Here is a 57671-nt window from a genome sequence, read left to right as displayed (position 1 = left end):
AAGGCGAGGCCCTCTCGGGCGATTACGGCGTGCTGCAGTCCTTCGTCGTGACGGTCCAGAACCCGACCGCGCAACCGCAGCCGATTGCAATCTACGAAAACCCGCGCGGCGGCCGCGCGACGGGAACGTACCTCATCGACGGCGTCCTGGTCCAGTCGCATCAAGTACCGCCGTTCTCGCGCTACAAGATACGTCAATACGTCGTTCCGGCGCGCGGCTTCGTACGCATCACGATAGAGACGATGCCCGAGGGGGGGTCGAGTTATCCGCTCGATTTGATCTTCGCTCCCGACGACGGCAGCGTGCCGCCCGGAGCTCCGGGCTCACCGGTCTACTAGGGCATTTCCGAGAACGGCGCGATAGATCTCGCGCACTTTTGCGGCACAGGTGCTCCAGGAGAAGCGTCGGGCGCACTCTTCGCGCGATGCCGCCGCAACGGCGTCTGCCTCGCCTTCGAGGGCGCTCTCGAGCGCCCTCGCCCAGCCGTCAATGTCCTCGAGCGCCAGGGGCGTTCCATCGGAGCCGACGACCTCCGGCAGCGACGCGCGGTCGCTGACCACGCACGGAAGGCCCGCGCAAAGCGCCTGCGCCGCCGCGTAACCGAACCCTTCGTACTGCGACGGGACCGCCGCGACCGCCGCCGTTGCGTACAGGTCGAGCAGCGCGCTGCGGGATACGTAACCGCGAAACTCAACGCGGTCGGCGACGCCGAGCTCGCGCGCCGCCGCGACGCACGCCTGCCGATACGGCGTCGCCGGGCCGACTGCAACGAGCCGCGCGCGCGGAAGGCGTGGCAAGAGGCGGATCAGATGAGCGAGATTCTTGCGCGGCTCGATGGTCCCGACCGCGAGAATCGTCTGCCTGTCGCTTTCGCGGCGCACGCGTGCAAAGTCGCTCGCGACTCCCGGTGCTACGACGTGTACGCGCGACGCATCGATGCCCCCGGACACGGCGAGCAGCTCCGTACGGGAGAATGCCGAGTCGGCGAGGACGGCCGCAGCGCGGCGGTATCGAGCAACCGAAAACTCTCCGAAATAGCGCCGCGCGTACCAGCGCGCATGTCGTTGCACGCGCATCCACGCGACGTCGTGCACCGTAACGACGATCGGCATACTCCGCACGAGCGGAACGGTACCGGAGGCACAGTGCAGCAGCGCCGCTCCGCTGCGCGCCGCCAGACGGGGAAGCAGCACCTGATCCCACAGCACCCGGCGGTCGAACCGCCAAGGATCGATCCGCACGTCGCGCACCTCGATCACGTCCTCGCCAGCGTCGCGTAGCGCTGCGACGAGACCGCGCACGTACTCGCCGATGCCCGTGGCGGTGCCGACCCCCAGTTGCGCGTCGAGCGCGATCCTCAACGCGAAGGCCGGGTTCGCATCCGGGCGATCGCGGCGAGTGCCGCGATCGCGCCGGGGCTCTTCGGGTCGACGCTCAAGACACGATGATACCAGCCTCGCGCAGCGCGGACGTTCCCCAGCGACAGCTCCGCGCCCGCTGCCGCCAGCAGATACTTCTCGGAGAGCGGCGACAACTCGACGGCCGCGATGTCGTCTCCCAGCGCTCGCCTGCGCCATGCCGCGCGGTGCGCACCGGTCGTCGTGTTCGACGCCGCTTCTGCAAGAAGTCCCATCGTCCAGCACGCCTCGGCAACGGCATCCGGATGCGTTTCGAGCGACGTCAGACTGGTGCGTACGCGACGCTCGACCGCGTAGGCGCGGGTCGGATCGGAGTGCGCTAGTGCGAGCACGTACTGCTGCAGTGCGGCGATGTCGGGAGCGGCAAAAAAGTACTCCATCGCCAGCACCCGGTCACCGCGCGCGAGTGCGATGCGTCCCAGCAGCTCGTTGCGAATCGGCGTCGGCGGTAGCCGAAGAGCGTGGCGTAGCGCGCCCGTACGATCTCCATGAGCCGCGTCGTATTCGGCGAGCGTCGTTTCTATGTACGGTGCCGGGGCGACGCGATCGAGCGTACGATAGATCTGCAGCGCCACGACGATGGGCACGCGCGTGGGAAGCGTTCCGGGCGCTGCGGCGCTCGCACAAAATGCGTCAGAGGCGAGCTGGACTGCGCAAAACGCAACGAGCACGAGCGCGACGGCTGCGCCCGTGACGACTCGCACCACGCGTCGCCTAGCCTGCTAGAACTTGACGGTCAGGTTGAGGTTTTCGCGCAACTGCGTGAACTCCGCAGGCAGGAGATTGTCTTGATAGCGATATTGCTGCGCCGAGAACGAAAGCGCGCTGGAGAGCCGCGGAAAGAGGAAGGTGATGTTACCGGTGTAGGTGTCGTTGCGAGCATCGAGCCCCTCTACCGTTGCCGGTACGCCATAACCGGTTATGAGGCGTTCGGTGTTGTATCCGAATCCGAGCAACAGCCGCGGCGCCACCGGGACGGCGAACGCGGCGCCTACAGAGGAACGGCTCACGCCCGAGTAGCTCGGGACGAATACGGGCAGCGTGTTGTCGATACCCGAGTTCGGCGTGGTTCCGAACGCGGCGTTGAAGCCTGCCAAGACGCGGAGATTGCCGACCCGCAGGGAGACCGGTATCTGAACGTTCTGCGCGAGGCCCGAGCCTGGCGCCGAGGTACCCTCGAGCGCGCTCTGCGTCACGAACGAGGGGACGCTGCTCGTCGACACGCTCGGGAACGAGAAGGCGCCGGAGCGTTCGTCGGACGCGAAGCGCGTCGGGGGAAGCGCTTCATAGGCGGAGGTTACGGGCGCCGACACCGGCACGTGAATCGAAACGCCGGGGTGCGGCTCGGGAGGCCGGCTCACGACGTAGGTGAGCGCTTGCGCTGGAGCAGCGGGAAAGTGCGCTACGACCGCTGGCGCTCGGACAGGTACATCGACGGCCGTTTGCGCTGCGCTCGTAATACTGACGACGAAAGCCGCCGCGCGCAGCGGCGACTCGCTGCGAGCGTCGAGATTCGAAATGCCCAGCCGGGCCTGTGCGTCGGACGTCTCTCCGAAGACGCGCATCAACAGCGTCGCGCGCAGGTCGGGGGTGGCCGAGAAGAGCGTGGAGGCGCGCGCGCAGGCAGGCGCAACGACGAACGTTGCGATCACCAGCGAGCCGATAAGCCGGCGCATCTTTCCTCCTCCCCTCACCCCGGGCCTGAAATCTACGACGGCTGGGCCGTTTTGCCTTCGTTGCAGGCGACCCAGCGCCGAGCGATGATCTCCGCCGCGTAGTCGTCGATCGGCCTCGGAGGGAAGCGCAAGCCCATGGGAAGCAAGCGTTGGAGACCTCGCGCCGGATTCTCAGCATAGTACAGCCGGCGGGCTCGCAGGGTCGTCTCCCGTTCGTCGACGAGGCGTACCGGCAGCCCCAGAGGCGCGAGCGCCGCAGCGATCTTTCCAGCATTCGTCCCGGCACCGAGCGCGAGAACTTCGACGGGGTGCTGCCGCAGAAGGGCTTCCAAGCGCCCGTGCAGGCGGTCGACCGGCTCGATGCCTCGTGCGAGAACGACCCCTCGATCGCCGAGCAGTGCGTATCCCGCTTTGCGCGTCCCCGGATCTATGCCGAGGACCCCGCTCACCTGCTCCTCTGCGGAACGAGCACGATCGCGATGGAGATCGCGCCCGTGTGCGGGTAGATGTCGTCTGCTGCGTATGCGGTGAGGTAGTAGAGTCCGCCGCGGCCGAGCATCTGCTGCATCTGCGAGACGTCGGGAACCAGCTCCGTCGGCTGCACGTAGGTCGCCAAGTACGTCGGCATGTGCGCGTACTCGGCGTTGATCGTGACGTGCGCGAACAGCTCGCGTAACGCGATGTTGATATTGGCGCCGCTGTTTCCCGGGATGTCGATCTGCGCGACGAGCTGCCCGCGCGAGAGGACGCGCACGTCAGGTACCGCGTTGAGTGAAAAGCGGAAGGCGTCGTTGGCGAAGAGATTCTGGTCCGAGACGGCCGTGACCATCACGTTGGATTGCGAGAGCTCGGCCTGCAATGCGGCATCGTTCAAGAAGTCGTGCAGCGTCTTGTCGACGTTGTGCGGTACCACATAGGGCCGCAGGCCCCAGCTGGGATACGTCGCGTTGATGTATTTGACCGCTTCCATGTAGAAGGCTTTGAGCTGCTGCTCGCGCACGGCCTCGGACTGCGCCCGCTGCAGGATGAGGCGGAAGGGGGTGATGAGCTCGCCCGTGGGAAGAACGAGACGGCCGTTCGTAACCTTGGCCTCGAGCTGTTGCTCGCGTTGCTGCAACGTCGCGATTTGGGCATTCAGCGCGGAAAGGTGGAAGAACGCCGTCTTCACCTGTTGGGACGCAAAGATCGCGACGAGCGTGACGACCAAGGCGATCACGACGCCCGTCGCGACGGCAATGATCGTCGACGTGTACCGCGGACGGATTCCGAAGAGCGTCAGACGCCGGCGCCCGACTTGGTGCCCGACGCGATCGCCGACGTACGCGACGCCGCCCGCGATGACCAAGATAATGACGATGTCGCCCGCGCCGCGGATGAAATCAGCCCACGTCACTAGATTGCCGCTGCCTTTCGAACGCGTGCCAAGCCGATGGCCGTGAAGATGACGTTTGGCATCCACGCCCACAGCGGCGCGAGAAAGATCACCGCCTCGCCGACGTACGAAAAGATCGTCATCACGACGTAATAGACGAATACGATCCCGACCGCAAGGCCGAATCCGAGGCTCGCGCTTGCGCCCCCTCGGAACGAGCGCAACCCGAATGGAATGGCGATCAAGACGAACACGAAGCAGGCGAAAGGCTGGGCGAGCTTTTCCTGATACACCGTCACGTACTTGTGCAGCTCAGTCTCCGTCAGCTGACCCGTCGAGATGATGCTCGCGATTTGCGCGCGGCTCATCAGTTGTGGGTCGTCGTGAGAAATCCGCTTGACGATATCGGTTGGCTTTTCCCCGAGATCGACCTCCTGCTCGGGGACGTTGGGCTCCGAAATCGTCGAGCCATCGGCGTTGAAGCGATAGGCGCTCGCATTGCGGAGGATCCACTCTTTTGCCGCGAACTCGGCTTGCTGAGCAAAGATGATCTGCGTCGGGGAGCCGGCGCGGTCGTACTGGATCAGGGTTACGTTCAGCAATGCCTGCGAATGCGGCTCGTAGGCCGTCGCGATCGTTACCTGGCGTCCGCCGCCGGGCAACGGCGCCGACACGGTCAGATCGCGATTGAACGCGCTCGTGTGGTTGAGGGCCGTCGTCTCGATCGCGGAGACCTCGTCGTTCGCGAAGGGGACGACTCCTTCTTGGAGCGCGTACATGACGAGTGACATCACGAGCCCTGCAAAGAGCAGCGGCGCGATGATCCGTGGAAACGTGATTCCGCTCGTCTTCATGGCGTTGATCTCGCTGTCACCCGAAAGCCGCTGCATCGCGAGCAGCGTCCCCAGCAGCAGCGCCATCGGGATGACGAACACGACCTCTCCCGGCAACTGCCAGAGAAAGAGCCCGACCGCCGTCCACAGAGGCACGTGGTCCTCGCTGACGAGGCGTCCCGTGGCCAGCATCTGCGTCGCGGCGAACACGAGGGTGAACGCGGAGAGCCCGAAGCCGAACGGGGCGGCCAGCTCGGCGAGCATGTATCGATCGAGAATCGTCGGTCTGAACGCGACGACTGCGCGAAGGCGCGGCAACGTACCGATGATGTTCAGAGCCGGAAGCTCTCGCCCAGATAGAACTTGCGCGCGATCGGCGAGTCGAGCACCTCCTGCGCGCTGCCCGATACTTCGATGCGGCCATTGTTCATGATGTAGGCGCGGTCGACGATCGCTAACGTCTCGCGCACCTGATGGTCCGTGATCAACACGCCGATGCCGCGATCGCGTAGCTGCCGAATCATCGCTTGAATATCGGCGACGGCGATGGGATCTATCCCGGTGAAAGGCTCGTCGAGCAGCAGGAAGGACGGATCGATGGCGAGCGCCCTCGCCACCTCGACGCGCCTGCGTTCTCCGCCGGAGAGCGCGTCGCCACGCGCGTTGACGAACGCGCGCAAGCCGAACTCTTCCAGCAGTTCCGGGAGCCGGCGCTCTTGCTCGTCGTGCGACACGCCGCTCTGTTCCCAAATCAACCGAATGTTGTCGCCGACCGAAAGCCGGCGGAAGATCGAGTTCTCTTGCGCGAGGTATCCGATCTTGTTTCGGGCGCGCTCGTACATCGGCCGGCTCGTCAAATCGATTTCCTTCTCGCCGTCGAAGAGCAGCACGCTGCCGCCGTCGGGCTTGACGAGCCCGACGGTCATGTAGAACGTCGTCGTCTTCCCCGCGCCGTTGGGCCCGAGCAGTCCGACGACCTCGCCGACATGTACCTCCGCGCTCACACCGTTCACCACGGTGCGCTCGCCGTACCGCTTGACGAGACCGCGGATGCGTATCGTCCTCTCGCTCACTGCATCCTCGCCTTGGTAAGTGTGATATCGGTGTCGACGCTGTTGCCTGTAGCGCGCATTCCATGTCCGTCCGTGATGACCACGTGCCCTTCGCCGTGGACCGTCTGCGTCGACCGGTCGTACCGCAGCCGATCGCAGCGCAGCGTCATGCCGGTGGCGGTGCGCGCGCGAACGGCGTCGTTAAGCACGATCGTGTTCTGCGCCTCGTCGACGATTGCTCGGGACGCGTCCGCCGCGAGCCGCGCACCGCCCTTGCCGTAGAAGGTGACGTGCACCTGGAAGAACGTCGCCACGGAGGTTCCCTGCGTACCGCTGCTCTCGTACGAGTGCGCGATCAGGTCATACTCCTTTTGGTTGTTTCGCTGCCGCATCGTCCATCGTACCGGCTGGCGTGCCGTCCCGGTGCCGGTAATGTGCAGCCACGGTCCTCGGCCGCGATGGACCGAGGGTCGAGGAGAGGCGGCCGGTGCGGGCCCGTGCGGACTGCAGGCACACAGCCAACAAGCGGCTCCGCAGAGCAAAGCGATCGTACGGCGCACGCTAGGGCACGTCCCGTTCCATCAGGCCGTCGCGCGCCGCTGCCAAAGCAAACGCCATCGTCGGCAACCATAATCCGAAGATCACCACACTCACGGTATCGATCAGCCCTTGCACGAGCGTCCCCGCGAGTCCCGCCGCGCAGGCAAGCGCGATGACGGCGTGTCGAGGCTCGGCCGACTCGATGCGGCGGCGCAGCTCGGCGACGAAGCGCCACCACGTCCAGAGGGCCGCCGCGAACCCGACGATGCCGATCTCGGCGAGAAGCGTGAGGTAGACGCTGTGCGCGTGAAACGCGATCGCATCTCCGTCAGGAGTGCGCACGAGCGCGTAGAGATGCGAGAACTCAAACGGCCCCACGCCCGTCAACGGAAAGCGATCGATCACCTGGAACGCGGCCTGCCAAATCGAGATGCGCGTATAGTTCTCGCTGGGATTGTGCGCGACGTTGAAGAGCAAGAGCACCGCACCAAGGCCGGCAATGACGATTGCCGCCGCCGCAAGCACCCCCGTTCCCCACGCGCGCCGACGCATCGCAACGAAGAACGCGATCGCAGCAGCGAGCCCCATCCATCCCGCACGCGAGAACGTCAGCGCGAACGCAATCGCTCCGCAGAGCAGCGTGCAGAGCGACGCGAGACGGAGTGCCCGGCTGCGCGTCGTTACGGCGACGCCGTACGCAATGGGCAGCAACACGACGAGATAACCCGCAAGCTCCCCGGGTAGGACGAAGGTTCCGATCGCTCGTCCGTGCCCGATGACGTACTGCGCAACGGGGCGTCGAATCGCAACCATTATTATGGCGGCAATCGACGCTGCAAAGCACGTTGCCATCATCGACCAGACGACGGCGCGCGCCACGCCGGGCGCGCGGTAATACCGAAGCGTCGAGAGATGCCAGACGACGCCGAGTCCGAAGATCGCGATGAAGATTGCGCCGCCGCGCGGGTCGAAGCCGAGAATCGCCGCGAGCACCGCAGCGCCAAGCCACGCGAGCAGCGGCACTAGCGTCGGCGGCGCTTCGCGCGGCGGCATCCACAGCCGCACGAGGAAGATAACGCCGAGCAGGCCCAGCAGTGCGAGCAGCGCTGCGGCAGCCGGGACCGGAACGAGCGAGATCCCGGGCGGCTGGACGTACGTCAGCATGATGAACGCGGGGAAGAGCGGTACGGCCGCGTTGACGAGCGCAAACGAAGCGGCGGTAAAGACGCGCATTCTACGCCGCCTCGCGTGCGAGCGCAACGATGCGCTCTGCGATGCGACGAGCGCCGCCCGCCGGCCCCATACGCTCGCGTCCGAGTTCCCCGAGCCGGGCTCGGCGCTGCGGGTCGTCGAGCATGTCGCGTAACTCCCGGGCCGCCGAGTCGAGATCGCCGGAGATCATCACCAATGCATCGCCGAGCAGTTGCGTCTGCCGGCGGCGGTACCATCCGTGTTCGCGGTCCGTACCGCGTGAGACAGCGAGCACGGGCAACCCGGCAGCGACCGCAGCTTCATTCGCCGTTCCCGCCTGCCCGAGCACGACGGTGCTGCCGTTCAGCAATGCGCCGACGTCGCCGCACCACGCGCGCGCCAGAACGCGGCCACCGTTCAGGACGTCGAATGGGACGCCGGGCATCAGCGCCGGCCGCACGGCGTAGGTTGGCGTCAGCGCCGAGACCATGTGCGCCGCGTCGACGTTCGGCGCGAGGGAGAGGACCGCCCCGATTCCCGGGCGTTCGCGTGCGACCGCTGCGACCACGTCCATGAGAAAGGACGCATTGTCGTACGCTTCTGCTCGGCTTCCGGGCAGAAGCGCGACGACGACGTCGAAGCCCTCGATCGCCGGCGCGAGCGTGGGGCCCTCCGCGGGCGCCGCGAAGAGATCGACGATCACGTTTCCCGGCGCCTCTGCGGCAACACCGTGCCGGCGAAGGTCGTCGGCCGTCGCTTCGTCTCGCACGAAGACCTCATCCGCATGTCGCAAGACGCGGCGCTCTCCGAAGCCGTAGCGCGCAGTGAGCACGCTCTTGGCCGTCCCGACGAAGACGGTACGCGACCTGGCGCGCAGCGCCATCCACAATGCGTACGCGTCGCCCGTCGCAATGACGGCATCGTACCGTCCGTGCGACGCACGCAACCAGCGCCATTGCTCCAGCGTCAGTCCGAGAAGTCCGGCGCGAAGATCGCGCAGGATGTTCGGAAGATTGAACATGGCAATCAGACCGCCGCTGGGCATTCGCCGTCGCGGGCCGACGTCGCGCGCATGACGCGCCGGGATGTCTCCGACGAGCGCGAGATGATCGATCTCGATCGCCTCGCCGAGGCCGCGCAGCTCCGCGGCGATGCGATCCGCAATCGCGATCTCCCCATGACCGTTGCTCACGAATAGCAATCGCATGCCTCGCTACGGCGCACCCAAGAGCGGCAGTAGATCGAACCGTGCAACGCGATGCCGCCGGCTCGCGGCGTCGTATTCGAGCTCGGTTCGAGACACGTATCGCCCGTACGGCCCGGCATGAACGATCGGTACGTCGCCGACGTACTCCGGCTCGAAGAGCGTATCGTGACTGTGACCACCCAGAATGAGATCGATGCGCGGGACCGCGGCCGCAAGCGCGCGATCGAGACGGAGGCCGACGTGGGAGAGGACGATAAGTGCTTCATCCTCGGGAACCCTCGCCGCGTACGGCGCAATCGCGTCCGCCGGCAGCAGGAAGCGCCAGCCGAAGACGCGCTCCCAGGGGCTTGCGACCGGATACTGCATGATCAGCAAGCCCAAAACGTGCACGCGAGGCCCGGCGTCGCCTCCTAGCACGAGCGACGGCACGAACGGCAGCGCGCGTCCCTTCGTGTCGCGCAGATTCGTGCATACGAGCGGGTGGCGCATCGCGCGCGCGCGAGCGCGCAAGAGCGGATAGAAATAATGGAACTCTCGATTCCCGATTGCTTGCGCGTCGTATCCGGCACGGTCGATCTCCGCAAGGATCGGCTCGCGCCGGTGGTAGACAGTTTGGCTGCCGCGCAGCGAGTCGCCGCAATCGAAGAGATATCCCGGGCGCTCGGCGCGCAGACGCTCCAACTGCGGCGCAAAACCCCGGCGATCGTGCAGATCGGAGGTGTGATAGATACGGGTCATGGCGCCTCGCTGCCCGCGGCGAGACCGACGGCGAGCTCCGCGCAGCGTTGTAACGCATCGCCGGCTCCGAGCGCGGTTCGCACGCGCGCGAGCCTTTCACGCGCCACCTGTGGAGCAGCCAGCAGTCGATCCATCGCGCGCGCAAGCGCCTCAGGAGTCGCGTCGTCCTGCAGGTACTCCGGCACGATCTCTTCGCCGGCAACCAGATTCGGAAGCGTGATGAAGCGCCCGCCGTGGATGCGGCGCTGGATGCGCCGTCCGTACCAGACGACCGCGCGCGACACGACGTAGAGTGCGATCGTAGGAACGCCGAGCAAAACGCTCTCGAGCACTGCGGTTCCCGAAGCGCACCACGCCGCGTCTGCGTCGCTTAGCGCCGCGCGGACCCCCAGCTCGACGCTTGCATTGCGTACGCCGGCGCGTTCGAGCTCGCCGGCCAACTCTTGCGTTGCGCGCGCGTCGGACGCGGCAACCGTGGCGCGGACATTGGGACGCAGCCGGCGCAGCTCCTCGAGGGCGCGTACGAGCACGGGAACGTGATGACGCAGCTCGCCTTTGCGGCTTCCCGGCAACAACGCGACGACGCCGCCGTCGCGCGGCGGCACGGCACGCGGTTCGTGCTCCCGATACTCGCCGAGCAACGGATGGCCGAAGTAGCGGATCGGTAGCCCGAGGCCGCGATAGAACGCCTCTTGGTGTGCGAACGCCGTAACGGGCACGGTCCAGCGGCTCACCGTGCGCGCGGTGCGTTCGCTGTCGAGCCAGGCGGCAGGTGGAAAGAGGTAGAGGATCGGGCCGGCGTAGTGCAGGCGCTCGCGCAGCGTTTGCGCCAAGCGAACGTTGAATACGCCGAAATCGACGAGGACGACGAGATCCGGCTTCGTGCGCGCGACGTGCAGCGCTGCGAGCCACATCTGCAGTAAGAGCTTGGGAATGCGAGGAATGGCCGCAAGCGGTCCCATGGCTGCCCAGCCCGTATGATCGCGCCAGAGGACGATTCCCTCGTCGCGCATGCGCGGCGATCCGATGCCTTCGAATCGTGCGCGCGAGTCGCGAGTACGGATTTGCCGCACGAGCAGCACGGCGCTCAGCTCGCCGGACGGCTCACCCGTAGAGAGAAAGTACGTCACTGGTCCTCGGAGGAGTCGCGATGAACCCCTATTTTAGAATCCCGCGCTGAGAGGGCGCTTCGAGAAACGCGATGATCTCCTGGCCACGGTCGGTCTCCACGGAGTCTTTCATGGCCTCGATCGCCCGAGAGACGTTCATCTTCGGATCGTAGAGCAGTTTGTAGAAGCGCTTGATCTCGTTACGTTCGTCGGGCGAGAACCCGGCGCGGCGAAGGCCCACGCTGTTGAGGCCGTAGGGCTTCGCCGGGTTTCCCTCGACGAGAAAAAACGGCGGCAAGTCCTTGTTGATCTTGCTCATCCCACCGACCATCGCGTAGCGTCCGACGCGCGTGAACTGATGCACGCCGGCCATGCCACCCAGGAGGGCGTAATCGCCGATCTCGACGTGCCCGGCAAGCTGCGCCAAATTGCTCATCGTCACGCCGCTGCCGATGACGCAGTTGTGCGCGATGTGCACGTACGCCAACAGCAGACAGTCGTCGCCAACCGAAGTTACCGCCTCCGCTCCGGTGGCTCGCTGAATCGACACGTATTCGCGTAAGACCGTGCGATCGCCGATCCTCGTGTACGCACGCTCGCCCGCGTATTTTCGATCCTGCGACGCGGCGCCGATGGTGGCGAAAGGGTAGATCGTGCAGTCCGCCCCGATTTGCGTCCAGCCGTTGACGACGACGTGGCCTTGGAGCATCGTCCGCGCACCGACGGCCACGTTTTCGCCCACCACGCAGTACGGCCCGATCTCGACGTCTGCCGCGAGCTGAGCGCTCGGGTGCACGATTGCCGTGGGGTGGATCATGCGTGCAGGATGGACGCGTCCGCGCCGACCATGCGATCGTTGGAGTTGATGGAGAACATCAACTCTGCGATACAGGCGATTTGATCGTCGACGCGTGCTTCCGCTTTGACCCAGCCGATGTTGCGTCTGTGGCGCAACATGCGAATCTCCATGTCCAGACGATCTCCGGGGATGACCGGCCGGCGAAACTTTGCGTTGTTGATGCCAACGAGGTAGGGGATCTTGCGCGAGAACTCGCCCCGGCGTAAGACGACCGCTCCGCCCATTTGCGCCATCGCTTCGATCTGGTACACGCCCGGAAAGAGCGGGTAATCGGGAAAATGCCCCATGAATACCGGCTCGTTGAACGTGATGTTCTTGTAGCCGCGTACGAACAGCATCGGCTCAAGCTCGGTGATGCGGTCGACGAGCAGCATCGGGTAGCGGTGCGGCAGAATTTCCATGATCCGCCGGATGTCCATCTCGCCCATGCGCCTACGCACTCCGCGCGGCAATCATGTCGCGTTCCCGCCGCCGGAGCTCCCGCATTGCGCGTACGTGCAACTCGTGCCCGGTCTTTACGGCAATGATGTCGCACTGCGGCCATCGGCCTAGGAGCGCGACGTCGCCGAGCAGGTCGAGCACCTTGTGACGCACCACTTCGTCCGGCCACCGCAGATTCTGCATTGGACCGTCGGGAGCAAAGACGAGTGCGTTGTTCAGCGAGCCGCCTTGCGCGAGCCCGCGAGCACGCAGCGCCTCGACCTCTCGCAGATATCCGAAGGTGCGGGCGGGAGCGATCTCGCGCCGGTACGCGAGCGGGTCGATCGTCGAATCGAAATACTCGACGCCGATGGGAGCTGGGAAATCCGCGACGAATCGCACGCGCAACCGTTCGCTCGGGAGGAGGATCAACGCTCGATCCTCATCGCGCATCTCGAACGGCTCGGTTACTGAGAACGTGCTGCGCGGTTGCGCTTGCTCTTCAATGCCCGCGTCCGCAAATGCATTCGAAAAGGCTTCGGCGCTTCCGTCGACGGCCGGTATCTCGCTGCCGTCGACGACGATCTCCGCGTTGGCAATACCCATGCCCAACACCGCGGAGAGCACGTGCTCGACGGTCGATACGCGCTGCGAGCCCAATCCGAGTACCGTGGCGCGCGCCGTATCGACGACGTACTCGGCGACCGCCGGAATGCGCACGCCGTTGCATACGAACTGCACCCCGAAGTCGGGAGGCGCCGGAAGAACCGCGATGCGCGCCGCGGTTCCCGTATGCAATCCGACGCCGTCGAAATGCACGGCGCCGGCAAGCGTTGCTTGGTTCACCTCCGGTCAATCCTTCGAGCGCGCGCGCTCTCGCTCAAGCGCCTCCACACGAGCAACGAGCTTTGGCAGCCTTCGGAGCATGACCTCCGTCTTGAGGTGCTCGCGATGATCTCGTCCCGGCATGCCCGAGAGGACGACCCCGTCCGGAACGTCGCCCCACACGCCCGTCTGCCCGGCGATCGTGACCCCGGAGCCGACGGTGATGTGCCCTTTGAAACCGGATTGACCGCCGACTTTGACATTGTCGCCGATGACGGTGGATCCCGCGAGGCCCGTTAATGCGGCGAAGACGCAGTGCCGCCCGATGCGGCAGTTGTGCCCGATCTGGACGAGATTGTCGATCTTCGTGCCGGCGCCGATGCGCGTGCTTCCGGTCTGGGCTCGATCGACGCACGCGTTCGCGCCGATCTCCACGTCGTCTTCGAGCACGACGTCCCCCGTCTGCGGTATGCGCTCCAAGCGTTCGCCCACGAATGCCCAGCCGAAGCCTTCGCTGCCGACGACGGATCCCGCGTGGAGCACGGCGCGTTTGCCGACGATGCATCGCTCCATCAAGCGCGCGTGCGGATGCAGCCACGTCTCGTCACCGACGACAGCGGCCGCTCCGACGTACGCCCCGACATCGACGATGCAGTGCTCGCCGAGTACCGCATCCGGTCCCACGTAGGCGTGCGCACCGACGTAGCACGCGGCGCCGACCCGCGCGCTTGCCTCGACGACGGCAGTCGGATGGCAAAACGGTCCTTTCGGCCGCGCCGGACGCAGCGCCTCGAGCAACGCCGCCAGCGCCGCTCGAACGTTGTCGACGACGATCAGCGGCTTCGCCGGCGGCGCATGGGCGGCGAGCGCATCGTCGACCAAGACCGCCGCGGCCGCGCTTTTCAGCGCCGCCGCAAAATAGCGTTCGTCGGTTGCAAACGTCAGCGCGTCGCTGCCGGCTTCATCGACGGCCGCGATGCGCTCGATCTCGGTGCGCTCGTCGCCGACGACGCGGCCGCCGACGCGACGCGCGAGCTCGCCGACGCTCCCCAGCATCAGCGGCCCCTTGCGCTAGGTCGGCGAAGGCGCGGGCGTCGCGCGCTCCGTGATGTTGAGGATCTTTTCGACGTCCGGCGTAATGTCGATGCCGCCGTAGCCGACGCCCTGACGCGTCAACACGAGCTTGAGCCCCCGCTGGCGCGCGACCTGAGCGGCAGCGTTCTGCACTTCCGCGGTCAGTTGATCGGTGATGTGTGCGTATCGCGACTGAAGCTGCTGTGCTTCGCTTTGCTTCTGCGCATTGCTCGCGTGACTCTGTGCGATCGTTTGCTCCTGCAGCATGAGCTGCGCCTGGTAGCCTTGGTACTGCGACCAGTTCGCGACGATGCGTTGCACATCGACGAGCCCGACGGGGCTCGAAGGCGCGCATCCCGAGAGCGCGGCGGTACTAAGAACGATGAAGAGTAGTGCGTGTTTCACTCGTGCTCGCTTTCGATGTCATGGATGAGTTCGTTGGTCATATCATAGCCTCCCGGAGCGGCCGTCACGTTGGAGAAGACGACGCGGAAGCCTTTCTCTTTGGCCAGCCGTTGCGCCTCACGCTCGACCTGGCCGACGATCTGATCGTACAGCGCCTGCCGGCGCTGCTGGAGCACCGCGACCTCTTGTGCGGTCGCTCCCGATGCCGCGGCGTCGGCGCCGTGGAGCGCCGCGTACTGCGCTTCGAGCGCGTACGCGTTCTGCGCGTATTCGGAGAGCACGCCCTGGATGTCAGTTTGATATTGCTGTTGGAACTGCTGCGCGATGCGTCGGATCTGCGCTTGCGTCGCCGGAGTCAGATGCGGCACGCTCGCCGGACCGGCGAGACCACGCAACTGCGCGCCAACGATGCTGCGGCGCGCGACCAGCTTCGCTTGCGTCTCCGTACGGATGCTCGAGACCTGCGCCTGCATCTGCTGATTCGTCTGCGCCATGACCGTTGCGCGATACGCGGTGAACTCGCGGCGGTCCGCCGCGCGCTGAGCCGACAGCACGTCGTTCTCGCGGCGGGTCATGGCTGCGAGCTGCGCCTGCAGCTGCCGGCGCGTCGCGTTGTCGAGCGCCAGCATCGAGAGCTTCGTCTGGATCGAAAGGCGCTTCGCCGCATCCTGCTGCGAGAGCTGCAGTGAGAGGTTCGTCTCGCGCTGCTGCTCCTGCATCGCCTTCGCCTGCAGCTTTTCATTGGCTTGCTGTTGGAGCTGACGCACGATCCCTCGCGCGGCATCATTGCTCTGCGAGACGACGCTCTGCTGGAACGCGGCATAATCGCGACCCGCTTGCTGCACGGCGGCGCCCTGCTGCTGGAGTGAGACGTGTCCCATCGTAGCGGCGACGTTCGATGCGTTGCGAACGCCAGCCGCGGACAGCGCGGCGGCGACCGCGGCCTGTTCGCGCGCGGCATATTCGCGCTGCTTGGTCGTCACGATTTGCTGCGTGCGCGCCCTCGCTGCGGCGACCTCGGTGCGAATGCGCGCGTCTTCCCGCGCGATCTCCGCGGCGCTGTGGGGTACGCGCGGTCCGGCGCCCGCGAGGTCGACCATCGCGATGGCATCGTCGATGTGGGACAGCTGCGGATACATGGGATCGTGCCGCACGACGTCGTCGACGCGCACGTACGCGATGCCACGGATCTGCGGCGAGTTCACGTCGAACCTGCTGCACCCCGAGAGCGTCGGTCCCAGGGAGCAGAGTGCGAGCATCGCCGCGACCTTACTTGTTGAGAGCATTCTGGACATCGGTCGTGATGTCCGTACCGCCGAACAGGATGTCCGCGTGGTCGATGATGAGCAGAAGTCCCTTCCGCTGAGCGATCTGCGCCGTCACCGCTTGTGCGTGGTCGACGACCGGCTTGAGCACCTGATTCTGCTCGTCGCTCATCGCCGTGTTGTACGCGGCCGCAATTTGCTGCTGCTTGGCCGTGTCCGAGCCCGCGCGCGCGAACTGTTGCCCGTAGATCTGCCGTTCGCGCTCGGCGTACGCCGCCATCTGCTGGCTTGCGGCTTTCACCTGCGGCGAGTTCGCCAGGGCGGTCTGGTCGACGTAGCCCACCTCGGAGGGCGGCGGCGCGGTGCCTAGCGGAAGAATCGACTGCGAGCCTTGCAGCAAGCGCACCACGTCGCGCGTGATGTCCTGGCCGCCATAGATGATGATGCGCTTGTCGACGACGACGGAGAGGCTTCTCGTCGACGCGACCGATGCAATCGCCAGCTGCGCCCGCATGAACGACGGGCCGGCAAGCGAACGCTGTTCGGCATTGAATCGCTGGCTGAACTGCGCGCCGACCTGCTGGCGTTGCTGGCTGGTGCGTGCGTTGCGGATCGCGGCCGCGTACTGCCGATCGAGCTGCGCTTTGTACGCTGCGAGCTGGCGGCTCACGTTCACGTACGCGGGGAGCGCGGCAATCGCCGACTGGTCGATGTAGCCGACATCCGTCAAGTCGCGACCCGTTGCCGCCGGAGCGGCCGCGGTCAGCAGCGCGACGCCGATGACGAGGAGCGGAAATACGTGTTTCTTCATATCGTCTCTTTTTGGGATTTCCTCAGTTTATGAGTGCGTTGGGGTCCCGGTTTCGCTCGGGCCGAAGAGCCGAGCGACCGAAGTTTGCTACGATACATGAGGCCAGGCGCGACGACGGCATGAGCACAACCCCGGGACTCCTCAGAAGCTCTGGCCGATGCCGAAGCTCGTGTGAAACCCGTTATACCCGCGCGCGAAGTCGACGCGAACCGTATGCAAGCCCAACTGCGGCACGTCGAAGCGCAACCCGACGCCAACATCGCCGAAATACGTCCACTGCGACGGATATCCCGTGATGCGATTCGTGTAGGGATTGAGAATCGGTTGAGCTCCACGAATGCGGTAGTCGAGCTCGTCGCCGAACACGGCGATGGACAGCTGCCCGCTCGCCATCAGCGGCTCGCGAAGCTCGACCTGACCCAGCAGCGCGTCGGTACCGTAGAACACTTGGTTGTATCCGCGCATCTGCTGGTCGGAGAACACGAAGAGCGAGCTCGGCGGAATGACACCGGTCGAGGTGTCACCGAGGAAGTGCACGCCGATCGTCGCGCGCTGCAGGATCGGGAAGAAGCGGGAGACGTCCAGCGTCGTCTGCGTGAACGTAAAGCTCGATCCGATCGACGGCGCAGAGAACGTCTCGTTCAGTGAAAAGTTGGTGCCGCGACGAGGATTGTACGGATCGTCCGTCGTGACGATTCGTCCTCCCAGCGTCAGCATGTCGAGCCGGTACGGCAGCCCCGTGTTGACGTTGGCGATCGAGCTCGCCGCGATGCCGAAGGAGCCGTTGTTCGTCGTGAGGCTCGAGTTGAGCGGGTTGGGTGTCGGCCCGGCGAAGATGTTCGGCTGGTACGACTCGAAGTAGTACGGCGACGGCACCGTCGTGTTGTACTTGATGATCTCCGTCGTGAGGCCGCCCAAGAGCTGCGTGTAATCGCTCAGGCGCCGGCCGAGTTGCGCCGTGAACCCGTTCGAGTTCGACACGCTCGTCGCGTACGCGTTCGTGACCTGGGCCGAGTTCGTGCTCGAGTAGAGCGTCACGGGAACCGGCACCGGGGTGCCGCCGACCGAAGGCACGGGCTTGATCGTGTTCGCCCCGGTAATCTGATAGACGGGATAATAGTACGTCGTACCGCTCGAGAAGATGCTCCCGGTCAGGCTGTACCGCTGCGACCGCGGCGTGCTGCCGAGATAGGGAATCGACCCTTGGATCTGCGCGAGGTGCGTGCGCGCGCCGCCTTCGAACTGAATCGAGACGCCGTTGCCGGTTCCGTGCAGATTGTTATCCGAGAGGCCGAGCGTTCCGTAGAGCCCCTGGCCCGTCAGGCCGCCCGAGTAGCCGAATCCAACCGACGCCGAGGCCGTGCGCTGCTCGGTCACGTGCCACACGAGCGTTACGTTCTGCGGCTTCCTCGGATCGGGGCCAGGCCGGATGTCCGGTTCAACCTTCGAGAAGTACTGCGTTTGGTTGAGGCGTTCGTAGTCGGCTTTGATCGCGTCCGTGTTGACGACCATTCCCGGCACGACGCGCAGCTGGCGGCGGATGACCTGATCTTTGGTTCGCGTGTTGCCCGTGATCTGCACGACGGCGACGCGCATGACGTAGATGTCGTACTTCACGTCCGCCGTCCCGGTCTGCAGATTGATCGACGACGGATCGATCCCACCCTCGAAGTTGCCGAGCTCGAGATGGTACTTGTCCTCGTAGAGGTGCTTGAGGGCCTGGACGTCGTGGTCGCGCAACCCGTCGGAGTATTCGACCCCCGGCTTGACGCTCAGCACCGGAAGGGTGAGCGTCGGCGGAAGGAGCGGATCGCCGCCGATGATGACGCGACGGATGGTCAATCCTTCTTGGATCTGCAGCGTGAGCGCGCCCGTGGCGGGATCGAGATCGATGTTCTTGACGTGCGTCGGCACCTGACCGCCATAACCGATGCGCTCGTAGTAATTGTTGATCTTCAACACGTCGGAGCGAAACGTGTTCGTATTGAACACCTGCCCGACCGCAAGGTCCATGAGCGCGAGCAGGGTATCGCTCGGCACGTGCAGGTTTCCCGCGAAAACGATCTTCGTGATCACCGGGTTCTCGACGACCCGGTAGGTGATCGCGATGCCGCCCGGACGCTGGCGAATCAGCGGCGGCGCGATGGCCGCAAAATAGCCCAGCGCGTTGATGCGCTGTAAGTCGCCCTGCACCACGGCCGCGCTGAACGGCTGGCCGGGGTGCGTCTCGACGACGGCCATGATCGTAGCGGTCGGGACGTGGACGTTGCCCTCCACGTCGACGGCGACGATCTTCGGCACCGGGGCCGTTCGCGCCATCGAAGGCGCGAGCAGCACGATGGCAACGGCAACGGCAAGCGCGGCTCCCACCCACCGAAACGGTGTGCGATGAACGCGCCGAAAGTCACCATGCATGCAGTCGTTGTTACCTCGCAGATAGCGGGGGCGCCGTATGGTAAAGGGTCACGCGCGTATACGCGCGTGTGGCGGTCCGCGTCGTCGCCCGGTGTTCGCGGTGGGTACCCGGAGGCCTGCCTCGCCCCCCTTTCTCAGCAAATGCGCAAGAACCAAGGCCGTTATTTGAAGAAGTGCTGGAACGTGAAGCTGAACCCGCTTTGGCCTTGGAGTGGTTCGCCCAGAAGCACGGGGCCAAACTGCTCTCCGGGCGTCGCGAAGAGCCGCAGCTGCCCCGTCTGATAGAAGAAGGAGAGCGACGCGTCGTTGAGTGCATTCGGCGCGAACCTGATCCCAAACGTTTGGCGACTCGACAGGCCAAATGTCGAGGAGTAGACCGCGGTCACCGTTTTCCCGAGCACGCGGCGCACCGAGACGCCGAAGTTGCCGAAATATCCCAGCGTGAAGTTGACGTCGCTGACGCCGAGCGTTTGCCCGAGCACATTCTCGAACGGTGCGAGCAGTCCCGATGCAAACTGCGCGTTCAGAATGCTGAAGGCTTCTTGGCTTACCGTGATCGTGCCGTTGCGTTGCACGAAGACCCCGCCGGGAACCGGCGCGTTGTTGATCGCGGCGGCCGCGCCGCCTGGGATCTGTACCTCGTACGGATTGAATTGGATGCCGCTGATGAACCCGCCAAACGGAGCCAGCATCGCAATGATCTGCTCGCGTGAGTACCCCAGCGGATCGGACGTAAAATCGATCTTGAGATTGTCGACCGGGCCCGAGACGGCGATGGTGATCGTTGCGGATCCAAAGGGATTACGGGCGACGTCGGGGTCGGGATTCACGACGGTCGCCGTCGCGATCGCGTGCAACGTCGGAACGATGCCGTCGGCCGGGTCGAACGACACGCCTCCTTGCACGACGCGGAACGAGCGATCGAAGTAGGTGAGCGTTCCACCGCTGGACAGGAAACCGCCCGAGAGCGTCGGTGACGAGAGCGTTCCCGCGAGCACGGCGCTGCCGGTCCCGCTGATGTCGAGTCCGGCGCCGTAGCCGGAGCCCCGCACGCGCACGTTCTGGCCGGCATTCAGCTTCAAGTTAAAAGCGAGCGGTAGATTCAACGCGGTGCCGCCGGCGCCGGCAGCTCCCCCCACGAACGCCGCGAAGGGAATCGTCGTGTTCGTCATCGTCAGATCGCCGGAGAGAAGCGCGTTGCCGCTGCTCCGAGCGAACGAGAGATTGCCGCCGATAGTCGCGCTGCCGTAGGTCGGCGAGTTGAACTGCGCGCCGTGCAACGTCATCGCCCCGTCGAACGCCGGCCCCGACGCGCCCGCGAGGTCCGCAGTGCCGGAGAGCGCGACGCTTCCCGACCCTGCGTTGGCGGTGAAGCGGGTGAGATCGACGCGCGCGCCGGAGAACGCGAGCGTTCCGGCGGCGTTCGTCACCGGCGCCTCGTCGAGGAGGCTCGAGTACGAGCCGTGCGCGACGCTGATGCTGCCCGAGATCCGCGGGTTCTCGACCGTTCCCGCAAGATCGACGTTCGTCGCGATGACGCCGCCAAGCTTCGTGTCGTGGCCGAAGAGCGCATCGAAGACGCTGGCGTCGACGTCGCTGGCGTCGAGCGTGAAGTGTACGGGCGTGTTCTTCGGGAGGCTGAACGGCTGCAGGCGCAACGGCACGTCTCCGGAGATCGTCGCTCGCCCGCGCACGAACGTCGCTCCCGCATCGTAAACCTCAACGCGGTTGCGCTGTAGCCTCACGGATGCAAACATCGTTGCAATCGGTACGCCTGCGATGCGAACGTTCTGCGCGCTCAAGCGTGCGTCGAGCACGGGCACTGCGAAGCTTCCACCCACCCGCAACGTTCCCTGAAAGGCCCCGCTCACCGGGACGTGCGCGCGTGTGACCTCGGCGAGAAATCCGGAGAGGTCGTCGGTCTTTGCATCGACCCGCAGATCGACGGGGTCGGTGCCGCGCAACCCGACGCTGCCGGACGCGTCGGCCGCGATGCCGGGGCCTTGAATTTGCGCTTGTTCGATCTGGAGGCGACGCCCGTTCGAGCCGAAACGCACCTGTAACAGATCGATTGGAAATCGCCCGAAGGTTCCGTCGCGCAGGCGCGCTGAGCCCTGTAAGCTCAGCGCCGGATAGGTGCCGATCATCCGGGCACTGCCGAATGCGCGTCCCGTGATCGGCACTTGCGGAAAGCCCAGCGCGGAGACCCAAAGACCGAGGTCGAGGTTGTCGATCGAAGCGACGAGATTGTAGCGCGATCGTTTGATCGTATCTTGCCATCGATCTGTGGGAGAGAGCGCGACCGATCCGCGCGCGCGCAGCAAGCCCTCCGCGCCGCCGACCGAGAGGTTTGCGCGCACGACGTTACGGCGACTCGACCACCGCGCGACGGTGTCGCCGATCGGCAGACTGCGAAATCGAAACGCGCGCACGTCGATGTTACCGCTCGTACGTACGTGCGCTCCCGCTTCGGCAAGCGACGCGGCGATCGAGCCTGTGCCCGCCAGCGTGTCGCCCGTATCGAAGAAGTTGTTGAAATCTGCAAAGTCCGCGGCGGACGCGCGGATCTGCAGCGCGCCGCTCCGCGGTGCAACCGCTGCATCGAATCCCGTGAGCGTCGTTCCGACGAGGACGCTCCCGTTACGAATGCTGATTCCGGATCCTCCGGCGGCGAGCAGGCCGCTGGCATCGAGGAAGGGCAGTCCGTTGATGCTTCCCGCCGGGACGCCGATGGTTCCCGTGACGCTCGGTATTCGCCCCGAACCCGCGATGCGCACGTCGGCCTCGAACGTTCCTTGCGCGTAATACGAAGGAAGGCGCAGCGCGCGTAGCGCCGCGGCGACGTCCCCCGCGGGCGCTACGGCGTGTAGGTCGAAGCGCGGGGCCGACGTGTCGACGGCGTCGATGGAGCCGTCGGCAAATCCGTAGATGCCGGACATAGCTGCGACGACGCGATCGAACGTAACGCGCGAGCCGGTGAAATTGACGCCGGCACTTCCCGCGAGCGGATATCCTTGAACGGCCCCGTTTGCGATGCTCACCTCGCCGGAAAACGACGGCAGCGGAGCACCCGCAAAGAGCGTCCCCGCGACGGCGAGACGGCCGCGCTCGAGGGGAATTCCCAGCGCGCGCAACGATCCCGCATCGACGTCCTCAGCGACGAGCGCGAGCCCATTTGGCGCGCTCGTGCCGGCGATGCGATAGTTTCCCGCCGCAACGACGTCGCCTCCGCCGGCACGAGCGTGCGCGGAGTAGACGTGCACCGCATCGTTACCGACCAGGAGCGTGCCGTCGGCCTCCGTCACCGGTACGCCGTCCACGGATGCACGCTCGAGACGCAGTCCGCTCGCTTGAACGATGATTCCGTCGCGCTCGATTCCGAACGCGACCTCTCCGTGCACGTCGCCGCGCGCATGAACTCCGGAGAGAAGCGGCGCGAGCGCATCGAGTCGTCCGTCAAAGCGGCCTCGCGTGAGAATCTCGCTGCCCGAAAAAATGCCGGCTCCCGAGAACCTTCCCCAAGGCCCGGTCGCGGCAATGCGGTCGATCGCCGCGCCTCCCATCGTTCCGTCGAAGCTCGCCGTGACCGCGTCGAAGGGGACGGAGGCAATCGCCGCCCCTTCAGCCGAGACACGTCCCGCAAGCGCGACGGTGCCGGCCGCAGCACCGCCGACGATTCCGATGCTGCGCACCCTGCCCGCAATGGGCGGCATCTGCGGCAGCGTGACGCCCGGCAGAGTTCCCGCCGAGCTGCCGTGCATGGAAACGTCGTCGGCAGCGATCCAGAAGGCGCTCGTTCCGTTCGGACGATCGAGATGAAACCCCGCCGCGAGATCGCCGGCGCCGGCGTGCATCCAAAACGGCGCGACGTTCGCGACGCCGTTCGGTCCAAAATCGAAGAGCGCAGCGGCATCGTTCACGCCGCTGCGTGCCGCGAGCGATCCGGTGACGCGCACGAGAAGATCGCTTCCGTCGATCGCCGCGTCCCCGTTCAACGGCTCCGACCCGAGGAGCGCTCCCGCATAGGGCAACCTGCTCGCCGGCGCCGTGAAGTGCAGCATCATGCGCTCGCGAATATGATCGCCCAGTTCGAGGGTGCCTCGCCCGGTAGCCGCGATTCCGCCGTACCGCAAGCGCAGAGGCGCAAACGCGACAATTTCATGATGGTAGACGACGCGCGCACGCAAGGCATCGAAGGGGAATCCGCGATACCACACGCGCGGTGCGGTCGCGTCCGCGACGACGCTCGGGTCGCCCAGCGCTCCCTCAACCAGTATCCCGAGCGTCAGCGGCCCCGCGAGCGGCTGATCCACCGAGAAACGAAACGCTTTGCGAAGCTGCGCCATGTCGCCGTTGCCCGTGACCGCGATTCGGATCTGCGCGCGCGAGAAGTTGAAGATCGAGCCCTCGGCCTGCAGCGGAATGCCGACGAGCGTCGCGTGGAGACCGCGCAAAAAAAACGTGTCGTCGTACAAGGCGAGCCGGCCGCGGATCCCCTCAACGGGATGGATGAGGCCGACGAGCTTCAGCCGCCCGCCGACGAGGTCGAAACCGAGCGAATACTGATAATCCAACGCACCATCGGGTTTTCTTCCGACGGCAAAGGCGCTCGCGTCGAAACCGTGCGCGCTGCCGCCGAGCACGTTGACGTCCTTCGAATTAATGAAGAAGTCTGCGACGGCCGCGAGCGGGAACGCGCGCGCCCTCATGCGGTGATCCGCATACCCGAGCGTTTGATCGATCGTGCCGCGCACGCTGAACGGCTCCGGCGTGCGCTCGATGAAGGCCCCGGTCGCTGCGTACTGCGTGCGCCCCGCGGTGTCGATCGTACCTCCGAGGTCGATTCCTCTCGCGACGAGCGGCGCGCCACCGCCCTCTTCGCGCACCGTTGCCGACGCGTCGCGAACGCGCAGAAAGAACCGCAGCGGGACCGCGTTCGGTGCGGGCGAGAGCGTGGGCAGATGCGGCCCGGGCGCGTGGATCGGCAGATCGTCGCTGCCGTCGGCGTACTTGACGAGGGCGATCGCGGGCCGCTCCACCGCGATGCCGACGAGGCCGAACCGCCGTTTGCTGCCGGGCAAGAGATCGCGAAGGGAGTACCAGACGTCGATGCGGGGTGCGGCAAGAACCGTTACGCCGCGCCGCACGAGCCGCAGGCCGATCAGCGCCGCGTGAGAGCCGCCGATACGCTGATCAGCCAACCCCACGTCGTCGCCGGTTGCCAGCGCAAGCGCGTGCGTCAGCACGAAATGCACGACCTCGTGGCGCTTCGCAACGCCAATGCCCAGCAGCACCAGGAGTATCGCGAGAGGGACCACGACGTGCTTGCGCACGGCTACCAGTATACCCGACCGCCGGGACGCCCTCCCTCAATTCGCGGCCGCGCCGGGGGCCGCCGCCTCAGAGATCGAGGTTCTTTACACTCTTTGCATATTCAAAGATGTACTGCTTGCGGGGCTCGACCTTCTCTCCCATGAGATCCGCAAAGACTTGCAATGCTTCGTCGGCGTCTTCGACCGTGATGCGCTTCAGGCGGCGATTTCCGCTCTCCATCGTCGTCTGTGCGAGCTGCTCGGCATCCATTTCGCCTAAGCCCTTGTACTGCTGCACGACGAACTCTTTGCCGTCTTCACCGATGATCGACTTGAGCTCCGGCTCGCTGAACGCCCACCACTGCTGCTTGCCCTTGCGGACGCCGTAGAGCGGCGGCTGCGCGATGAAGACGTGCCCCTCCTCGATCAGTGGCCGCATTTGCTGATAGAAAAACGTCAGCAGCAGCGTCCGGATGTGCGAGCCGTCGACGTCGGCATCGGTCATGATGATGATCTTGTGGTAACGTAGCTTCGCGAGATCGAATTCGTCGCCGAAGCTCGTGCCGAGCGCAGTGATCAGCGTCCGAATCTCTTCGTTTGCGAGCACTTTGTCGAGGCGCGTCTTCCAAACGTTCAGAATCTTGCCGCGCAACGGCAAGATCGCCTGGGTATTCGGATCGCGGCCTCCCTTCGCGGTGCCGCCGGCTGAGTCTCCTTCGACCAAAAACAGCTCCGACTCGCTCGGATCGGTGTTCTTGCAGTCGACGAGCTTTCCGGGCAAGCCCGAGCCTTCTAACGCGTTCTTGCGGCGCGACAGATCGCGCGCTTTCTTCGCCGCGTCGCGCGCGCGCTGGGCCTGCATCACCTTATCGACGATCGCCCGCGCGAATCGCGGATTCTCCTCGAAGAAGAACTCGAGGCGCTCGTTGACGAGCGCGTACACGATGCTGCGGACCTTCGCGTTACCGAGCTTGGTTTTCGTCTGGCCTTCGAACTGCGGTTCTTGGAGCTTCACCGACACGACCGCGGTGAGGCCCTCCATGCAGTCGTCGGTCGAAAGCGAGCTATCGCTCTCCTTGAGAGCCCCGCGCTTGCGCGCGTACCCGTTGACCGCGTTTTGCACGGCCGTGCGAAAGCCGAGCAGGTGCATGCCGCCTTCGGTCGTGTTGATGTTGTTCGCGTACGAGTGGAGGATCTCGGTGTACGTGTCGGTGTACTGCATCGCAACCTCGACGTCGACGCCGTCGCGTTCTGCATGCGTCGACACGATGGGATGCAGCGGATCGCGCTTCTCGTTGAGCCATTCGACGAACGAGACGATCCCGCCGTCGTATTTGTACGTTCGTTCCCGCAACGGCTCTGCGCGCTCGTCGCGCAGGGCGATCGCGAGGCCGCGATTCAGGAACGCGAGCTCGCGCAGCCGCTTCTGCAGCACGTCCCAATGGAACTCGCGCGCCTCGAAGATTTCGCTGTCCGGCTTGAACCACTGCAGCGTCCCCGTCTCTTCGGTCTTGCCGAGCTTCTTGAGCTTCTGGACCGTGGTGCCGCGCTCGAACTTCATCTCCCAGAGATAACCGTCGCGCTTTACGCGCGTCGTCATCTCCTGCGAAAGCGCATTGACGACGGAGATGCCGACGCCGTGCAGTCCTCCGGAGACCTTGTAGCCTCCGGCCTTGCCGAACTTGCCGCCGGCATGCAACATCGTCATGACGACTTCGACCGCCGGCTTCTTCTCCTCGGCATGTAGGTCGACGGGAATCCCGCGTCCGTCGTCTTCGACCGTCACGCTGCCGTCCTTGTGCAACGTGACCGACAGCTGATGCGCGTACCCTGCCAGAGCTTCGTCCACCGCGTTGTCCACGGCCTCGTATACGAGCTGATGGAGTCCTCGCTCGGACGTATTTCCGATGTACATACTCGGGCGCTTGCGAACGGCTTCCAAACCACGCAAGACCTCGATCGCTTCACCCGTGTATGCCGTTGCCATCACTCTCTAACTTCATATAATAGTGCAAAAATCTCGTCTCCGAGAACCGCGTGCATCGTCTCCGGCGCGATGCGCTCCGGCTCGAGCCCGCTCTTCACGATGACGTAGGAGCTTGCCACGAGCCGTTCGCGACGGTCGCGCGACAGGCGTTTGGCACGCGCGGCGCGTGCGAGCGTCTCCCACCAGCGCGCCAACAGGCGCGCGCGTATCGTCTCGTATTCGTCCCTCCCCAAGCCGTCGACGAGCGCAGCGATCCCGGCATAACCGAGCCACGGCACTTCGAAGAGCAGCCGTGTCACGAGCCGCTCTCGCTCTTGTGCTGCGGCGATCGCGCACGCGGCGCACGTCGCGCGCTCGCCGGGCGGGACCAAGCTCGCGCATCTGCCGCATTGCTTCCACCCGGCGTCCTCTTTCGCCCGCCGAGCGCGCGTCACGTCGACTCGAAACCGCGCGATTGCTTCTTCGGGCGAGGAGGTCGCATCGCGAGCCCTGACGCGTCGGCGCGTGCCGCTGCCGACACTCCCGCGAATCACGCGTGCGGCGGCAGGGCGTACGAATCGACCACCGCGGAAACGCAACCTCCGCACCTCTTTCAACCCGAATCGCTCGCGAAGCGATGCGAGAATGCGCTCGGAAAGAAAGCTGAGCTGCTCGCTCCAGGCGCTCGAACGGGTAGCGACGACGAGCGCGTCGCCGGCGATGCGCACCGGCTGCGAGTTGCGCGCGACCTCCGCGCCGACGACCTGCGGCCACGCCGCGCTCACGCGTGCGAGCGGATCCCCGCCCTCCTCCTCGCCTCGCGGCGACCAGCTCGCGAGCGCTTCCCCCAGCCGCTTCAGCATGCCGCGGCTCGTCGCACCGCGGCGGCTTCGACGAAAAAGACCGTACCGCGCTCGGGCAGGCCGGCGGGGCGATGGGTCGCCGTTACGTACGCTTGCTCGTACGCGCCGACGCCGCCGAGAAATGCTGCCGCACGCTGTTCGTCGAGCTCTGAAAGGAGATCGTCGAGCAAGAGGAGCGGCGTCAACCCCGAGCGATCGCGCATGACGGCATATTCGGCAGCCTTAACCGCGAGCACCGCCGTGCGCTGTTGCCCCTGCGAGCCGAAGGCTGCCAGCGGCCTCTCGTCGAGCACGAATGCCAGGTCGTCGCGATGGGGCCCGACGACGGTCGCGCGCCTGGCGCGCTCCATCGCACGCGTCTCGCGTAGCCGCCGCGCAATCGATTCCCGGATCTCCTCGTCCGACTGCTCGCCGAAAGGCACGTTGGGCAGATAGCGCAGCTCCAGCCGTTCCGCCCCTCCCGACCATCGTGCGTGCAAGCTGCTCGCTTCGCGATCGAGCGCCGCGACGAATGCGCGCCGCGCGATCATGAGGCTCGCACCGCTGCGCACGAGCTCGCTCTCGTAGGTTTCGACAAGGGTTTGGTCCGGCTCGCCCGGCGCGCGCAGCAAGGCGTTCTTCTGCCGCAGGGCTCCTAGGTAACGCGCGAGGTTCGCGTAGTAGGCGCGCTCCTGCTGCGAGAGGGCGGTGTTCAAGAACGCACGCCGCAGGGCAGGCGCGCCGGTGACGAGCTGCAGATCCGACGGGATGAACGTCACGACCGAGAGCGTGCCCAGAAACGTCGCGTACGGGACGCTGCGACCGCCCCGGCTGAAGGACTTCCTCGCGCCGGTCTCCGTCCGTAGGATGCTGCACGCAACGCGCAGCCGCTCGCCGTCACGCACCACCTCTCCGCCGATTGCCGCGCGCTCTTCGCCGTTGCGGATCGCGTCGGCATCGCGACCCGCGCGAAACGACTTTCCTACGCCGAGCATCGCAATGGCCTCGAGCAGATTGCTTTTGCCTTGTGCGTTTGCTCCGATGAACACGTTGAGACCGGGTTGCGGTTCGAGCTCGAGGTGCGTGTAGTTGCGAAAGTTCGAGAGCGAGATCCGCTCCAATCTCACTGCCGAAGCGGCATCAGAACGTAGAGCTGTTCGACGCCGGTATCGCCTTCTGCAGGCCGGATCGCAGCGGGTGAGAGCGGCCCCAAGAACTCCATGACCGTACGCGGTCCCTTGACGTGATTGAGGATGTCGATCAGGTAGCGCGCGTTGAACGCGATCGTGAGATCCTCACCTTGCTGCTCGACCTCGATCTCCTCGTACGCATTCCCGGAGATGTCGGAGCTCGCCGTAACCACGAGCGTCTGGTTCGCGATGGCGAGCTTCACCATCGAGGCGCGGTCGCCGGCGACGAGCTCGGCTCTGCGCAATCCCGCAATCAAGCTCGCAGTGTTCACCGTGACGCGTCGATCGAACTTCGCCGGTATGACCTGTTGGTAGTTCGGATACTGTCCGTCGACGAGCCGCACCGTCACTGAGACGTCTCCGGCCGAGAGCTGTAGCTGATTTCCGGCAGCTCCGAGCGCTCCGATTGCGATGCTCTCGGCGCTGCCGAAGTTACGCGCAGCTTCTGAGAGAGCCCGCGAGGGTACGATGTACCGCTCCTCGCCCGAGATTCCCTCATCGAGCGTCGTGCGGTGCTTTGCCAGGCGATAGCCGTCGGTCGCGATCATCGTCAGGGCGCCGCCGCTCACCTCGAGCAACGTTCCCATCAACACGGCTCCCCGTGCCTCCTCGTTCGAGGCCGCAAAAATCGTCGATTCCACCGCCTCGCGAAAGCGCTTCGCCGACATCGTGAACTGCGACCCGCGTGCGGCCGCCGGAAGCGGCGGATACTCCTCCGCAGGCAGCGCGTGAAAATCATAGTTGCTTCGCTCGCATTTCACGCTCGCGCGCGTCGGCGTCCCGTTCAACTCCAGTTGCGCCGCCGGTAAGTTCCCGAGATAACTCGAAAAAAGCTTCGCCGGAACCGTCACCGCGCCGCCTTCGGCCACGTCCGCCCGAAATGCCAGCTCGAGCGTGAGCTCGAGATCCGTTGCGCGAGCGACCACGCGGCCGTCTTCGGACTGCAGCAGAACATTCGACAATATCGGAACCGTCGTGTGGACGTTCACGATCTTGCTTGCAGCGCCGACGGCCGTCGCGATGTCCTTGGTATTACAGGTGAACTTCATCTTCCACCGATCGTTAGAGCGTGTATCGTGCCGTCGTTAGTAATTTACTAACGTAGTAGTAGCAGTAGTAGAGCGGTGTAATCTGTGGGAAAGCGGGAGAGTTGCCGTTACGCATACGTTTGCGGCCGGCACATCATGTGTACGAGTATGCACCGATCTTCCTGTTCTCCACTGTTCGCATCGACGTGCGTTGTTATCCACGCTGCCAAGACCACCTCTGTGGGCACGAGGTGAGTCACGATGTTTGACACAGCGCCATCAGCTGCACGATTTTGTTGCGGTAGGCTTCGTCGCGCTCGATCTGGTCTTTGATCTTGTCGCGCGCGTACATGATCGTCGTATGATCTTTCTTGCCGAAATCGCGCGCGATCTGCGGCAAGGAGTAATCGGTTAGGGTCGTTGCGATGTACATGGCGATCTGCCGGGGGCCAGCGAGACGCTGATCGCGGCGGCCGTTATCCATTTCCTTGACGGTAAGACCGTACGCGCCGGCAACGGTTTCTTTGATCTTCGCGATGGTAACGCGCTGGAGCGGCGCTTGGGCGACGGCGCTCTTGAGCACTTCAGCTGCGAGATCGGTCGTGATCGGCGCCTTGGTCAACGACGCGTACGCAACGACGCGGATGAGAGCGCCCTCGAGCTCGCGGATGTTCGAAGGGATGACTTTTGCGATGAACGACGTGACATCGTGGGGCACGGGAATGTTTTCGCTCTCCGCCTTCTTGCGAAGGATCGCCTCGCGCGTCTCGAGGTCCGGGGCCTGGATGTCCGTTTGAAGGCCCCACTCGAACCGCGAACGCAGCCGCGCTTCGAGCGTCTGAATGTCTTTGGGCGGCCGATCCGACGAGAGCACGAGCTGACGGCCGGAACTATGGAGATCGTTGAAGGTGTGGAAGAACTCTTCTTGCGTCGTTTCCTTGCCGGCCAAGAACTGCACGTCGTCGATGAGCAATACGTCGACTTGCCGGTAGCTTTTGCGGAACTCCGGCGTACGGTTGTTCTGAAGCGCGATGATGAACTCGTTGGTGAACTTTTCGCATGAGACGTAAAGCACGTTTGCGTTCGGATTGTCCACGAGCACGCGACGACCGATGGCGTGCATCAAGTGCGTTTTGCCCAGCCCGACGCCACCGTAGAGGAAGAGGGGATTGTATGCTTTCCCCGGCGTGCAGGCTACTGCTTGCGCCGCAGCGTGCGCGAACCGATTGGACGCTCCGACGACGAACTCTTCAAAGGTATACCGACCGTTGAGATTACCCGGGCGCAACTCTTCGCTTCCGCGTACCGGGCCCAGCGTATGCGGCGCCGACGCATCGGCGATGACGAATTGGAGATCGACGGGGATTTGCAGCGCGTCGCGGATGGCATCGGTGATGTCGGTTTTCAGTCGGTTCTCGCACCAGTCTCGCGCGAAGGCGTTTTGAACCGCGAGCGTCAGCTCCATTCCGTCGAGCGCGACCGGCCGCATAGGCTTGAGCCACATGTTGAAAACCGGCTTCGTGAACTTGCGGTCGAGGGCGTCCAGGACGGTCTGCCAGAGCTCGTTCGAGATCCCTGCATTTCCAATCGCCACCGCCGCCATGTGTCTGCTCACTCTCCCACGCAAACTAGATGAGCGCCCTTGCCACAACCCGGGTCGCAGTTCGGGTACGAGGGCGCATCGAGTTGGCGCAATGGGCCCTCGCTCCTGCGGAAAACATCCACGACCTTATGCACTTATCCACAGGGTGAATAACGACCATTTTCCGGCCTTTTCCGGGCATCGAAAACAACATTTCCATGCCATCGATAATTGCGTTCGAAGCCAGAGCCCACAAGGCTTTGCGCTGCACGGCAGGGGGTGCTTGCAAGCGGGCTTTCCACAGGCTTGTCCACAGGTGTGGAAAGGCTTGACGGTCCGGCGCCGCGACCGGTATACTTGCGCAGCCTGCCGCCACGCGGAAGTATCCGCGCGGCCGGCGGCAATGCCTACCGGGAGTTCGATTGAATCATGAAGCGGACGTACCAGCCGCATAACCGCCGGCGCAAGCGCGTGCACGGCTTCCTCGAGCGTATGCGGACGAAGAACGGCCGCCGGGTCCTTGCGCGCCGGCGCAAGAAGGGCCGCCACCGCCTCAGCGTCTGATGGTGCCGTCACCCGCGCAGCGGGCTTTTGCCTGATGCGCAGTTACGACGGTCTCCGCCGGCGGGCGGAGTTCGCCTCCTTGCGGCGCCATGGCCGACTCGTTTCGCGCCCGACGATGCTCGTCTACCGCGCCCCACTCCCGCTCGAAATGCGCGCCCACGCCGGAATCACGGTAGACACGCGCGTGGGAAACGCGGTGGTTCGCAACCGGGTGCGGCGGCGTATCGCCTCGGCGTTGCACGACCTTCTGCTCGCTCGCCGGTCCGAACGATTGCTCGTGGTCGCGCGACCCTCCGCGGCGCAAGCCGATTTTCACGCGCTTCGCAGCGATTTGCGCTCCGCACTCGAAGCAGGGTGAGATTCATATGATCGTCAGGATCGTTGCCGTCCGTCTTATTCGGCTATACCAGCGACTGGTTTCCCCGTTGTTGCCTCCCAGCTGCCGCTTTTACCCGAGCTGTTCGCAGTACGCAGCCGATGCGATCGAAGCGCACGGCGTGCTGGCCGGCTCGTGGCTCGCCGTGGGCAGGCTCGCACGCTGCCATCCTTGGCACCCCGGCGGCGTCGATCTGGTGCCGGCGCATCGCGCGCGGCGCGGTGAGAGCAAGGGCTGACCTTGCACGTTCTCGTCGCGTCGTGGCTCGATCCGTTCGTTGCCTTCCTGTGGTGGATTCTTCAAGAGATCGACCATGTCGTCCACAACTTGGGCTGGAGCCTCATCCTCCTCGCCGCACTGATCAGGGCCGTCTTTTGGGGACTGAACGTCAAGCAGTTCAAGGCGATGCTCTCGATGCAGCGCATCGCGCCCCGGATCAAGGCGCTGCAGGAGCGCTACAAGGGCGACCAACAGCGCATTCAGCAGGAGACGATGGCGCTCTATCGGGAGGCCGGCGTCAATCCGCTCGCAGGCTGCCTGCCGATGGTCGTGCAGCTGCCTATTCTGTACAGCGTGTACTGGGTGATCGCGCTCAACGACACGATCAAAGACAAAATGTGCGCCGGCACGACGCCACCCACGTGGTTCGCATCGTTCCCGTTGCACGCGCAGCTGCACGCGATGTGCTTCGATTCCCAACACTTCTTGTGGGTCGGCACGGCGCTCGCCAAGCACTATCCGCTGATCTTCGGCGCGAGCCTCGCCGCGCCCGACGTGCTCTTGCTCGCGCTGTATGCGGGTTCGATGTACTTCAGCATGCGCTACGGCAGCGTGCCCTCCACGGACGAGCAGCAAGCGCAGATGCAGCGCGTCATGGCGATCTTCTCGCCGCTGCTCCTCGCGTACTTCGGCTGGCGCGCCAAATGGCCATCGGCGATGATTCTCTACTGGTTCTCGTACAACGCGTTCACGATGGCCCAGCAGGTCTACATGTTGCGGCGATATCACCAACCGCTCTCGGTCCTGGACTCGGAGCACGTCGCGACCGCGGATGGGGAAAAGAAGGCGCTCGCTGCCGGTGACGGAGCGGCAAAACAGGCGGTCGCTGCGAGCGGCCCAGCGGCGGGCGACGGCGAGGTCGTGGGCGAAGCGCCTGCTTCCGCACGGCGCCGCCGGCGCAAACGAAAGAGAAAGAAATGATTTACGAAGATGACTACGAGTTCGAAGAGCAACCCCCGCACATTCGCGACCGGCAGATACCCGGAAAAGGTGACGCGCGACCTCCCGTCGTGCGCCGCCGCGCGCGAACCGAGAGACCGCGCGCCGCGCAAGCGCGCGACGTACCCAAAGAAGCCGAAGGCGCGCGCGATCTCCTGCGCGAGATTCTCGAACGCATGGGCGTGGCGCCGATCGACATCGCGTTCATTCCGCGGGAAGAAGGCGAGTACTTCGAAGTCACGGGGCCGGATCTCGCCGCACTGATCGGGCGGCGCGGCAACACGCTCGAGGCGCTCAATCACATCTTCAATAACATCATCAACGCGGGCGTTCGCAGCAACCGCCGGTACTACACGATAGACGCAGAGGGGTATCGCGCGCGCCGTGCCGACCATCTGAAGGATCTCGCGCTCTCGGTGCTCGAGCGCTGCGTGCGTGAGAAAACACCGCAGTATCTCGATCCGATGTTGCCCTCGGAACGGAAGATCATTCATCTCGCGCTCGCCAACAGCGATGTCGTCCGGACGGAGTCCGAGGGCGAGGAGCCGGAGCGTCGAGTCGTGGTCTTCCCGCGTTAGGCTTTACGGAGCATCCATCCCCACGCATCAACCGCAGCGGATAATCTATCGATATAGACAGCGATCGTCGCTCGGAATTGCGGTTCTGATGCTCGCGTTGATCGTGCTGTGGAGTTGGGCGTTATGGGATGCGCTCGCGAGCGCCGGCGGGTGGATGCTTCCGGTGCGCGTAGCGGGAGGCGCAACGATCGTGCTGCTGCTCGTGATGACGACGCTTTCCTCGATGACGATTCGCGTGAAGGAGGGTGAGGTCGAGTGGTGGTTCGGCGCCGGATGGCCTCGCGGCCGCGTCCTTCTCGACCGGCTCGTCGACGCGTCGGCAACGCGTGGCCCGGTTTGGCAGGGTTGGGGAATACATTTGACGGCCGCGGGGTGGCTGTGGAACGCCCCAGCGCTCAACGCGGTGCGCCTGCGCACCACCGGATCGCACCTCGTGCTCATCGGAACGGATCGCCCGCAAGATCTGCTCGACGCGATCGCCCGCGCACGCTGGACCGGCGCCGCGTGAGACGGTGACGATCGCCGCGATTGCGACGCCTCCGGGTCGCGGCGCAATTGCAATCGTACGCGTCAGTGGCCCGCAGGCAAGCGCGATTGCGATGCGCCTCACGGGAGTGAGCGCGCCGCTGCGTCCGCGTCGCGCATACGCCGTCGACCTTCACGACGCGGGCGGAGCGTTGCTCGATCACGGCGTCGCGCTCTTCTTCGCGGCCCCGAGGAGCTACACCGGCGAGGACGTGCTCGAGCTGCACGTGCATGGAAGCCCCGTCGTCGCGCGTTGCGTCTTGGAGGCGGCGGTCGAGGCCGGAGCGGTTCCCGCAGCGCCCGGCGAGTTTACGCGGCGAGCCTATTGCAACGGAAAGATGGAGCTGAGCGCGGCCGCGGCGGTCGCGGATATCATCGGCGCGGAGACCGGCGCCGCGGCTCGTGCTGCAGCGGCGAATCTCGCAGGCGGTCTCGTTGCGGAGATCGATCGCCTGCGCGGCGTCGTGCGCGGCGTTCTCGAAGAGCTCGAGGGAGCGATCGATTTCCCAGACGAGGTGCCCGATCCAGAGCGCCTCGCGCTCGATGCGACGGTGGCCTCAGCCGAAGCCGACCTTCGCGCGCTGCAACGGGCGGGCGAGCTCGGTCGCGTCGTGCGCGAGGGCGTGAGCGTTGCGATCGTCGGTCCGCCCAACGCTGGAAAGTCGTCTCTGCTCAACGCGCTTCTGCACGAAGAGCGCGCCATCGTCTCCGCGATGCCCGGCACCACGCGAGACACCATCGAGGAAGCGCTCGTCGTCGACGGCGTGCAAGTGCGTTTGATCGATACGGCGGGAATTCGGGTGCACGCGGACGCGGTCGAATCCGCCGGGATCAAGCGGACGATCGATGCCGTCTCGCACGCGCGGATCGCGCTCGTGACACTGGACGGATCGCGGTTGCCCGGGCCCGCCGAGCGCGATGTGCTCGAGCGCACGCGGGGCCGCGAGCGCATCGTCTTCTGCAACAAGGCGGATCTCGGCGTCGAGGGAGCGCGAGCGCTCGCGTCGTGCGAGCCGATCGTGGGCAGCGTCTACGATCCCTCGACGCAGGACTCGATACGCGCTGCGATCGCGCGCATCGGATGGAACGGCGAGACGATCGATCTCGCCCGGCCGCATCTAGCCACGGCGGCCGAAATGACGGCCGCGGCGCAAGCGCTCGCCGCGCTCGCCCACGCCAGGGCGACGCTTGCGGCCGGCGAGCCCGTGGATCTCTGCGCGGGTGACCTTCAGCAAGCCGTCGCCGCGCTCGGGCATGTAAGCGGTGAGGCCGTTGCCGAAGAGGTCATCGACGGAATCTTTGCTCGCTTTTGCATCGGGAAATGATATGATCGGCGTTCTTCGGAGAAACTGGTGGGCGATCGCGCTACGAGGCGTCGTCGCATTGCTTTTCGGCCTGCTCGTCTTCGTCTTTCCGCGTGAAGCGGTCGTCGTGCTCGTGCTCCTCTTCGGGGCCTATGCAGCCGTCGACGGCGTCTTCGCCATCCTGTCGGCGGTGCTCGCGGAGCAGGCGCACGAGCGATGGTGGCCGTTCGTCGTCGAGGGTCTCCTCGGTCTGGGGATCGGCGCACTGACCTTCTTCCGACCCGGCATGACCGCGCTGGCGCTCTACGTCGTCATCGCCGTTTGGGCCATTGCGACCGGAATCGTCGAGATCGTCGCGGCGATCCGCGTCCGCAAGACGATTGCGGACGAGCTGATGCTGCTCATCGGCGGCATCGCGTCCGTCCTGTTCGGCGTCCTGATGATCATCTTTCCGGCCGTCGGCGAGGTCACGGTTATCTGGCTCATCGGCTTCTACGCCGTGCTCTTCGGGGTCTTGATGATCGCCTTCGCGTTGCGCGTACGTGCGCACAGCGCGTAGGCTCGCGCTCGTCTTCGTCATCGCCCTGAGCGCGTGTACGCGCACGCATCGAGCGTGGGGCATACCCGGTGAGGTGCGCATTGCCTACCTCGGTACGATCTACACGCTCAATCCACTGATCGCATTCGGGCAACGGTTGATCGATCTCACGCAGCTCTACGCGCAGCCGCTCGTGGGAGTAGGGCCAAACGACGCAGCCGTTCCGGTGCTCTGCGCGACCGTTCCTACCGTTGCGAACGGCGGCATCTCGCCGGACGGCCTCACGATCACGTATCGCCTGCGGCGCGGCGTACGCTTCGCGGACGGCGTGCCGTTCACGTCGCGCGACGTTGCGTTTACGTATCGCGCGATCCTCGACCCGCGCAATCCGGTCACGGAAGCCGAGCCCTACCGGCGCATCGCAGCACTCACGACGCCGGACGCGTACACCGTGCGCATTCGCCTCAAGCGCCGGTGGGCGGGTGCGGTAGACGAGCTCTTCGCCGCATCGGACTATATCTTCGGCATCCTGCCGGCGCATGCGTTTTCCAGCACCGACATGGTGCACGCAGCCTGGAACCAGCACCCTTTCGGAACGGGGCCGTTTCGCGTGACCCGATGGATTCGCGGCGATCGGGTCGAGCTCGAGCGCAACCCGTACGCGCGACCGGCGGCATTGCTCGACCGTGTGATCGTGAAGATGCTGCCGGACGAGAACACAGCCTTCATTGCCTTACAAGCACACGCCGTCGACTTCACCGACATTACGTACGATCAGGTCGGACCGGCACGCGCTTCACCCGGCATCGCGGTCGTGGCCGTGCCGCGCAACGAAGTCGACGACGCGGAGTTTCAGACGCAAGGGGTGATGGGCGACCTACGGCTGCGCCGCGCCGTCGCGTACGCCGTCGACCGTGCGGCCATTGCGCGTGCCGTCTACCACGGCTACAGCCCGCTTGCGACGACCGAGATTCCGCCGCTCTTCGCACAGCACGATGCAGCGATCCGCGCGCTGCCGTACGACCCGGCTCGCGCTCGCGCACTTCTCGCGGGCAGGCACCTTACGGTGCGTATCGCGTTCAACGCATCCGAGGATACCTACCGTGCGGTGGCAACGGTTCTGCAGGCGAACCTCCAAGCCGTAGGGATCGGCGGGGTGCTGCGGGGGGCCACGCCGGCCGTGCTCTATGCGCCTCCTGCCCAGGGCGGCGTCCTCTACGACGGCCTCTTCGATATCGAAATCGGTGGCTGGTACGGGGGCCTCGACCCCGAGGCGTCGGAGCCGTGGACGTGCGCCAATCGCGCGCCAGCCGGCCCGAACGTGGCTCGCTGGTGCGACGCGCGATACGACGCCGCATTCGCCGAGCAGCAGCGTACGCTCGATCCGGCGGCGCGCACTGCGGCATTTGCGACGATGCAGCAGCGCGTGCACGACGCGATGCCGCTGATCTTTCTCGTCTACCGCACCGAGTTCGAAGCGCTCAACCCGTCATTGCGCGGATTTTCGCCGAACATGCTCTACAACTTCAGCCAGACGCAAGACTGGTCCCTAGGGAAACGCTGAAGAAGTCGCTGCACCGAGCCCTACCCTCGGGCAGAGAGCGACGGTGGTTCTGCTGAATACCCACGCGTGAGCGCAATGCGGAGCGACGATGCGGCCGTCATCATCGTGGGCGGCGGACATGCGGGTGTCGAGGCGGCGCTCGCGGCGGCGCGGATCGGCGTGCCGACGCTGCTCGTCACGGGCGACCCCGAGAAGATCTGCACGTTGCCGTGCAATCCGTCGATCGGGGGAAGCGCGAAGGGCCAAATCGTGCGCGAGATCGACGCGCTCGGTGGCGCCATGGGCATGCTTGCCGACGCCTGCAGCCTCCACGCGCGCTTCTTGAATGAGAGCAAGGGGCCCGCGGTGCGCGCGCTGCGCGCGCTGATGGACAAGCCCTCTTACGCGCGCGGCGCAGTTGCGATGCTGCGCGAACAGCCAAACCTGGCGATCGCGCGAGGGCTGGTCGAGGATATCGTCGTCGAGGCCGGCGCGGTGCGTGCCGTGCGCTGCGCCGACGGTGCGAGCTACCGGGCACGGCGCGTGGTTCTCGCGACGGGAACCTTCCTGGGCGGGAAGACCTTTCGGGGCGACGTCGTTACCGAAGAAGGCCGATTCGGGGAGGCTCCGGCCGTCGGTCTGTCCCACGCTCTGCGACGCCTCGGTTTTGCGACGCAGCGGCTGAAGACGGGCACGCCTCCGCGCATTGCGCGCGACTCCGTCGACATCGGCGCAATGCAATCGCAACTGCCGAGCGCCGCTCGGCTGCGGTTTTCGTATCGCAGCGCTACGGCATTTCCCGGGCCGCAGCTCTCGTGCTACATCACGCTCACGAACGATCGCACGCATCGGCTCGTGCGCGACAATCTCCACCGCTCGCCGCTCTACGGTCTCGATCTCATTCGTGGAATCGGTCCGCGGTATTGCCCGTCGATCGAAGACAAAGTGGTGAAGTTCGCGCACAATCCGGTCCACCAAATCTTCATCGAGCCCGAGGGGTGGGACGAGCCGACGCTGTACGTCGGCGGCTTCTCGACGTCGCTTCCGGCCGAGGTGCAGATCGAGATGCTCCACACGTTGCCGGGGCTCGAGGCCTGCGCGATGGTGCGTGCCGGATATGCCGTCGAATACGACATGGTGCCGCCGACGCAACTACACGATACGCTCGAGACGCGCGGCGTCGCGGGACTCTTTCACTGCGGGCAGCTCAACGGGACGTCCGGCTATGAGGAGGCTGCCGCACAAGGCTTCATCGCAGGAGTCAATGCAGCGCGCGCCGCGGCGCGCCAGAGTCCGTTGCGCATCGAGCGCAGCCGCGGCTACATCGGCGTGATGGTCGACGATTTGGTCACGAAGGGCGTCGATGAGCCGTATCGGATGCTGACATCACGCGCGGAGCACCGGTTGCTATTACGGCACGACAATGCCGATCTGCGCTTGACGCCGCTCGGTCGTGAAATCGGAACCGTCGACGATCGCGCGTGGCAGGCGTTCGAACAACGGCGCGAAGCGCTCGAGAAGGCTTTGCGCGACGCTCGCACGTCCGGCGTCGCGTCGAGACTGCGCCGCCCAGAGGCGAGCTTCGAAGATGTTGCGACGAGCTTTAGGCCGCCGCTCGACGCCGAGATCGGCGAGCGATTGGCGATCGAAGTCAAGCTCGAAGGCTACGCGGCGCGGGCGGCGGCCGCCCTCGAGCGCAGCAGGCGGCTGGAATCCGCGGAGATACCGGCGGCGGTCGACTATGCCAGCATAAAGGCACTATCACGAGAGGCGCGAGAGAAGCTTGAGGCGCGGCGGCCAAGGACGCTCGGCTCCGCCGGACGGATTCCCGGTGTCACGCCATCGGACGTAGCGATACTGGAGGTCTTCGTGCATCAATCGCGCGGTGCGTTCTCGTAACTAGGGCATGTTTGCGGCGATTGAGACCCTTTTGCGGGAGGCGCAGATCGAGGCGCCCGAGGCGCGCCGGCTCGCAGAGTACGGCGAGATGCTCCTCGAGGCCAATCAGCGGACGAACCTAACCGGCGCGAAGACCCCGGAAAAGCTGGTGTCACATCTGCTCGACAGCCTGACGCTGGCGCCCTTTATCATCGGGCCGCTCGTCGACGTTGGTTCTGGATCAGGCCTCCCGGCGATTCCGCTCGCCCTGGTTTTGGGGATCGAGATTACCATGATCGAGGCCACGGGAAAGAAGGCCGCCTTCCTCGAGCGCGCAGTAAAACGTCTCAAGCTTCAAGGAGAGGTCATCGCGGAACGCGCCGAGACGGCGGCGCGGAGCGAGCGTCTCCGTGACGCATATCCGTCCGCCACGTGTCGGGCCGTAGCCTCAGGCACCGCGACGGTCGAATTGCTTCTCCCTTTCGTTCAGCCATCCGGGCTCGCGCTTCTTCAGCGAGGAAGAGTCGAGGAATTCGAACGAGCGGCGATCGCTGACGCGGCCCTCGTTCTGGGCGCTGAACTCGAAGGCATTGTTACGCTGTCCGATGGAAAACGCTCAATCGTGCAGCTCCGAAAAACGATGCCCACCCCATCGCGATTCCCACGGCGCGTGGGCGTAGCCGAGCGCCGGCCTCTCTGTCCGGAGCGTTTCACGTGAAACACCGGCGCCTGAAACTCGCTCAGAGAGCGCCGGGTCTTGGGCCGAAGATAGCACGGCCGCAAGGATATAATGATATATCGCGATATGTCTGAAATGAGCGTATGGCAGCGGGGGTGAGTGCAGGCGCGGGGGATCGGGCCGCAACCAACCGCTGGCTGATATCCCTGACCGTCATGCTCGGCATGATCATGGCAATCATCGACGCGACGATCGTGAACGTCGCGCTGCCGACCATCGCAGGCAATCTCGGCGCGTCGATCGACGATGCAGCGTGGGTAGCGACCGGGTATCTGCTCTCTGCCGTCATCATCATGCCGCTCAACGGCTGGCTGACGGCGTACTTCGGGCGGAAGAACTTCTACGCCGCGTGCATCGCGATCTTTACGATCGCGTCGTTCCTCTGCGGTACGGCCACGAGCATTTGGCAGCTCACATTCTATCGCGTCATTCAAGGCATCGGGGGCGGCGCGCTGCAGCCCACCGCACAGGCACTGCTCTTCGAGACGTTTCCCCCGAAAGAGCGTGGCGGCGCGATGGCGATCTTCGGCATCGGCGCAATGTTCGGCCCTGCGATCGGACCGCTGCTCGGCGGGTATCTCATCGACAACGCCACATGGCCGCTGATCTTCTTCATCAATATCCCGATCGGTATCGTGGCGTTCTTGATGACGCTCGCGTTCATTCCGAACCCGCACTACTTGGAAAAGCCGAAGGCAGGCCTCGACGTGATTGCGCTCGGGCTGCTCGTCGCGGGGCTCGGCTCGCTCCAGTACGTTCTCGAGCGCGGACAACACGACGATTGGTACAGCTCGCCGACGATCGCCATTCTCACGATCGTCGCGGTCGTCGGCATCACCGCATTCATCGTGAAGTCGCTGCGGGACAGGAATCCACTGGTCGATCTGCGCGTCTTTCGCTATCGCGAGTTCGCGATCGGCAATATCCTGCTCTCGATCCTGGGATTCGGCCTTTTCGGCACGACGCTCATCATGCCGCTCTTCTTTCAAGGCGTTGCGGGCATGTCGGCGTTCGAAACCGGCCAGGTACTCTTCCCCGGAGCCATAGCGACCGCGGTCTCGATGCTGTTCGCGGGCCGCATGGTCGGCCGCGTCGACAGTCGTATCTTGGTGAGCTTTGGGCTCGTGATGTTCGCGCTCTCGACGTGGATGCTCGGCGGATTGAATCAGAACACGGGGTACTGGGACGTATTCTATCCCAGAATCATTCAAGGTTTCGGCATGGGCTTTCTCTTCGTACCGCTTTCGACGGTGATGCTGGCACCCGTTCCGCGTGAAGACCTTGCGGGGGCGAGCGGCGTTTCGAACCTCGTGCGGCAGATCGGCGGCAGCTTGGGCATCGCCATCCTCACGACCTTGCTCGTCCGCGAGACCGCTTTTGCATGGTCCACGCTCGCCGGCGGCGTCACCTCCACGCACGGGCAGCCCATCGGAACGCTCACGCAGTTGGTGGCGCAGCAGTCGTCGGTGATCGGATACGACTTTCTCTTCCGCCTGACGGCCGTCGTCTTCATCGTTACGCTTCCGCTCGTCTTCTTTATGCGGCCGCCCCGCAGCGCGAGGGCTGCGCCGGCAATGATCGAGTGACGGCCCGCGCACTCGATGAGCGGCTCGCACGGGTGCTTCCCGCCGGGACGCTGTATGCGGTAGGCGGCCGCGTGCGCGACGAAATGCGCGAGGACGGGACCGCCGAAGCAGGCGCCAACGATCTCGATTACGTCGTGACCGGCGTGCGCTTCGGCGAGTTGCGCGAGCGACTGCAGCGAGCGGGCCGCGTCGACCTCGTCGGCGCCTCGTTCGCGGTGTTCAAGGTGACGCTCGACGGTACGACCGTCGACGTCGCATTGCCGCGACGCGAGCGCTCGACGGGCACGGCGCATCGCGCCTTCGAGGTCGAAGGCGGCCCCGACGTACCGCTTGCCGATGATCTGGGCCGGCGAGACTTCCGCATGAACGCCATGGCGCGCGCACTACCCGCGGGCGAGCTCGTGGATCCGTATGGCGGATGCGCCGACATCGCCGCGCGCCGCATCGACATCATCGCCGAGCGCGCGTTCGATGAAGACCCGTTGCGCATGCTGCGAGCGGCGCAGTTCGCCGCGCGTTTCGAGTACGTGCCCACGCCGCGCACGCTGGCGGCGATGCGCGCCGCGGCGCCGTTGGCCGCGACGATCTCCGCGCAGCGCATTGCCGACGAGCTGACGAAGCTGCTGACGCGAGCGCACCGGCCGTCGATCGGCTTCGAGATTCTGCGCGATGCCGGGGTGCTCGCGGCGATCGCACCGGAGCTTCTGGAAGGCGTCGGCGTCGAACAGAACGAGTGGCATGCGTACGACGTCTGGCACCACGCGATGGCGACGCTCGACGCAGCGCCGCGCGGAGATCTCGAGCTTCGCCTCGCGGCGCTTCTCCACGACGTCGGCAAGCCACGCACGAAGGACGGCCCGCACTTCTACCGCCACGAGCAAGTCGGTGCCGAGATGACGCTCGCGCTTTTGCGGCGGCTGCGCTTCAGCAACGACGCGATCGAGACGACGGCCCACCTCATACGCTCCCACATGTACGCCGCAGATCCCGAGCTCTCCGACGCGGCACTGCGCCGCTCGATCCGGCGAATCGGCGTGGAGCGGCTCGAGCGTCAGTTCGCGCTGCGTCACGCGGACATTGCGGGCTCCGGGCTCCCGAAACGCGACGATGCGAACGAGCGTTTCGAGGAGCGCGTTCGCGCGGAGGTCGCGCGTAAGCCCGCATTCTCGGTCGCCGACCTCGCCGTGAGCGGCGAAGACGTCGTCGCCGCGATGATTCGGCACGGTCGGGCGCCCGCGGAGTTTCGTGGCGACCAGCGCGTCGGCAACCTCTTGCAGCGGCTCTTCGAGCAGGTCACGGAGGAGCCCGAGCGTAACGAGCGCCACACGCTCTTGGCATTGTTGGATGAGTATCTCACCGAGCCCACTGCATAATCGCGGCGACGTGCGCATTATTGCGCTCGTCAATCAAAAGGGTGGCGTCGGCAAGTCGACGACGGCCGTGAACCTCGGGGCGGCGCTCGCGCTTCTCGGCAAGAAGGTGCTCGTGATCGATGCCGACCCGCAGGGCAATACGACCACCGGCTTCGGCATCGAAAAGAGCACCGAGAGGCCGAGCATCTACGAGGTGCTCATGCGGCAGGCGGTGCTCTCGGAGGCCGTTGTCTCGACGGAGATCGGGCAGCTCGGCGTCGTGCCGGCAACGATCAATCTCGCCGGCGCGGAGATCGAACTCGTCCCGGAGCTCTCCCGCGAGACGCGCCTGCGCGAGGCGTTAGCGCCGGAGGCCGAACGCTACGAGTACGTCCTCGTCGATTCGCCGCCCTCGCTCGGCTTGCTGACGATCAACGCGCTGGTTGCAGCGACGGAGGCGATCATCCCAGTGCAGGCGGAGTTCTACGCACTGGAGGGCCTCTCTCAGCTTACCCGCGTCATCAATCGCGTCCGCGAAGCGCTCAATCCCCGCTTGCACGTCAGCGGCGTGCTCGTCACGATGTACGACGGCAGAACGCGTCTCGCCGTCGAGGTGTTGGAGGAGCTCGCCCGATACTTCCCGGAGCAGATCTTCAAGACGCAGATTCCTCGCAACATTCGTCTCTCGGAGGCTCCGTCGTACGGGAAACCCGTGATGCTCTTCGATCCGAAGAGCCGCGGCGCGCAGGCGTACATGGCGCTCGCCCACGAGCTGGTAACGCCTGTGGAACTGCACGTATGAGCGGTCCGCGCGGATTGGGCCGAGGTCTCGACGCGTTGCTCGGTAGCGCGCCGCTCCCGGTGGCGCCGGCACAGACGTCGGGCTTACGCGAGATTCCGCTCGACCGCATCGTTCCCAATCCGTTCCAGCCGCGCAAAGCGTTCGACGAGTCGTCGATGATCGAGCTCAGAGCGTCGATCGATGCGCACGGCGTGCTCGTGCCGATCATCGTGCGGCCCCGAGGAGATCGATTTCAGATCGTGGCCGGCGAGCGCCGCTGGCGCGCGTGCGCCGCACTCCAGCGCTCGACGATACCGGCAATCGTGCGTGAGGAGAGCGATCGCGCGTCTCTCGAGATGGCGATCGTCGAAAACCTCCAGCGCGAAGATCTCAACGCGCTCGAAGAAGCCGCGGGCTTCGCACAGCTCGTCGATGACTACGACCTCACGCAAGAACAAGTCGCCCAGCGCGTCGGCAGGAGCCGCTCCGCGGTTGCGAATGCGCTGCGTCTGCTCGGGCTGCCCGACGCGATCAAGGCGATGATCGCCGACGGGCGCCTCACCGGCGGACACGCGCGCGCGCTCCTCGCCGCTCCGGAAAGCGAACGTCTCGCGCTCGCCGCGCGTGCGGCCGCGGAGGGCCTGCCGGTGCGGGCGCTCGAACGGCTTGCGTCGGCTCAAGCGGCGCCGCGCGCTGCTCCGCCGGCGGCGGCACGATCGCTTTCGGCGGAAGAGCGCGAGTTCGAAAACCGCCTGCGCGAGCGCTTCGGGACGCGCGTCGCGATCGTGCACACGGGAAGCGGCGGCCGCATCGAGTTTCATTTCTCCGGCGCGCGCGAGCTGATGGACCTGGGCGACCGTCTGCTCGAGTCGTGACGCGCGCGCAGCGCGCCTGCCTGCTGCACGGCATATACGTCATCGTGAACGAATCGCCGCGCGCCGAGCAGATCGCGCGCGCGGCCGTGGACGCCGGCATCCGCATCCTGCAGTATCGCGCGAAACGCGGCATCGATCCGCGGCACCTGCGTGCGCTGCGCGCCCTCGCAGACGAACGTAACGCGCTGCTGCTCGTGGACGACGACTGGCGCGCGGCGCTAGCGTTGCGCTGCGACGGGGTCCATCTGGGTCCGGGCGACGATGGTTTCGACGATCTCGCGCGCGTGCGCTCGGCGCTCGGCGAGTTGCTTCTCGGGGTCTCGTGCGCCGATGCGAACGAGATGCGCGCGGCCGAAGCAGGTGGCGCGGACTATGCGGGCGTCGGTTCGGTATTCTCGACCGCGTCGAAGAGCGATGCCGGCACGCCGATCGGCATTCCGGGGCTTTGCGGCATAGCTGCCGCTGCCCGCCTGCCGGTGGCGGCGATCGGAGGGATCACGGCGGAGAATCTTCGCGACGTGAAGGCAAGCGGCGTCGCGATGGCGGCCACGATCTCGGCGATCGCGGACGCTGCCGACCCGGCTCGCGCGGCTCGGGAGATGCTTCGCATTTGGAACGACGTGGAGATCCCGTAACGGTGCCGCAGGCGCCGGTGGTGCTTTCTATCGGTACGACGGAGCCCCGCAACGTCGCCGGCGTCGGCCGCGACATCGTTGTGGCGGCGGAGTACGGCTGCGCCGCCGTTACGGCGGTTGCGGCCGTAAGCGCGCAAGACGAACGCGGAGTTCATCTGCTCCACGTGCTTCCTTCAGAGTCGCTCGAGGCGCAGCTCGACGCGCTTGCGCGCGTCCGCGTCGGCGCCGTGCGGGTCGGAGCCCTCGGCTCCGCGGCCAACGTCGTGCTCGTTGCGCGCCGGCTCGAGACGATGGCCGGCGTCCTGGCGATCGTCGATCCCGTGTTTCACGCGAGCGCCGGTGGCGCGCTGCTCGAGAGCGTCGCTTTTACGGCCCTGCGAAACGAGCTTGCTACCTTACCGAACGTCTTACTCGCGCCGAATATCGCCGAGGCGGCGGCATTACTGGGGTACGACGCAATCGGTCGTGACCAGATGGAAGGCGCGGCGACGGAGCTGCGTGAGCGCGGTGCGTACGGCGTGCTCCTCAAAGGCGGCCATCTCGTCGGCGAGCCGGTCGACGTCCTCGTAACGCGCGACGGAATCGAAGCCTTCGCGGCGCCGCGGATTGCGGCGCAGATGGGCGGCACCGGATGCACGCTGGCGATGGCGATTGCGTGCGAGCTCGCGCTCGGGCACGCGCTGCACGAGGCCGTCGTCGCAGCTCGCGCGTTCGTGCGAGCGAAGATGACGGGCCTTGCGGGCGGAGAATAGCGCGACGATGAGCGTGGCCTCGAAACCTCGCGTGATGTCGGGGATGCGGCCGACGGGAGAGCTGCACGTCGGCCATCTCGTCGGCGTTTTGACGCAGTGGGCGAACTTCTGCGATACGGCGGATGCCTTTTTCGAGGTCGCGGATCTGCACGCGTACACCACGAGCTTTCAGGACGCGCAATCGGTGCGCGACGTGCGCGAGGAGATGGTTGCGGTCTGGCTCGCTGCCGGCGTCGATCCGGCGAAGTCGACGATCTACCTCCAGTCGGCGGTGCCCGAGATCAGCGAGCTCTACACGCTGCTCTCGATGATCGTCCCCGTCTCGTGGCTCGAACGCGTTCCAACGTATAAAGGACAGATCGAGGCGCTCGGCTCGGAGATCGCGACGCACGGATTCCTCGGCTACCCGCTGCTGCAACTCTGCGACGTCGCCGTCGTGCGAGGCGAGCGCGTACCTGTGGGAAGGGACCAAGTCGCACACCTGGAGTTTGGGCGCGAGGTCGTGCGGCGCTTCAACTACCTGTACGGCGAGGGGCGCGAGGTGCTGACCGAGCCGCATCCGACGCTCTCGGCGTTTCCCGAAGTCCCCGGTACGGACGGGCGAAAGATGAGCAAGTCCTATGGTAACGCGATCTTCATCGCCGACGACGAGGAGACGACCGAGAAGAAGGTGCGCGGGATGATTACGGACCCGCAGAAGATCCGCCGCGGCGATCCGGGCAGGCCGGAGATCTGCCCGGTCTTCGCACTCTGGCGATTTGCCAATCCGCTTCGCCTCGACGGCATTGCGGCGACGTGCCGCTCGGGCGAGCTCGGCTGCGTGCAGGACAAGGGCGATTTCGCAGAAGCGCTCAACGCCTATCTCCGCCCGGTGCGCGAACGCCTGCGGGCCTATCGCGCGGACCGGGCCGCCGTCGCGCGCATCATCGAAGATGGAACGGCGCGTGCGCGCGACGTCGCGGCCGACGTGCTCCGCGACGTGAAGCGCGCGATGAAACTCCTTTAGGCGTCTCGGCTATCCTTTGAACGCGGGCAATGCCTTCGCAATCGCGGAGAGCGCCCAGTCGATGTCGTCGAGCGACGCTGCATACGAGAAGCGCAGATAGCCGCTTCCGGCTTTGCCGAACGCCGACCCGCTCGTACATGCCACGCCCGCCTCCTCGAGGAGGAAACTCGCAAGCGCGCGATCGTCCTGCGTGATGCGCGAGATGTTGGGAAAGGCGTAGAACGCGCCTTCCGGCACCGTGCACGAGAGGCCCGTGATGAGGTTCAGACCCGCGACGATGCGGTCGCGCCGCTCCCGGAACGTCGCGTTCATCGCGCGCACCGGTTCGTCGGGTCCCCGCAGCGCGGCGATGCCGGCGCGCTGCACGAACCCTGCGACGCAGCTGAACGTGTTGTTATTGAAGAGCGTCACGACGTTCGCGAGCGCCTCGGGCATCAATGCGTATCCGAGGCGCCAGCCGGTCATGGCGTACGCTTTCGAAAATCCGTCGACGACGATCGTGCGATCGCGCATTCCGGGCAACGCAGCGATCGACAGGTACTCGCGATCGAAGTAGAAGTTACGGCTGTAGATCTCGTCGGCGAGCACCAGGAAATCGTGGCGTTGCGCCAGCGCGGCGATGCGTTCCAAATCCTCGCGCTGGAGAACGCCTCCGGTCGGGTTGTGCGGGGAGTTGATGACGAGCAGCTTCGTACGGGCCGAGACGCGGCGCTCGAGCTCGTCGAGATCCATGCGCCAATCGCGCTCCTCGCGTAGCGGAATGGCAACGGTCTTCGCCTGCAGATAACTCGCCGCTGACGCGTAGGCCGGATATGCCGGGTCGAAGTAGACGAACTCGTCGCCGGGGTCCAGGAGCGCGCAGAGCGTGTTCCAGATCGCGGGCTTCGCGCCGGGAGTGATGACCACGTTCTCTGCGGAGTAGCCGGGCTCGATGCGCCGGAAGCTGCCCGCGTACTCGGCGACGACCGAACGAAGTTCGCCCAGGCCTGCCGATGGGAGGTAGTGGGTGTATCCGGCGTCGAGCGCCTCGACCGCTGCCTGTTTGATGTGCCCGGGGGTATCGAAGTCCGGCTCGCCGATCTCCATGTGGACGACCCGGCGTCCCTGGGCTTCAAGCGCTCGAGCTCGCGCGAGGACCTGGAAGGCGTTCTCCGCGCCGAGCCGGGCGACGGCTGATGCGACCCGATTTTCGGTGACGGCAAGCATCTAATGGTCCCTTTCGCGGTGACTAAAGCAGTAGCGAATCGTCAAGGGGGCCGCTCGGGGGCAGGCGAACCAATCTTGCCCTACCATGCGTACCCTGTCGGAAGTTTTCACGCCGGGTGCACCGACGTTGCCTGAAGGACTCCGGACGCTCGTGGTTTCTCCCGAGCGCGAGTTGGAACCTGGGATGACCGTGCGCGCGGGATTTACGTTCCGCAACAACGGCGGCGCGCCGGCAACCGGCGTGCGCGTGCGATTCAACCTTCCCGATGGGCTCGTCTACCTCGTCGGCAGCGGACGCCTCGACGGCGCCGATCTCGACGACGAGTTGGGGAACTCACCGCTGCTCGCACGCAACGGCGCGCACATCGGCGACGTCGCTCCTGGTGAAGAGCGCCGGCTCGAAGTCGCCTACAGCGTCGTCGGAGCCATCGAGAACGGAACGACCATCGAGCTCCAAGCCGCGGTTGCTTCCTTCGAAGTACAGCCGGTCGGCTCGAATGTGGTGCGCCTCATCGCCCGCAGCCGTCCCCAACTGATGAATGCGTTGACCGGGATCACTATCGAGACGCGACGCGATCCGGCCCCGGGAGTCGAAGCAGAGATCACCGCACGGGTTCACAATGCCGGGGAGTCGAGCGCACACGACGTCGTCGTGGTTGTGCCGGTACCGGAGCACACGTCGTACGTGCCCGGGTCCGCGCGCGTCAACGGTCGCGAGATCGAGCGCGATCTCGGTTGTGGATACGATCGCGTATACGCTCCCATCGTCGCAGCGGCCCTCTCCGCCAACGCGAGCGCTATGCTCGTCTATCGCGTACGCATCGACTCACCGCTGCCGGACGGTACGCGCATCTCGGCGTGCGCGCAAATCGCGTCGCAAGAGACGCCGGCTTTCGCGCTCGACCCAGCGGTCCTCGTCGTGCACGCAGCCCCGGATTTTGGCGACGATCGTACGGCGTTCGCGGTCGAGCCTGCGACGCAGGTGCATCCGGGCGAGCGCATCGTGCTTACCTTCGTCGCCCTCAACTCCGGCACCGCGGCCGCCGAGAACGCCACGCTCGCGTTTTCGTTGCCGGAGGCGCTCCTCTACGTGCGCGGCGCGGCGCGCGTCGACGGGCGCCCGACGCGCGAGCGTCGCGGCGAGCAACTCATTTTCGACTTGGGCCGCGTCGAGGGCGGCGAACGCGTCGAGCTTCGGTGCGAAGCGATCGCGGTTGCGCCGTTGCCTGACGGCACGTCGCTGCCGGTTGGGGCGGCGCTGACCTGGCAGCCGGCACAGGGCGAGGGCCAGCGGCGCTTCGAGCGCGCGGTGCTCATTCGCTCCGAGCCGGCGCTCGTGCGGCGACGCAACGCTATCGTTCGCTCGGGAGAAGAGGTCGTTCGGCCGGGCCAAGAGATTGCGGCGGCGATCGCGATCGCCAACGACGGAAGTGCGCCGGCGCTCGATGCAACGCTCCAGCTTCGTCTCGATCCGGCGCTCGAGGACGTTACCTTGAGCGAGCGCGGCGTGCGAGTTGCCATGGAAGGTGCCACAGCCGATTTGGGCTCGATCGATCCCTACGTCGCCCGGCGCATCATCCTTCAAGCACGGGTGCGAACGCCATACGCAGACCGCAGCGAGATCGTCGTGGGAGCGAGCTTGACGACGCGCGAGCTCGGCGAGACGCAGCTCGGCGAGGTGAGTTGGAGAGTAGACTCCCACCCGGTCTTCTCGCCGGGAACGTCCCGGCTCGAGCTCGCGAGCGGCGCCGTGCTCAGGCCGAATCAGCTCGCGGAAGTTCTCGTAACCATTCAAAACGTCGGCAGCGACGCCGCGCGCAACGTTCGCCTCCGGCTGCTCGTCTCGCCGGAAGCGCGCTTCGAGAGCGTCGACGGCGCGACGCGCGAGCGGTTGTCGATTCTCTTTGGAGAGATCGCTCCCGGCGCGACCGCCCAGGCGAAGCTCGGTTTGCGGCTATTGCGTAGCGTACCCAAAGAACATCCGCTCACGATCGACACGGTCCTCACCGCCGACTCGATGCTCCCGGTTCCGCTCGAGCGGCTGACCATCGTTACGACGGCAACGCCTGATTTTTCAGTGGGAGCGTTTCGCAGCAACCCTAGCGATGCCGCGGACCTCGGCGAGACGATCGAGTGGGCGCTCCACCTGCGTAACGGCGGAGACGGGCCTGCGCGCCAGGTGCAGATCCGCGTCGCACAGCCGGCCTCGCTCATCTACGTTCCGAACTCGACGACCGTCAACGACGTGCCGATTCGCGACGTCGGCGCGGTCGGTCCGTTCGCGAGCGATCGCGGCATCGTGCTCAACGAGTTCGACCCCGGCGTAGAGGCGACGATCCGCTGGCGCGACGTCGTCCACAACCAGCTTCCCGCCGGCGAGTCGATCGTGCGCGTGGCGCATATCACGTACGACGCCGATCGCTTCGACGAAATCGCCTCCGACGAGCTGAAGGTACGCGCCGCGCCGGTATTTGCCAACGCCATCCCGGGACTGCAGTTCGGGCTCGAAGGCCTCGTCGGTCCGGCGGCAGAGGGCGTACGCGAGGACCGGTACGCCGACGCCGGCGCTGGCATACCCGGGGACGCCGCGCCGTATGGCAACTTCCAAACTTCGGAGGGCACGTACAGTAACGGTCATGCCAACGATGCTATCTTGTCGGGGTCTCAGGTCGGGACCGCGCTCGGATTCGGCAGCGATTGGCTCGCGCGTACGCTGCGATTTCTGGAGGAGGCGCGCTTTTCGGGTCTCGTCACGCATCTCTTCGCCGTGCGCGCGTTCCTGCCGGACGCACTCGGCGACGGGCACGCAGCTATCGCGCCGGTCGCAGACGCACTGCGGGAAGAGCTCGACCGTCTCTTCATCAAGCTGCGTCTTCCGAACTACGCGATCGCACCGCGCGACATCGAGACGCCGTCGTCGCGCACGACGATCGAACGATTGCTCCACGACGCGTGTGTAGCGCGAGGTGCGCCAGCCGACCCATCGGGTGCCGTCGCGATCCTTCGCGGCTCGTACGATCCGGCCGCTCTACGCGAAATCGGTGAGCGCCTCCACGGTGCTCCGCCCGCGACCGCGCTTCCCTGGGCGGCGCTCGCGCGGCTGATGCCCGCCTCCGTCCCGCAGGCGCAGCAGTACCGTGCGTTACTCGTCGATCGGCTCGACGCGTTCTCCGAGGCGGATTCCGCCGAGTTCATCGAAGCGCTCCAACACCGCCACGACGGCGTCTTGAACGACGCCCTCGGCGCGTGGCTCGTATCGCTGCGCGCCGCGGTTACATGAGGTTTCAACCATGATCACCATCGCGATCGCCATACTCTTCGTCTTGGGAATCGCACTCGGTATCTACGCGGTGGTCGCGCCGCGGCCGTCGACGAACGAGCCGACGTTGCTCGATCAAGTCGATCTAGCGCCACTGCTCGCGACCTCGGAGTGGACGAACGAAGCCGGGCACGAGTTCGCCGGGCTCTCCGAATCGGCGCGCTGCGATCTCATCTTTGCGGTTGCCGCGCTCGACGACGAGCGCTCTTCGCACCTGCTCGAGGTCGCGCTGCAAGATCCGAACGAAGCCGTCGCGCTCGCCGCCGCCCACGCGCTGGCCGGCTCCGGCCGCGCGGCGGCAGTCGAGCGCTTTTTGGCGCAGCACCCCGGCGATCGCGCGGAACGCATCGTCTCGACGCTCTCGCTCCTCATCGTCCCTTCGCGCGAAGAGGCCGTACCGGCCGGGCGTTGACGTCCGTCCTCGAGCTCTCTCCGACGCGCCTCGCACGCTGCATTCGCGTTCTCGATCGCGGCCTCACCGCATCGCCGATCGTGCATCTCATCGCGCTGTCGTTCTTGCTGCCGGAGAGCGCCGGCGGCTCGTCGAGGATATGCTCGCTGCTCGCGACGTGTGCGCGGTCGCGCCGTAAGCGCTGCGAGCGGCTCTTCGTGCGATTGCCGGCGACGATCGGCGCAGACGACCTGGAAAGCGTCGAGGACCGCGGCGCACTCGTGGAGCTCGCCGATGCGATCGCGCGTACCGGCGACGCGGACGAGACGCGGCTGGCGCCGCAGAGCGGCGTTCGCATCGCCGGCGAGATCGCGCGAGATCGCGTGGGAGCCCTTCTTCCCGAACTGGAAACGGCGCCGCTGGGCTCGGTCATCCCGTGGATTCTCTGTTCGGAGCTTCTCGGTACCGCGATCGTGTATCGCGCGTCGCAGAGCGCATCGCTACAGGCGTATCGAGGGTCGCTGTTGGAACGCTTTGCGTCGCTTTCCGAGCAGTCGCCGCAGATCTTTTGGAAGGCGCTCGCGCGCGGCGAGGAGCCCCTCCTGCGCGAGCGGCTTGGAAACGTGATCGACGGATTACGCGGTGCTGCAGCGCTCGCTGCGACGGCGTAGCGCGATGCCGCTCTTCGGAATCTTGGCGGTCGTACTGCTCTCGGCGAGCGTCTACCTCGCGACCCAGCTCCGCCGCCGCGGGAGTACGCGCGAGGCGGTCGCGGTTGCCTTGGCGCCGCCCGCGGTGCGCTGGACGAAGGAGATCGCCGGCGACGATACGCCGACGCCGCAAGCGCGGATCGCGATCGTCGAGCGACTCGGCCTGCTCGCGAACGGTTGGAGCGTGGCGCTGCTGGAAGAAGCGCTCGACGACGAGTACGACGCGGCCGTGCGCGAGGCGGCGTGGCGCGCGCTCCTGCGCGCTCGAGCAGACGAGGCTACTTCTTCCCGAAGTACTTGACCAAGATCGCACGTGCAATAGGCGCGGCGACGTTTGCGCCGTAGCCTCCGCTCCGGTCGACGTACACCGCCAGAGCGAATCTCGGGTGGTCGGTCGGAGCCCAACAGATGAACCACGTCGTGTTCGGGCCGCGCCCGCCCGCGGTTTCCACGGTGCCGGTCTTGCCCGAGTACGGTAACCCCGCGATCGCGAGGCCATAGGCGGTGCCGCCTGGATCTGTGACGCGCGCCATGCCGGCACGAACGGCGGCGAGCGCGGCTTGCGAGGCCGGGATCTCGCGGATGATGCGGACCGGAATGCGCCGAACGACGGCGCCGCTCGGCGAGCGAATCTCCGTGACGACGTGCGGCTGATAGAGCGTCCCGCCGTTGATGACGGCGGACGCGACGTTGGTCATCTGAAGCGGCGTTGCCTGCATCGCTCCTTGCCCGATGCCGAGGCTGCAGACATCGCTCGGCTCGAGAGGAACGCCGTAGTTGCGCTCCATCCACGCGTTGGTAGGCCAGTTTCCACGGCCTTCACCTGGCAGATCGACGCCGGTGACATGATCCAGACCAAAGAGCAGTGCCCATTTGCGCAGTCGCGCGTTTCCCAAGTACCACGAGAGGCGGTAGAAGTAGCCGTCGCTCGACGCCGCGAGAGCCGGCACGAACGTCGTGTCGCCGAGGCCTCCGGCGGCGATGTCGCGCGCGAGATATCCGCCACAGTTCCAAGCGCCGCTGTCGTAGACGACTTGGTTCGCGCCGATGACGCCTTCGGTGAGCGCTGCCGAACCCGTCACCATCTTGAACGTGGATCCGGTTGGCGTTGCGGCGGCGATCGCGCGATCGAAGAGCGGCTCGAGCGGTGAGGTGAGATACTGCTCGACCGAGGCCGAGCGCTGCTCGGAGAAGTCGTTGGGATCGAAGTTCGGCGCGCTCGCGAGCGCGAGGATCTCCCCAGTATACGGATCCTCGGCGACCGCCGCGCCGGTCAGCGGACGTCCGCGGCCCCAGCTCTGCAGCCCTTGCACCAGGGCTTCCTCGACGATGCGCTGCAGCCGCCAGTCGATCGACGTTACGAGAGCGTCGCCCGGGATCGCCGGTTTTTGCGGGAACTCGGCGCCGCGCACCACCTGTCCAGAGGCGTCGACCTCGATGCGCTCGCCGCCGGGCTGACCGCGAAGATAGCCGTCGTACTGCGCCTCCAAGCCGTCTTTTCCGACGACGTCGTTTTGGGTATAGCCGAGCCGGCGCAGACGCGCGTATTCGCCGGCGCTGATCTCTCCCACGTAGCCGATGATGTGCGAGCCAAAAGCCCCATACGGGTAGTCGCGGATCGGCTGCGCCTCGAGATCGATTCCCGGAAGATCCGTGAGGATCTCCGAAAGCTGCGCGACGGTCGGAACCGGCAGGTCGACTGCGAGGATGATCGGACCGTAGGGCTCGTTCGCCGCGATTTGCGCGAATGACGTGTAGTCGATGCCGTGATGGTGGAACAGCCTGCGCATCAGCGTTCCCTCCGGGACGCCGACCGTCTGCGAGAGCAACGCTATTTCGCGCGGCAGGTCCGCGATCTCGGACGGGATCAGCCCGACGACGAACGACGGCCGGTTACGAGCGAGAACGATGCCGTGGCGATCGTAGATGAGGCCGCGCGGCGCCGCCACGCGTATCAGACGGATTTGATTCTCGAGCGCGGCGGCACGATACGTCGCTCCGTTGACGAGTTGAATCGTCGCGAGCCGCGCAACAAGAACGAGCAGCGCAAGTAGCATCGATGTCGCAAAGACGACGATGCGCAGCGGAGGACGCTCCCACGAGATGCGGCGCCGCGCAGGGCGATGCGGCATCATCGGCGCCACGCCATCGCGCGACGACGGTCGAAGCGGCGTGCCACGAACATCACCACGGCGGCCAGCACAGCGTTGAGCGCCCCTTGGAAGATGGCCTGGTGGAGGTGAAGCGTGCCGAGGCCGGCGGGGTAGCCCTCGGCCTTCTTGATGCTCCAGAATACGAGGTCGCGCACGAGCGTCGCGCAACCGACGACGATCATGAAGAAGGGCATCGAATCCTCGAAGAATCGCCGCGTCGGCAGCGAGGCGAGCAGCGCGGTGATCGCCGTGGCGAACGTCCACGCACCGCCGCTGTCGAATGCGATGAGGTCCTCTCCGATGCCGGCAACCAAACCAAAAAGCGTCGCGCGCGATATGTCCGATCGCATCGCGTACCACACGACCACGACGAGAATGAGACTCGGCTCGACGTTGCGCACGACAGCGTAATGCAGCACCGTCGACTGCGCAACGACCGCTGCGAGAAGCCAGAGCAACGCGACGCGCGCCGAAGGCCCGGCGTACCGCTCGGGCGTTCTACTTCGCGACAACGACAACGCGATCGAGTGCGCCGAGCGCGACGGCGGGACGGAGGACTGCTGTTTGGTAGAGTGCGGCGTCGCTGCGATCGATCTCGACGACCGTGCCGATCGGAATGCCCGAGCTGAACGAGCGGCCATTTCCCGTCACGACCACGTCGCCGATGCGTAGCCGTGCGTCCTGCGAGACGTACTGCATCCGCACGCTCGTGAGGTTCCCTTGCGCGATGCCCCACCATCGACCGCGCTCGACGATTGCGGGTATGCGGCTCGTGTAATCCGTGATGAGCAGCACCGTGCTCGAAAACGGCCCAACCTCCGCGATGCGCCCGACGACGCCCGACGCTGCAACGACGCCTTCGTCAGGCTTGATTCCCGCGCGCGAGCCGCGGTCGATCGTCACGGTGCGCGACTCGTTCTCGGGAGGGAATCCGATGATGCGCGCCTCGACGCCGTTGGGATATTCGGCGGCGACCGGCGCGATCGCAGCCTGCGACGCAGACGCCGCTAGCGCTTCGACGAGCCGAGCGTTCTCGGCCTCGAGCCTGCCGTTTTCGTCTCGCAGCGTGGCGTTCTCCCGGCCGAGCTGTGGAACGGAGAGCACGGTTCCGCCCGCGTCGCGCACGCCGCCGACGACCGCCGAGGTGAGCTCCTCGACGAAGGCTACGACCGTCGAACCTGCCCAGACGAGCGGCCCCAGCTTTCCGGTGCGCGCAGCGTTCACCTGTAGCAGCAATAGCGTGGCTGCGGCGATGATGATGCCGATTAGCGTGAAAAGCTTGCGTTCGTCTTGATACACGAGAAGATCGCCAAATGGTCCGGCGGCCTCATTTCGCGGTCGAGAGCACAAATCCCGAGGAGCGCAGCGTGCGGACGAAATCGCCGAGCGGGAAACCCACGACGGTAAAGTAATCGCCGTCGATGCTCTCGACGAGCGCCGCCGCGCGTCCCTGGATGCCGTAAGCACCGGCCTTGTCCGTAGGCTCACCGGTGGCGACGTACTCCTCAATCGCGTCCGGGTCGAGGTGACAGAACCGGACCGTCGTCGTCGACAGCCGCTCGATGGCGGTGTCGGCGTCCGGCAGTCGCAGCGCATAGGCGGTGTGAACGCGGTGGACCCTTCCCGAGAGCATTTTGAGCATGGCCGTGGCTTCCACGGGATCGCGGGGCTTCCCGAGCAGGCGGGAGCCGATATGGACGACGGTGTCGGCTGCAACCACGGCCTCGCTCGGGTACCGCGCGGCAACGGCGAAGAGCTTCGCTCGGGCATGGCGCTTGGCAAGGGTTTCCGGCGATGCGTTGGGATCGCCGGGCTCGTCGTAACCACTGGGAACGACGATGACGCTCAGGCCGATGCTGCGAAGCAGCTCGGCGCGGCGCGGCGAGCCGCTGGCCAGCACGATGCCGGTCAGTTGTTTCCTACCAATAATAGGTGCCATGCAGCTCGACGTACCCCCCGGCATGACGACCGTACAACTCGCGATGCGTGAAGTGGATGATGCCGCCGAGCGCGTCGTACTCGTACTCGCCCTTCACGACCACGGCGTCGCCCGTACGCAGCGGAATCGGTCCCGTGAAATCGATGCTGCTCTCGACGCGAACCGTCAGGGCGCACCCGCTGCGCAACCGGAGGAGAAATCCTTCGTGCGGACCGCTCGGACCGACGTGCGTTCCGAGCAGGCGGACCACGTTGCCGTCGGCGATGACCTCAACCCGGCTCTGGCCTTGTGCGTACGTGCGGCAGACGACGCCGTCGTCGGGTCCGGGCGTGCAGGCGCAAAGGACCAGGAGTGCGAGCGCCGCGGCGCTATGCCGGCTGCGCGGCTCCATACCCGTACAGGCCGCGCGCGGCGACGTACTCCCAGACGGCGTCCGGAACCAGGTAGCGCACGCTGTGATGCTGCGAAAGGAGCGAGCGCAACAACGTTCCGGATTCCGGGAGCTCCGGCAGGTTCAGCGTGCGTACGCGCTCGCGCAGACTCGACGGAATCTCCCCGATGACCCGCTGCACG

At 65.7% G+C, this 57671-nt stretch carries 56 protein-coding genes (2 of these 56 running past the window's edge); 23 read left to right on the top strand and 33 right to left on the bottom strand.

The features are described 5' to 3' along the window. Positions 1-338, top strand: the 3' portion of a protein-coding gene (locus tag VMV82_09330) for a hypothetical protein (GenBank protein HUY41753.1). 1324 nt of this gene lie to the left of the window's left edge; 338 of the gene's 1662 nt are visible here — the last part of the coding sequence; the start codon falls outside the window, past its left edge; its stop codon occupies positions 336-338. Here the strand turns inward: VMV82_09330 and VMV82_09325 are convergent. From VMV82_09325 to dnaA, 26 genes are all read right to left on the bottom strand, one after another. Beyond that, on the bottom strand, positions 324-1361 hold the full coding sequence (locus tag VMV82_09325) for a glycosyltransferase family 1 protein (GenBank protein HUY41752.1): 1038 nt from the start codon (positions 1359-1361) through the stop codon (positions 324-326). The genes VMV82_09330 and VMV82_09325 overlap by 15 nt on opposite strands. Then, on the bottom strand, positions 1358-2125 hold the full coding sequence (locus VMV82_09320; protein HUY41751.1) for a hypothetical protein: 768 nt from the start codon (positions 2123-2125) through the stop codon (positions 1358-1360). Before VMV82_09320 ends, VMV82_09325 begins: the two co-directional genes overlap by 4 nt. Before the next feature lie 15 nt (positions 2126-2140). Then, positions 2141-3094: a hypothetical protein gene (locus VMV82_09315; GenBank protein HUY41750.1), complete on the bottom strand. Its 954-nt coding sequence runs from the start codon at positions 3092-3094 to the stop codon at positions 2141-2143. A gap of 32 nt (positions 3095-3126) precedes the next feature. Beyond that, a complete protein-coding gene (locus VMV82_09310) occupies positions 3127-3543 on the bottom strand; it encodes a pre-16S rRNA-processing nuclease YqgF (GenBank protein HUY41749.1) in 417 nt (138 codons plus the stop codon). Beyond that, positions 3540-4487 (bottom strand): DUF3084 domain-containing protein, encoded by a 948-nt coding sequence (locus VMV82_09305; GenBank protein HUY41748.1) that lies wholly within the window; start codon positions 4485-4487, stop codon positions 3540-3542. Before VMV82_09305 ends, VMV82_09310 begins: the two co-directional genes overlap by 4 nt. Then, entirely contained in the window at positions 4487-5617 is a 1131-nt protein-coding gene (locus VMV82_09300; protein ID HUY41747.1) for an LptF/LptG family permease, read from the bottom strand. Before VMV82_09300 ends, VMV82_09305 begins: the two co-directional genes overlap by 1 nt. Before the next feature lie 14 nt (positions 5618-5631). Continuing rightward, complete coding sequence (gene lptB, locus VMV82_09295; GenBank protein ID HUY41746.1) at positions 5632-6372, bottom strand: LPS export ABC transporter ATP-binding protein; 741 nt, start codon at positions 6370-6372, stop codon at positions 5632-5634. After that, on the bottom strand, positions 6369-6743 hold the full coding sequence (gene lptC / locus VMV82_09290; GenBank protein HUY41745.1) for an LPS export ABC transporter periplasmic protein LptC: 375 nt from the start codon (positions 6741-6743) through the stop codon (positions 6369-6371). Before lptC ends, lptB begins: the two co-directional genes overlap by 4 nt. Positions 6744-6912: 169 nt before the next feature. After that, entirely contained in the window at positions 6913-8124 is a 1212-nt protein-coding gene (locus VMV82_09285) for an O-antigen ligase family protein (GenBank protein ID HUY41744.1), read from the bottom strand. Between the two features lies 1 nt (position 8125). Next, positions 8126-9289, bottom strand: coding sequence for a hypothetical protein (locus tag VMV82_09280; protein ID HUY41743.1), 1164 nt, complete (start codon positions 9287-9289; stop codon positions 8126-8128). Between the two features lie 6 nt (positions 9290-9295). Then, positions 9296-10027 carry a metallophosphoesterase gene (locus VMV82_09275; GenBank protein HUY41742.1) on the bottom strand — a complete coding sequence of 244 codons (732 nt, stop codon included), beginning with the start codon at positions 10025-10027 and terminating at the stop codon, positions 9296-9298. Then, complete coding sequence (locus VMV82_09270) at positions 10024-11157, bottom strand: hypothetical protein (GenBank protein ID HUY41741.1); 1134 nt, start codon at positions 11155-11157, stop codon at positions 10024-10026. Before VMV82_09270 ends, VMV82_09275 begins: the two co-directional genes overlap by 4 nt. 28 nt (positions 11158-11185) lie before the next feature. Beyond that, complete coding sequence (lpxA, locus tag VMV82_09265) at positions 11186-11953, bottom strand: acyl-ACP--UDP-N-acetylglucosamine O-acyltransferase (GenBank protein HUY41740.1); 768 nt, start codon at positions 11951-11953, stop codon at positions 11186-11188. Further along, a complete protein-coding gene (gene fabZ / locus VMV82_09260) occupies positions 11950-12423 on the bottom strand; it encodes a 3-hydroxyacyl-ACP dehydratase FabZ (GenBank protein ID HUY41739.1) in 474 nt (157 codons plus the stop codon). Before fabZ ends, lpxA begins: the two co-directional genes overlap by 4 nt. A gap of 4 nt (positions 12424-12427) precedes the next feature. Next, the gene (lpxC, locus tag VMV82_09255; GenBank protein HUY41738.1) at positions 12428-13261 is read right to left on the bottom strand and encodes a UDP-3-O-acyl-N-acetylglucosamine deacetylase; all 834 of its coding nucleotides are present in this window, start codon (positions 13259-13261) and stop codon (positions 12428-12430) included. Between the two features lie 6 nt (positions 13262-13267). Further along, the gene (lpxD, locus tag VMV82_09250) at positions 13268-14296 is read right to left on the bottom strand and encodes a UDP-3-O-(3-hydroxymyristoyl)glucosamine N-acyltransferase (protein HUY41737.1); all 1029 of its coding nucleotides are present in this window, start codon (positions 14294-14296) and stop codon (positions 13268-13270) included. 15 nt (positions 14297-14311) lie between these two features. After that, positions 14312-14719: an OmpH family outer membrane protein gene (locus VMV82_09245; GenBank protein ID HUY41736.1), complete on the bottom strand. Its 408-nt coding sequence runs from the start codon at positions 14717-14719 to the stop codon at positions 14312-14314. Next, positions 14716-16014, bottom strand: coding sequence for a hypothetical protein (locus VMV82_09240; protein ID HUY41735.1), 1299 nt, complete (start codon positions 16012-16014; stop codon positions 14716-14718). The genes VMV82_09245 and VMV82_09240 overlap by 4 nt, the downstream gene beginning before the upstream one ends. Further along, on the bottom strand, positions 15989-16795 hold the full coding sequence (locus VMV82_09235; protein ID HUY41734.1) for a hypothetical protein: 807 nt from the start codon (positions 16793-16795) through the stop codon (positions 15989-15991). The genes VMV82_09240 and VMV82_09235 overlap by 26 nt, the downstream gene beginning before the upstream one ends. A gap of 141 nt (positions 16796-16936) precedes the next feature. Further along, positions 16937-19210, bottom strand: a complete 2274-nt coding sequence (locus VMV82_09230) for a POTRA domain-containing protein (GenBank protein HUY41733.1) — start codon at positions 19208-19210, stop codon at positions 16937-16939. A 161-nt stretch (positions 19211-19371) separates the two neighbouring features. Beyond that, positions 19372-24543: a translocation/assembly module TamB domain-containing protein gene (locus VMV82_09225; GenBank protein HUY41732.1), complete on the bottom strand. Its 5172-nt coding sequence runs from the start codon at positions 24541-24543 to the stop codon at positions 19372-19374. A 67-nt stretch (positions 24544-24610) separates the two neighbouring features. Then, positions 24611-26509 (bottom strand): DNA topoisomerase (ATP-hydrolyzing) subunit B, encoded by a 1899-nt coding sequence (gene gyrB / locus VMV82_09220; protein HUY41731.1) that lies wholly within the window; start codon positions 26507-26509, stop codon positions 24611-24613. Next, a complete protein-coding gene (locus VMV82_09215; GenBank protein HUY41730.1) occupies positions 26509-27351 on the bottom strand; it encodes a DUF721 domain-containing protein in 843 nt (280 codons plus the stop codon). Before VMV82_09215 ends, gyrB begins: the two co-directional genes overlap by 1 nt. Continuing rightward, positions 27345-28457: a DNA replication/repair protein RecF gene (gene recF / locus VMV82_09210; protein HUY41729.1), complete on the bottom strand. Its 1113-nt coding sequence runs from the start codon at positions 28455-28457 to the stop codon at positions 27345-27347. The genes VMV82_09215 and recF overlap by 7 nt, the downstream gene beginning before the upstream one ends. Next, complete coding sequence (gene dnaN / locus VMV82_09205) at positions 28454-29569, bottom strand: DNA polymerase III subunit beta (protein HUY41728.1); 1116 nt, start codon at positions 29567-29569, stop codon at positions 28454-28456. Before dnaN ends, recF begins: the two co-directional genes overlap by 4 nt. 235 nt (positions 29570-29804) lie before the next feature. Then, positions 29805-31163 carry a chromosomal replication initiator protein DnaA gene (gene dnaA, locus VMV82_09200; GenBank protein ID HUY41727.1) on the bottom strand — a complete coding sequence of 453 codons (1359 nt, stop codon included), beginning with the start codon at positions 31161-31163 and terminating at the stop codon, positions 29805-29807. Positions 31164-31559: 396 nt separating this feature from the next. Between dnaA and rpmH the strand changes: the two genes are divergently transcribed. From rpmH to trpS, 18 genes are all read left to right on the top strand, one after another. After that, positions 31560-31694, top strand: a complete 135-nt coding sequence (rpmH, locus tag VMV82_09195) for a 50S ribosomal protein L34 (protein ID HUY41726.1) — start codon at positions 31560-31562, stop codon at positions 31692-31694. Between the two features lie 34 nt (positions 31695-31728). Next, on the top strand, positions 31729-32052 hold the full coding sequence (gene rnpA, locus VMV82_09190) for a ribonuclease P protein component (GenBank protein ID HUY41725.1): 324 nt from the start codon (positions 31729-31731) through the stop codon (positions 32050-32052). A gap of 10 nt (positions 32053-32062) precedes the next feature. Then, positions 32063-32308 carry a membrane protein insertion efficiency factor YidD gene (gene yidD / locus VMV82_09185; protein ID HUY41724.1) on the top strand — a complete coding sequence of 82 codons (246 nt, stop codon included), beginning with the start codon at positions 32063-32065 and terminating at the stop codon, positions 32306-32308. Positions 32309-32310: 2 nt separating this feature from the next. After that, a complete protein-coding gene (locus tag VMV82_09180; GenBank protein ID HUY41723.1) occupies positions 32311-33270 on the top strand; it encodes a YidC/Oxa1 family membrane protein insertase in 960 nt (319 codons plus the stop codon). Continuing rightward, entirely contained in the window at positions 33267-33866 is a 600-nt protein-coding gene (locus VMV82_09175) for a R3H domain-containing nucleic acid-binding protein (GenBank protein HUY41722.1), read from the top strand. The genes VMV82_09180 and VMV82_09175 overlap by 4 nt, the downstream gene beginning before the upstream one ends. An 88-nt stretch (positions 33867-33954) precedes the next feature. Then, positions 33955-34374 carry a hypothetical protein gene (locus VMV82_09170; GenBank protein HUY41721.1) on the top strand — a complete coding sequence of 140 codons (420 nt, stop codon included), beginning with the start codon at positions 33955-33957 and terminating at the stop codon, positions 34372-34374. A gap of 4 nt (positions 34375-34378) precedes the next feature. After that, positions 34379-35716, top strand: coding sequence for a tRNA uridine-5-carboxymethylaminomethyl(34) synthesis GTPase MnmE (gene mnmE, locus VMV82_09165; GenBank protein HUY41720.1), 1338 nt, complete (start codon positions 34379-34381; stop codon positions 35714-35716). A 1-nt stretch (position 35717) separates the two neighbouring features. Then, positions 35718-36254 (top strand): DUF308 domain-containing protein, encoded by a 537-nt coding sequence (locus VMV82_09160; protein ID HUY41719.1) that lies wholly within the window; start codon positions 35718-35720, stop codon positions 36252-36254. Next, entirely contained in the window at positions 36238-37797 is a 1560-nt protein-coding gene (locus VMV82_09155; protein ID HUY41718.1) for a peptide ABC transporter substrate-binding protein, read from the top strand. The genes VMV82_09160 and VMV82_09155 overlap by 17 nt, the downstream gene beginning before the upstream one ends. Positions 37798-37872: 75 nt before the next feature. Next, positions 37873-39675: a tRNA uridine-5-carboxymethylaminomethyl(34) synthesis enzyme MnmG gene (mnmG, locus tag VMV82_09150; GenBank protein ID HUY41717.1), complete on the top strand. Its 1803-nt coding sequence runs from the start codon at positions 37873-37875 to the stop codon at positions 39673-39675. 31 nt (positions 39676-39706) lie between these two features. Continuing rightward, entirely contained in the window at positions 39707-40372 is a 666-nt protein-coding gene (gene rsmG / locus VMV82_09145; protein HUY41716.1) for a 16S rRNA (guanine(527)-N(7))-methyltransferase RsmG, read from the top strand. 116 nt (positions 40373-40488) lie between these two features. Continuing rightward, a complete protein-coding gene (locus VMV82_09140; protein ID HUY41715.1) occupies positions 40489-41979 on the top strand; it encodes a DHA2 family efflux MFS transporter permease subunit in 1491 nt (496 codons plus the stop codon). Next, on the top strand, positions 41976-43352 hold the full coding sequence (locus VMV82_09135) for an HD domain-containing protein (protein HUY41714.1): 1377 nt from the start codon (positions 41976-41978) through the stop codon (positions 43350-43352). Before VMV82_09140 ends, VMV82_09135 begins: the two co-directional genes overlap by 4 nt. Continuing rightward, on the top strand, positions 43324-44133 hold the full coding sequence (locus VMV82_09130; GenBank protein HUY41713.1) for an AAA family ATPase: 810 nt from the start codon (positions 43324-43326) through the stop codon (positions 44131-44133). Before VMV82_09135 ends, VMV82_09130 begins: the two co-directional genes overlap by 29 nt. Then, entirely contained in the window at positions 44130-44987 is an 858-nt protein-coding gene (locus VMV82_09125; GenBank protein HUY41712.1) for a ParB/RepB/Spo0J family partition protein, read from the top strand. The genes VMV82_09130 and VMV82_09125 overlap by 4 nt, the downstream gene beginning before the upstream one ends. Then, entirely contained in the window at positions 44984-45622 is a 639-nt protein-coding gene (locus VMV82_09120; protein HUY41711.1) for a thiamine phosphate synthase, read from the top strand. Before VMV82_09125 ends, VMV82_09120 begins: the two co-directional genes overlap by 4 nt. Next, a complete protein-coding gene (locus tag VMV82_09115) occupies positions 45598-46374 on the top strand; it encodes a bifunctional hydroxymethylpyrimidine kinase/phosphomethylpyrimidine kinase (protein HUY41710.1) in 777 nt (258 codons plus the stop codon). Before VMV82_09120 ends, VMV82_09115 begins: the two co-directional genes overlap by 25 nt. A 7-nt stretch (positions 46375-46381) precedes the next feature. Beyond that, positions 46382-47380, top strand: coding sequence for a tryptophan--tRNA ligase (trpS, locus tag VMV82_09110; GenBank protein HUY41709.1), 999 nt, complete (start codon positions 46382-46384; stop codon positions 47378-47380). 9 nt (positions 47381-47389) lie between these two features. Here the strand turns inward: trpS and VMV82_09105 are convergent, their stop codons facing one another. Further along, positions 47390-48586, bottom strand: coding sequence for a pyridoxal phosphate-dependent aminotransferase (locus tag VMV82_09105; GenBank protein HUY41708.1), 1197 nt, complete (start codon positions 48584-48586; stop codon positions 47390-47392). Positions 48587-48770: 184 nt separating this feature from the next. Here VMV82_09105 and VMV82_09100 point away from each other — a divergent pair, with 184 nt between their 5' ends. Genes VMV82_09100 through VMV82_09085 form a run of 4 tightly spaced genes read left to right on the top strand, consistent with a single transcriptional unit; the run spans position 48771 to position 53307 of the window. Continuing rightward, positions 48771-51866: a DUF11 domain-containing protein gene (locus VMV82_09100; GenBank protein ID HUY41707.1), complete on the top strand. Its 3096-nt coding sequence runs from the start codon at positions 48771-48773 to the stop codon at positions 51864-51866. A 10-nt stretch (positions 51867-51876) separates the two neighbouring features. Then, a complete protein-coding gene (locus tag VMV82_09095) occupies positions 51877-52317 on the top strand; it encodes a hypothetical protein (GenBank protein ID HUY41706.1) in 441 nt (146 codons plus the stop codon). After that, entirely contained in the window at positions 52314-52967 is a 654-nt protein-coding gene (locus VMV82_09090) for a hypothetical protein (GenBank protein HUY41705.1), read from the top strand. The genes VMV82_09095 and VMV82_09090 overlap by 4 nt, the downstream gene beginning before the upstream one ends. After that, the gene (locus VMV82_09085; GenBank protein HUY41704.1) at positions 52939-53307 is read left to right on the top strand and encodes a hypothetical protein; all 369 of its coding nucleotides are present in this window, start codon (positions 52939-52941) and stop codon (positions 53305-53307) included. The genes VMV82_09090 and VMV82_09085 overlap by 29 nt, the downstream gene beginning before the upstream one ends. On the opposite strand, the gene mrdA is transcribed toward VMV82_09085, so the two are convergent. The 6 genes in view from mrdA to nadD are tightly spaced (at most 28 nt apart) and all read right to left on the bottom strand, a layout consistent with a single transcriptional unit that may run on beyond the window. After that, positions 53285-55141 (bottom strand): penicillin-binding protein 2, encoded by a 1857-nt coding sequence (mrdA, locus tag VMV82_09080; protein HUY41703.1) that lies wholly within the window; start codon positions 55139-55141, stop codon positions 53285-53287. The genes VMV82_09085 and mrdA overlap by 23 nt on opposite strands. Beyond that, positions 55138-55671, bottom strand: coding sequence for a rod shape-determining protein MreD (gene mreD / locus VMV82_09075; GenBank protein ID HUY41702.1), 534 nt, complete (start codon positions 55669-55671; stop codon positions 55138-55140). The genes mrdA and mreD overlap by 4 nt, the downstream gene beginning before the upstream one ends. Then, on the bottom strand, positions 55658-56458 hold the full coding sequence (gene mreC, locus VMV82_09070; GenBank protein HUY41701.1) for a rod shape-determining protein MreC: 801 nt from the start codon (positions 56456-56458) through the stop codon (positions 55658-55660). The genes mreD and mreC overlap by 14 nt, the downstream gene beginning before the upstream one ends. Before the next feature lie 28 nt (positions 56459-56486). Continuing rightward, on the bottom strand, positions 56487-57098 hold the full coding sequence (locus tag VMV82_09065; GenBank protein ID HUY41700.1) for a Maf family protein: 612 nt from the start codon (positions 57096-57098) through the stop codon (positions 56487-56489). Further along, positions 57079-57489 carry a DUF3465 domain-containing protein gene (locus VMV82_09060; protein ID HUY41699.1) on the bottom strand — a complete coding sequence of 137 codons (411 nt, stop codon included), beginning with the start codon at positions 57487-57489 and terminating at the stop codon, positions 57079-57081. The genes VMV82_09065 and VMV82_09060 overlap by 20 nt, the downstream gene beginning before the upstream one ends. Further along, positions 57467-57671 carry the final stretch of a nicotinate (nicotinamide) nucleotide adenylyltransferase gene (gene nadD / locus VMV82_09055; GenBank protein HUY41698.1) on the bottom strand. The gene runs 413 nt beyond the window's last position, so 205 of the gene's 618 nt are visible here — the last part of the coding sequence; its start codon lies beyond the right edge, outside the window — the gene reads right to left on this strand; it ends in the stop codon at positions 57467-57469. Before nadD ends, VMV82_09060 begins: the two co-directional genes overlap by 23 nt.

It is taken from the genome of Candidatus Dormiibacterota bacterium (assembly GCA_035532035.1).
Taxonomy (GTDB): domain Bacteria; phylum Vulcanimicrobiota; class Vulcanimicrobiia; order Vulcanimicrobiales; family Vulcanimicrobiaceae; genus Tyrphobacter.
Note: the sequence above shows the minus strand (reverse complement) of the source record. Positions and strands in the feature narration are given on the sequence as shown.

Coding starts and splice junctions, on each gene's coding strand:
- VMV82_09105 (HUY41708.1), bottom strand. CDS start 48,586: ATGCTTGCCGTCACCGAAAATCGGGTCGCATCAGCCGTCGCCCGGCTC.
- trpS (HUY41709.1), top strand. CDS start 46,382: ATGAGCGTGGCCTCGAAACCTCGCGTGATGTCGGGGATGCGGCCGACG.
- VMV82_09215 (HUY41730.1), bottom strand. CDS start 27,351: ATGCTGAAGCGGCTGGGGGAAGCGCTCGCGAGCTGGTCGCCGCGAGGC.
- VMV82_09275 (HUY41742.1), bottom strand. CDS start 10,027: ATGACCCGTATCTATCACACCTCCGATCTGCACGATCGCCGGGGTTTT.
- dnaN (HUY41728.1), bottom strand. CDS start 29,569: ATGAAGTTCACCTGTAATACCAAGGACATCGCGACGGCCGTCGGCGCT.
- VMV82_09100 (HUY41707.1), top strand. CDS start 48,771: ATGACCGTGCGCGCGGGATTTACGTTCCGCAACAACGGCGGCGCGCCG.
- VMV82_09230 (HUY41733.1), bottom strand. CDS start 19,210: ATGCATGGTGACTTTCGGCGCGTTCATCGCACACCGTTTCGGTGGGTG.
- lptC (HUY41745.1), bottom strand. CDS start 6,743: ATGCGGCAGCGAAACAACCAAAAGGAGTATGACCTGATCGCGCACTCG.
- VMV82_09170 (HUY41721.1), top strand. CDS start 33,955: ATGCTCGCGTTGATCGTGCTGTGGAGTTGGGCGTTATGGGATGCGCTC.
- lpxA (HUY41740.1), bottom strand. CDS start 11,953: ATGATCCACCCCACGGCAATCGTGCACCCGAGCGCTCAGCTCGCGGCA.
- VMV82_09130 (HUY41713.1), top strand. CDS start 43,324: ATGAGTATCTCACCGAGCCCACTGCATAATCGCGGCGACGTGCGCATT.
- VMV82_09065 (HUY41700.1), bottom strand. CDS start 57,098: ATGGCACCTATTATTGGTAGGAAACAACTGACCGGCATCGTGCTGGCC.
- VMV82_09315 (HUY41750.1), bottom strand. CDS start 3,094: ATGCGCCGGCTTATCGGCTCGCTGGTGATCGCAACGTTCGTCGTTGCG.
- VMV82_09095 (HUY41706.1), top strand. CDS start 51,877: ATGATCACCATCGCGATCGCCATACTCTTCGTCTTGGGAATCGCACTC.
- VMV82_09285 (HUY41744.1), bottom strand. CDS start 8,124: ATGCGCGTCTTTACCGCCGCTTCGTTTGCGCTCGTCAACGCGGCCGTA.
- VMV82_09240 (HUY41735.1), bottom strand. CDS start 16,014: ATGTCCAGAATGCTCTCAACAAGTAAGGTCGCGGCGATGCTCGCACTC.
- rpmH (HUY41726.1), top strand. CDS start 31,560: ATGAAGCGGACGTACCAGCCGCATAACCGCCGGCGCAAGCGCGTGCAC.
- VMV82_09160 (HUY41719.1), top strand. CDS start 35,718: ATGATCGGCGTTCTTCGGAGAAACTGGTGGGCGATCGCGCTACGAGGC.
- VMV82_09060 (HUY41699.1), bottom strand. CDS start 57,489: ATGGAGCCGCGCAGCCGGCATAGCGCCGCGGCGCTCGCACTCCTGGTC.
- lpxD (HUY41737.1), bottom strand. CDS start 14,296: ATGCTGGGGAGCGTCGGCGAGCTCGCGCGTCGCGTCGGCGGCCGCGTC.
- mnmG (HUY41717.1), top strand. CDS start 37,873: ATGCGGAGCGACGATGCGGCCGTCATCATCGTGGGCGGCGGACATGCG.
- fabZ (HUY41739.1), bottom strand. CDS start 12,423: ATGGGCGAGATGGACATCCGGCGGATCATGGAAATTCTGCCGCACCGC.
- VMV82_09235 (HUY41734.1), bottom strand. CDS start 16,795: ATGAAGAAACACGTATTTCCGCTCCTCGTCATCGGCGTCGCGCTGCTG.
- gyrB (HUY41731.1), bottom strand. CDS start 26,509: ATGGCAACGGCATACACGGGTGAAGCGATCGAGGTCTTGCGTGGTTTG.
- VMV82_09125 (HUY41712.1), top strand. CDS start 44,130: ATGAGCGGTCCGCGCGGATTGGGCCGAGGTCTCGACGCGTTGCTCGGT.
- VMV82_09280 (HUY41743.1), bottom strand. CDS start 9,289: ATGCGATTGCTATTCGTGAGCAACGGTCATGGGGAGATCGCGATTGCG.
- mrdA (HUY41703.1), bottom strand. CDS start 55,141: ATGATGCCGCATCGCCCTGCGCGGCGCCGCATCTCGTGGGAGCGTCCT.
- VMV82_09175 (HUY41722.1), top strand. CDS start 33,267: ATGATTTACGAAGATGACTACGAGTTCGAAGAGCAACCCCCGCACATT.
- rnpA (HUY41725.1), top strand. CDS start 31,729: ATGCGCAGTTACGACGGTCTCCGCCGGCGGGCGGAGTTCGCCTCCTTG.